Source organism: Sphingobium sp. B11D3D (assembly GCF_025961755.1).
Classification (GTDB): domain Bacteria; phylum Pseudomonadota; class Alphaproteobacteria; order Sphingomonadales; family Sphingomonadaceae; genus Sphingobium.
Window position 1 is genome coordinate 2,325,126 of record NZ_JAOQOG010000001.1, and the last position, 57,671, is coordinate 2,382,796.

The 57,671-nt window shown below is 64.4% G+C and carries 44 protein-coding genes and 2 tRNA genes (1 of these 46 only partly in view); 22 read left to right on the forward strand and 24 right to left on the reverse strand.

Going from position 1 to position 57,671, the window contains the following annotated elements; translation table 11 throughout:
• Positions 1-136: 136 nt before the first annotated feature.
• Positions 137-1,303, reverse strand: coding sequence for a 4-hydroxybenzoate 3-monooxygenase (gene pobA / locus M2334_RS10985; RefSeq protein ID WP_264605421.1), 1,167 nt, complete (start codon positions 1,301-1,303; stop codon positions 137-139).
• Between the two features lie 92 nt (positions 1,304-1,395).
• Between pobA and M2334_RS10990 the strand changes: the two genes are divergently transcribed.
• The gene (locus M2334_RS10990) at positions 1,396-2,280 is read left to right on the forward strand and encodes a helix-turn-helix domain-containing protein (RefSeq protein WP_264579256.1); all 885 of its coding nucleotides are present in this window, start codon (positions 1,396-1,398) and stop codon (positions 2,278-2,280) included.
• Between the two features lie 10 nt (positions 2,281-2,290).
• On the opposite strand, the gene M2334_RS10995 is transcribed toward M2334_RS10990, so the two are convergent.
• A complete protein-coding gene (locus M2334_RS10995; protein ID WP_264605422.1) occupies positions 2,291-3,367 on the reverse strand; it encodes an aromatic ring-hydroxylating dioxygenase subunit alpha in 1,077 nt (358 codons plus the stop codon).
• Between the two features lie 45 nt (positions 3,368-3,412).
• On the opposite strand from M2334_RS10995, the gene M2334_RS11000 reads away from it, so the two are divergent.
• A complete protein-coding gene (locus M2334_RS11000) occupies positions 3,413-3,985 on the forward strand; it encodes a TetR family transcriptional regulator (RefSeq protein ID WP_264605423.1) in 573 nt (190 codons plus the stop codon).
• Here M2334_RS11000 and M2334_RS11005 read toward each other — a convergent pair.
• From M2334_RS11005 to modA, 3 genes are read right to left on the reverse strand one after another with little or no spacing between them, the layout of a single operon-like run.
• Positions 3,982-4,704, reverse strand: a complete 723-nt coding sequence (locus M2334_RS11005; protein WP_264594784.1) for an ABC transporter ATP-binding protein — start codon at positions 4,702-4,704, stop codon at positions 3,982-3,984. The two genes, M2334_RS11000 and M2334_RS11005, sit on opposite strands and share 4 nt — an antisense overlap.
• A complete protein-coding gene (gene modB / locus M2334_RS11010; RefSeq protein WP_264605424.1) occupies positions 4,697-5,362 on the reverse strand; it encodes a molybdate ABC transporter permease subunit in 666 nt (221 codons plus the stop codon). The genes M2334_RS11005 and modB overlap by 8 nt, the downstream gene beginning before the upstream one ends.
• 6 nt (positions 5,363-5,368) lie before the next feature.
• Positions 5,369-6,151, reverse strand: a complete 783-nt coding sequence (gene modA, locus M2334_RS11015) for a molybdate ABC transporter substrate-binding protein (protein WP_264594786.1) — start codon at positions 6,149-6,151, stop codon at positions 5,369-5,371.
• Positions 6,152-6,259: 108 nt separating this feature from the next.
• Between modA and M2334_RS11020 the strand changes: the two genes are divergently transcribed.
• Positions 6,260-6,649, forward strand: coding sequence for a winged helix-turn-helix domain-containing protein (locus M2334_RS11020; protein WP_264594787.1), 390 nt, complete (start codon positions 6,260-6,262; stop codon positions 6,647-6,649).
• Here M2334_RS11020 and M2334_RS11025 read toward each other — a convergent pair.
• The 3 genes from M2334_RS11025 to M2334_RS11035 form a co-directional block, all read right to left on the reverse strand.
• Positions 6,634-7,098, reverse strand: a complete 465-nt coding sequence (locus M2334_RS11025) for a DUF3237 domain-containing protein (RefSeq protein ID WP_264576122.1) — start codon at positions 7,096-7,098, stop codon at positions 6,634-6,636. The two genes, M2334_RS11020 and M2334_RS11025, sit on opposite strands and share 16 nt — an antisense overlap.
• Positions 7,095-8,387, reverse strand: a complete 1,293-nt coding sequence (locus M2334_RS11030) for a flavin-dependent oxidoreductase (protein ID WP_264572456.1) — start codon at positions 8,385-8,387, stop codon at positions 7,095-7,097. Before M2334_RS11030 ends, M2334_RS11025 begins: the two co-directional genes overlap by 4 nt.
• 525 nt (positions 8,388-8,912) lie before the next feature.
• A complete protein-coding gene (locus M2334_RS11035) occupies positions 8,913-10,313 on the reverse strand; it encodes an aldehyde dehydrogenase (protein ID WP_264594788.1) in 1,401 nt (466 codons plus the stop codon).
• A gap of 231 nt (positions 10,314-10,544) precedes the next feature.
• Here M2334_RS11035 and M2334_RS11040 point away from each other — a divergent pair, with 231 nt between their 5' ends.
• Entirely contained in the window at positions 10,545-12,491 is a 1,947-nt protein-coding gene (locus M2334_RS11040) for a PAS domain-containing sensor histidine kinase (protein ID WP_264605425.1), read from the forward strand.
• Here the strand turns inward: M2334_RS11040 and M2334_RS11045 are convergent.
• Positions 12,488-13,261: a glycosyltransferase family 25 protein gene (locus M2334_RS11045; RefSeq protein WP_264586916.1), complete on the reverse strand. Its 774-nt coding sequence runs from the start codon at positions 13,259-13,261 to the stop codon at positions 12,488-12,490. The genes M2334_RS11040 and M2334_RS11045 overlap by 4 nt on opposite strands.
• A gap of 116 nt (positions 13,262-13,377) precedes the next feature.
• Positions 13,378-14,823 carry an FAD-binding oxidoreductase gene (locus tag M2334_RS11050; RefSeq protein WP_264605426.1) on the reverse strand — a complete coding sequence of 482 codons (1,446 nt, stop codon included), beginning with the start codon at positions 14,821-14,823 and terminating at the stop codon, positions 13,378-13,380.
• A gap of 564 nt (positions 14,824-15,387) precedes the next feature.
• Between M2334_RS11050 and M2334_RS11055 the strand changes: the two genes are divergently transcribed.
• The 3 genes from M2334_RS11055 (at position 15,388) to M2334_RS11065 (ending at position 20,584) form a co-directional block, all read left to right on the forward strand.
• Entirely contained in the window at positions 15,388-15,945 is a 558-nt protein-coding gene (locus tag M2334_RS11055; protein ID WP_264605427.1) for an HlyD family secretion protein, read from the forward strand.
• A gap of 24 nt (positions 15,946-15,969) precedes the next feature.
• Positions 15,970-18,063, forward strand: coding sequence for a peptidase domain-containing ABC transporter (locus M2334_RS11060; RefSeq protein ID WP_264605428.1), 2,094 nt, complete (start codon positions 15,970-15,972; stop codon positions 18,061-18,063).
• A gap of 277 nt (positions 18,064-18,340) precedes the next feature.
• Entirely contained in the window at positions 18,341-20,584 is a 2,244-nt protein-coding gene (locus M2334_RS11065) for an EAL domain-containing protein (RefSeq protein ID WP_264584722.1), read from the forward strand.
• Between the two features lie 63 nt (positions 20,585-20,647).
• Here the strand turns inward: M2334_RS11065 and M2334_RS11070 are convergent, their stop codons facing one another.
• The 5 genes from M2334_RS11070 to M2334_RS11090 form a co-directional block, all read right to left on the reverse strand.
• Positions 20,648-20,917: a GlsB/YeaQ/YmgE family stress response membrane protein gene (locus M2334_RS11070; protein ID WP_264574847.1), complete on the reverse strand. Its 270-nt coding sequence runs from the start codon at positions 20,915-20,917 to the stop codon at positions 20,648-20,650.
• Between the two features lie 150 nt (positions 20,918-21,067).
• A complete protein-coding gene (locus M2334_RS11075) occupies positions 21,068-21,433 on the reverse strand; it encodes a response regulator (protein ID WP_264605429.1) in 366 nt (121 codons plus the stop codon).
• Positions 21,434-21,544: 111 nt separating this feature from the next.
• Positions 21,545-22,084 (reverse strand): sigma-70 family RNA polymerase sigma factor, encoded by a 540-nt coding sequence (locus M2334_RS11080; protein ID WP_264572220.1) that lies wholly within the window; start codon positions 22,082-22,084, stop codon positions 21,545-21,547.
• 31 nt (positions 22,085-22,115) lie between these two features.
• Complete coding sequence (locus tag M2334_RS11085; protein WP_264569909.1) at positions 22,116-22,289, reverse strand: NepR family anti-sigma factor; 174 nt, start codon at positions 22,287-22,289, stop codon at positions 22,116-22,118.
• Between the two features lie 122 nt (positions 22,290-22,411).
• Complete coding sequence (locus M2334_RS11090; RefSeq protein WP_264569908.1) at positions 22,412-22,915, reverse strand: Dps family protein; 504 nt, start codon at positions 22,913-22,915, stop codon at positions 22,412-22,414.
• A gap of 277 nt (positions 22,916-23,192) precedes the next feature.
• On the opposite strand from M2334_RS11090, the gene M2334_RS11095 reads away from it, so the two are divergent.
• Positions 23,193-24,683, forward strand: coding sequence for a CHASE domain-containing protein (locus M2334_RS11095; RefSeq protein WP_264605430.1), 1,491 nt, complete (start codon positions 23,193-23,195; stop codon positions 24,681-24,683).
• Here M2334_RS11095 and M2334_RS11100 read toward each other — a convergent pair.
• Positions 24,680-25,474: a response regulator gene (locus M2334_RS11100; RefSeq protein WP_181559218.1), complete on the reverse strand. Its 795-nt coding sequence runs from the start codon at positions 25,472-25,474 to the stop codon at positions 24,680-24,682. The genes M2334_RS11095 and M2334_RS11100 overlap by 4 nt on opposite strands.
• Before the next feature lie 376 nt (positions 25,475-25,850).
• Here M2334_RS11100 and M2334_RS11105 point away from each other — a divergent pair, with 376 nt between their 5' ends.
• The 4 genes from M2334_RS11105 (at position 25,851) to M2334_RS11120 (ending at position 28,524) form a co-directional block, all read left to right on the forward strand.
• Complete coding sequence (locus M2334_RS11105; RefSeq protein ID WP_264605431.1) at positions 25,851-26,243, forward strand: hypothetical protein; 393 nt, start codon at positions 25,851-25,853, stop codon at positions 26,241-26,243.
• Between the two features lie 308 nt (positions 26,244-26,551).
• Positions 26,552-28,018 (forward strand): DEAD/DEAH box helicase, encoded by a 1,467-nt coding sequence (locus M2334_RS11110; RefSeq protein ID WP_264605432.1) that lies wholly within the window; start codon positions 26,552-26,554, stop codon positions 28,016-28,018.
• A 190-nt stretch (positions 28,019-28,208) separates the two neighbouring features.
• A tRNA-Ala gene (locus M2334_RS11115) sits at positions 28,209-28,284 on the forward strand.
• A 165-nt stretch (positions 28,285-28,449) separates the two neighbouring features.
• Positions 28,450-28,524 (forward strand) — tRNA-Glu (locus tag M2334_RS11120).
• Positions 28,525-28,575: 51 nt separating this feature from the next.
• Here M2334_RS11120 and M2334_RS11125 read toward each other — a convergent pair.
• Complete coding sequence (locus M2334_RS11125; protein WP_264594798.1) at positions 28,576-29,952, reverse strand: cation:proton antiporter; 1,377 nt, start codon at positions 29,950-29,952, stop codon at positions 28,576-28,578.
• 281 nt (positions 29,953-30,233) lie between these two features.
• Here M2334_RS11125 and M2334_RS11130 point away from each other — a divergent pair, with 281 nt between their 5' ends.
• From M2334_RS11130 to M2334_RS11155, 6 genes are all read left to right on the forward strand, one after another.
• Entirely contained in the window at positions 30,234-31,766 is a 1,533-nt protein-coding gene (locus tag M2334_RS11130) for an aldehyde dehydrogenase (NADP(+)) (RefSeq protein WP_264605433.1), read from the forward strand.
• A 72-nt stretch (positions 31,767-31,838) separates the two neighbouring features.
• Positions 31,839-32,831: an AraD1 family protein gene (araD1, locus tag M2334_RS11135; protein WP_264605434.1), complete on the forward strand. Its 993-nt coding sequence runs from the start codon at positions 31,839-31,841 to the stop codon at positions 32,829-32,831.
• Positions 32,831-33,763, forward strand: coding sequence for a Gfo/Idh/MocA family protein (locus M2334_RS11140; protein WP_264584716.1), 933 nt, complete (start codon positions 32,831-32,833; stop codon positions 33,761-33,763). The genes araD1 and M2334_RS11140 overlap by 1 nt, the downstream gene beginning before the upstream one ends.
• Positions 33,764-33,847: 84 nt before the next feature.
• Positions 33,848-35,794, forward strand: coding sequence for a sialate O-acetylesterase (locus M2334_RS11145; RefSeq protein WP_264605435.1), 1,947 nt, complete (start codon positions 33,848-33,850; stop codon positions 35,792-35,794).
• 82 nt (positions 35,795-35,876) lie between these two features.
• Positions 35,877-37,448 (forward strand): alpha-N-arabinofuranosidase, encoded by a 1,572-nt coding sequence (locus M2334_RS11150; protein WP_264605436.1) that lies wholly within the window; start codon positions 35,877-35,879, stop codon positions 37,446-37,448.
• A gap of 120 nt (positions 37,449-37,568) precedes the next feature.
• Positions 37,569-38,378 (forward strand): FadR/GntR family transcriptional regulator, encoded by an 810-nt coding sequence (locus M2334_RS11155; RefSeq protein ID WP_264605437.1) that lies wholly within the window; start codon positions 37,569-37,571, stop codon positions 38,376-38,378.
• 78 nt (positions 38,379-38,456) lie between these two features.
• On the opposite strand, the gene M2334_RS11160 is transcribed toward M2334_RS11155, so the two are convergent.
• The 5 genes from M2334_RS11160 to M2334_RS11180 form a co-directional block, all read right to left on the reverse strand.
• Positions 38,457-39,326, reverse strand: a complete 870-nt coding sequence (locus tag M2334_RS11160; RefSeq protein WP_264605438.1) for an OmpA family protein — start codon at positions 39,324-39,326, stop codon at positions 38,457-38,459.
• A 365-nt stretch (positions 39,327-39,691) separates the two neighbouring features.
• Entirely contained in the window at positions 39,692-41,647 is a 1,956-nt protein-coding gene (locus M2334_RS11165) for an NPCBM/NEW2 domain-containing protein (protein WP_264605439.1), read from the reverse strand.
• On the reverse strand, positions 41,644-42,732 hold the full coding sequence (locus M2334_RS11170; protein ID WP_264605440.1) for an alpha/beta hydrolase: 1,089 nt from the start codon (positions 42,730-42,732) through the stop codon (positions 41,644-41,646). Before M2334_RS11170 ends, M2334_RS11165 begins: the two co-directional genes overlap by 4 nt.
• 39 nt (positions 42,733-42,771) lie before the next feature.
• Positions 42,772-43,788, reverse strand: a complete 1,017-nt coding sequence (locus M2334_RS11175) for a cupin-like domain-containing protein (RefSeq protein ID WP_413716442.1) — start codon at positions 43,786-43,788, stop codon at positions 42,772-42,774.
• A gap of 13 nt (positions 43,789-43,801) precedes the next feature.
• The gene (locus M2334_RS11180) at positions 43,802-44,491 is read right to left on the reverse strand and encodes a SapC family protein (protein ID WP_264584709.1); all 690 of its coding nucleotides are present in this window, start codon (positions 44,489-44,491) and stop codon (positions 43,802-43,804) included.
• Positions 44,492-44,854: 363 nt separating this feature from the next.
• Here M2334_RS11180 and M2334_RS11185 point away from each other — a divergent pair, with 363 nt between their 5' ends.
• The 4 genes from M2334_RS11185 (at position 44,855) to M2334_RS11200 (ending at position 54,250) form a co-directional block, all read left to right on the forward strand.
• Positions 44,855-47,758: a TonB-dependent receptor gene (locus M2334_RS11185; RefSeq protein ID WP_264576146.1), complete on the forward strand. Its 2,904-nt coding sequence runs from the start codon at positions 44,855-44,857 to the stop codon at positions 47,756-47,758.
• 65 nt (positions 47,759-47,823) lie between these two features.
• Complete coding sequence (locus M2334_RS11190; protein WP_264605441.1) at positions 47,824-49,368, forward strand: tryptophan halogenase family protein; 1,545 nt, start codon at positions 47,824-47,826, stop codon at positions 49,366-49,368.
• A gap of 162 nt (positions 49,369-49,530) precedes the next feature.
• Positions 49,531-51,534: a right-handed parallel beta-helix repeat-containing protein gene (locus tag M2334_RS11195; protein WP_264605442.1), complete on the forward strand. Its 2,004-nt coding sequence runs from the start codon at positions 49,531-49,533 to the stop codon at positions 51,532-51,534.
• A 46-nt stretch (positions 51,535-51,580) separates the two neighbouring features.
• The gene (locus M2334_RS11200; protein ID WP_264594811.1) at positions 51,581-54,250 is read left to right on the forward strand and encodes a glycoside hydrolase family 3 C-terminal domain-containing protein; all 2,670 of its coding nucleotides are present in this window, start codon (positions 51,581-51,583) and stop codon (positions 54,248-54,250) included.
• On the opposite strand, the gene M2334_RS11205 is transcribed toward M2334_RS11200, so the two are convergent.
• Positions 54,234-56,600 carry a glycoside hydrolase family 95 protein gene (locus M2334_RS11205; protein WP_264594812.1) on the reverse strand — a complete coding sequence of 789 codons (2,367 nt, stop codon included), beginning with the start codon at positions 56,598-56,600 and terminating at the stop codon, positions 54,234-54,236. The two genes, M2334_RS11200 and M2334_RS11205, sit on opposite strands and share 17 nt — an antisense overlap.
• 19 nt (positions 56,601-56,619) lie before the next feature.
• A protein-coding gene (locus M2334_RS11210) for a glycoside hydrolase family 43 protein (protein ID WP_413716443.1) crosses the window boundary here: on the reverse strand, positions 56,620-57,671 show its 3' portion. It continues 610 nt past the right edge of the window; 1,052 of the gene's 1,662 nt are visible here — the last part of the coding sequence; its start codon lies beyond the right edge, outside the window; its stop codon occupies positions 56,620-56,622.

A 57,671-nucleotide genomic window follows, 5' to 3' on the forward strand; every position in this document is an offset into this window, starting at 1 on the left:
GGGCAGATCAGTCGGCTCGGTCTACGTCCCGATCGTCTCGCGGTATAATGTCTAACGTTTAAGTTGACAATATGATTGCGGTGGAGCGTGCGCTGATGCGGCCACGTGGTTCCCCCATGAACGATGCCGTTACCGATTAAACCGGCAGCCCCACATAATTCTCGGCGATGCTGGTCTGCGCGGCGACGCTGCCGGCGATATAGTCCAGTTCGGCAACCTGCATGGCGCGCTCGAAGGGGCCGTCTTCGGGGAAGCGGTGCATGAGGCGCGTCAGCGACCAGCTGAACCGCTCGGCCTTCCAGACGCGGGCCAGGGCCTTGTCCGAATAGCCGACGACGGCATCGGCATCGCCCCGCTTGAAGAAGGCGGTGAGCGCCGCGGCAGCATAATGCACGTCGCTAGCGGCAAGGTTGAGGCCCTTGGCGCCGGTGGGCGGCACGATATGGGCGCTGTCGCCGCAGAGCAGCAGGCTGCCATGGCGCATCGGGGCGAAGACGAAGGAGCGCAACGGCGCGATGGACTTCTCCAGCGCCGGGCCACGGGTGATGTGCGCGGCGGCATCCGGCCCGAGGCGGATCGCCAGTTCGTCCCACACGCGCTCATCCGGCCAGTCCTCGATCTTCTCGGTCAGCGGCACGTCGACATAATAGCGGCTGCGCGTCTCGCTGCGCATGGAGGCCAGCGCGAAGCCACGCTCGTGATTGGCGTAGATCAGCTCGTGATTGCAGGGCGGCACATCGGCGAGGATGCCGAGCCAGCCGAAGGGATATTCCCGCTCATAGGACTGGCCCGCGCTGGCCGGGATCGCCTGACGGCTGGGGCCATGATAGCCATCGCAACCGACGATGATGCGCGCATCCACGCGGTGTTCGCGCCCATCCTTGCTGTAGGTGACATAGGGCGTGTCGCTCTCGATCTCGTGCAGGGCGACATCGGCAGCACCATAGACGACCTCCAGCCCCCGCTCATCACAGGCATCCATGAGGTCCTTGGTCAGTTCGGTCTGGCCATAGACGACGACATGGCCGCCGGTGAGCTTGGCGATATCGATGCGAATCAGCCGCTCGCCATCGGCCAGGTTGAAGCCATCGTGCACCAGACCCTCGGCCTTCAGCCGCGCATCAAGGCCAAGGCGTTCCATCAGCTCGACGGTGACGCGCTCCAGCACGCCGGCACGGATGCGGCCGAGCACATAATCGGGCGTCTGGCGCTCCAGCACGATACAATCGATGCCCTCAGCCCGCAGCAGATGCCCTAGCAGCAGACCCGCCGGCCCAGCGCCAATGATGCACACCTGTGTCATTCCATCCTCCTCGCAGACTCTTGGCCGCATATCCGCATGACGGCGCGCATTTGGGAAGGGACAGTTGCGACAAGCTCTGGTATTTTCCGGACATGACTTCCCTCCCCCATCCTCCACACCATTCCCGCGAAGCGATCATCCCAGCTTACGATCTCTATGGCGAGGACAAGGCGGCACGGCGCGAGGACTTTTTCCACGCCGAGACGATTGCCGTGCGCAGCCGGCGCTATGACTGGGAAATCGCGCCCCACACCCATGCGTCGCTCACGCAGATGCTGTGTGTGGCACGGGGCGAGGTGCGGCTGCATCTTGCGGGGGAGGATCGGCGGGAGGCCGGTCCTTTGCTGGTCTGCGCGCCGAGCGGAATTGTGCATGGCTTCGGCTTCTCGCCCGATGTCGAGGGATTTGTCGTGACGGCCTCACAGGATTTTGTGGACAGTCTCACCCGGCAGGATGCGCTGGGGCAACATCTCCGGACGTCGGCGATCCTGCGACCGGACGCAGCGCTGACCGCGCGTCTGGAAGCTTTGGGCACCGCTCTGGTCGAGGCCGAGCAGGACCGGTTCGCACCCAATGGCCAGCGGCTGCATCATGCGCTTGCCGAAGCCTGGCTACGCACGACCCTTGCTGCCGGCGCGCCGCTAGATGCCGCGCGGTCTACCCTAGCCGAGCGGTTTCGCGTGATGGTCGAGGCGACTTATCGCGAGCATCGACCGATCGAGCATTATGCGCAGCGGCTGCATTGCACGGTCCGCACGCTCTCGCGCCAGACACAGGCCAGCTTCGGCATGACGCCGCTGCAGATCATCAACCGCCGGCTGCTGTTTGAGGCGCGGCGGTTGCTGCGCTTCACCAATGCCGGCTGCTACGAGGTGGCGGCGGAGCTTGGTTTTGACGACCCATCCTACTTCTCGCGCTTCTACAAGCGGATGACCGGACGGGCACCAGGCCTGGAGAAACGGCGTGAGAACGTGTGAGACGTACCGGTCAGGCGGCCGCCCGCTCCGCCCCGCTCTCCTGTCGCGCCAGCTTCTCGACCAGACGATTGAACAGGGTCACGCCGCGATCGTGCACGGTGGGCATCACCTGCACCTCTTCCGTATCATCGATCACGCGCTGCTGGGCCTCGATCATCACCTTGTCCTCGGCGAAGGCCTGATCGGCCATGCGCATCAGAACATCGCGCAGCGCCTCATCCCCATGGCTGCGATGCGGCCCCCAGGAGAAGAAATAGCGCGCGCTCTTGTCGCGCATGGGCGTCACCGCCTGGCTGGTGAAGGTGACGCCGCTCACCGCCTGAGAGAGCTCCGGCTGGCCATAGTCGCAAGCCTTCGCGGTGCCGAGCGGGAAGACACCGCCGGTCATCAACAGGATGCCGGGAATGAGGAAATCATAGCTCATGAAACTGTCCATCGGTTCGGGGCTGCGGCGCGAGGCCGATCCGATGGCGTTCTCCGTCCGGCGCTCATAGCGGATTCCCCGCTCCAGCGGCGTTATGCGCGCCGGCGTCTCGGCAAATTGCGGCCCGGAGCCGAAGCTCTCTGCATGGACGAAGGTCAAATGGCTGAAATCGAGCAGATTGTCGTTGATGAGCCGCGCTTCCGCCGCATAATCGAGATGGCCGTGGCCGAGGATGTAATCGGGATGGTCCAGTCCCACGGCGGGCGGAATCAGGCGCTCATCGGCCGCGTCGACATCGCCCATCCAGACCCACAGCCAGCTATGCCGATCCACCACGGCATAGCGGCGCACGCGGGCCTGCGGCGGGATCTGCGCCTGGCCGGGGATCTCGACGACCTGCCCGTCTGCATCGAACAGCAGGCCATGATACATGCAGCGCAGCCGCTCCCCTTCACAGCGGCCCAGCGAAAGCGGCGCGAGGCGGTGCACACAACGATCTTCCAATGCGTGGAGCGCGCCGGACGCCGTGCGCCAGATGACGATCCGCTCGCCGAGGATCGAGATGGCAAAGGGTTTCTCCACCTCCAGTTCATGCGACCATCCCGCGACATACCAGGCATTGCGAACATAGGCCATGACAGGCGCCTCTCCAGCTTCATCCACTGCACGCAAATTGACTTAACGGTGTTAAGGAGTCAATGATCCTCTATGGCTTCCCCCATCTCCGTCCCGCTGGATATCGAGCGCTTGCTGCAGGCGGCATTCGCGCAGCTGGAGGCGGACGGGCTGGACGCGCTGAGCATGCGCAAGCTGGCCGCGCGCCTTAATGTGCAAGCCCCGGCGATCTATTGGCACGTCAAGGACAAGGCCGAGTTGCTGGGTCTGATGGCCCGCCGCATTCATGGCCGGGCTTATGCCGACGTTACCGACGCCGAGGATTGGCGCGACTGGCTGCGGCAGTTCGGGCGGGCACTGCGGCGCAGCTTCCTTGCCCATCGCGATGGCGCGCTGCTCTGCGCAGTTTCTCGCCCGCCGGCGGAGGCCGATCCAGCGGTCCATGCGCACCGCATCGCCGCACCGCTGCTGGCGCTGGGACTGCATCAGCAGGACGCCCTTGCCCGGCAGGCCGCAGTCATTTCCTTCGTGCTGGGATGGTCGGCCTTCGAGGCGAACGGGCCGATGCACAGTTTCCTCGATCGCATATTGGACTTTCAAGGGAGCTTCGAGCCCGGGCTGGACGCGCTGGTGGCGGGCTTTCCGGAAGCGGCCAGCCGGGCTTAGCCGGCAAGCCAGCGCGACAAGCGGCTCTGCGGATCACTCATGAGGCTATGCGGATCGCCCTGCTCCACGATCCGGCCATCCAGCACCAGCGCGACCTCATCGGCGGCATCGGCGGCATCGCGCACATCATGGGACACGAGAATGATGGGAATGTCCGAGCGGGCGCGCAATTCGACCAGCAGGCGATGGAGCGCCCGGCGGGTCGGGTGATCCACGGCGGAGAATGGCTCATCGAGCAGCAGCACCTGCGGATCGCGCGCGAGCGCCCGCGCCAGCGCGACGCGCTGTTGCTGTCCGCCGGAGAGTTCTCGGGGGCGCCGCTCCTCAAGCCCCTCGAGATGGACCTGCGCCAGCAGCGCATCCGCCCGCCCCTGTCGCTGCGTCGCCGGAATGTCCAGCAACGCTTCCATCACATTCTGCCGCGCGCTCATGTGCGGGAACAGGGCGTAGGATTGGAACACGAAGCCGACATGCCGGTCCCGCGCGCCCATCTGCACGCCGGCCTGCGTGTCCAGCCAACACTGGCCGTTGACGCTGATCCGCCCGCTGGCAGGTGCCAACAACCCCGCAATCGCGCGCAAGATGGAGGTTTTCCCCGCACCCGAAGGACCGACGAGCGCCAAGGTCCGTCCACGCGCCAGAGTGAGTTCCACGTCCAGCGCGATGGGCGCATGATGGCGCAGATGCAGGGTCACGCCCTCGCCGCTCGCCTCAGCCATGTCGGCGCCCCCTCTGGCCCAGCAGGAAGACAAGGCTGACCGCCACCAGCGAGACCGCCATCAGCAGCAGCGCCATCTCATTGGCTGACGCCATGTCGAACGCCTGCACGCGATCATAGAGCGAGAGCGCCAGCGTGCGCGTCTTGCCCGGGATCGACCCGCCCACCATCAGCACCACGCCGAACTCGCCCAGCGTGTGAGCGAAGGTTAGCACGGCCCCGGTGAGAATGCCCGGCCAGGCGAGCGGCAGTTCGATCCGCCACAGGCTGCGCCAGAGCGAATGCCCGCAGGTCGCCGCGGCATCGCGCAGATCGGCATCGATGCTCTCGAAAGCCCGCTGCACCGGCTGAACCGCAAAGGGGAGATTGACCAGCACCGAGGCGACGAGGATCGCCTCGAAGCTGAACGCCAGCCCGCTACCGAACAGCGCCGCCCATGCTCGCCCAGCCCAGCTTTGCGGCCCCATGGCGGAGAGCAGGTAAAAGCCGATCACCGTCGGCGGCAGCACCAGCGGCAGCGTCACCAGCGCCTCAATCACCGCCCGGCCGCGAAAGCGCGCCAGCGCCAGCCAGCGCCCGAGCACCAAAGCCAGCGGCAGCAGGATCGCGACGGTGAGCGCCCCGAGCAGGAGCGAGAGATTGAGCGCTTGCCAGTCCATCGCCGGTCAGAGTGCTCCGGCCGGCAGGGTGAAGCCGTATTTGGCGAAGATCGCCTTGGCAGCAGGCTGGGCCAGATAGGCATAGAAGCGCTCGGCCACCGGCCCCGCCGTCTTCATCAGCACCATGCGCTGGCGCAGCGGGGTGTGCCAGTTGGCGGGGATCAGCACATAGGCCGCCCTGCCCTTCACAGCAGGATCGAGCACCAGCGAATGCGCGACGATGCCGCCCTGCGCCCCGCCTTCCGTGGCGAACTGCAGCGCCTGCGACACATTTTCCCCCAGCACGAGCTTATCCTGAAGCGGCTTCCACAGGCCAGCATGATCCAGCGCCTCCTGCGCGCGGCGACCATAAGGCGCATGTTCGGGATTGGCGATGGCAAAGCGGCTGATGTCCCCGCGCGCCAGCGCCTCACGCAGACCGGCAAGCTGCGAATCGAGCCTAAGTGGCGAGCCCTTAGGCGCGATCAGCGCCAGGCGCCCGATGGCGTAGAGCCGGCCTTCGTCGCGAGTTTTGCCGGCCTTGGCGAGCTGCGTCACATAGCTTTCATCGGCGGAGAGGAAGAGCTCGAACGGCGCGCCCTGCTGTAATTGCCGCGTGAGATTACCCGAGGCACCGAAGTTGAGCACCACCTTCTCACCGGTCTCTTTCTCGAACGCCGCCGCCGCATCGGTCAGCGCGAGGCGCAGGTCGGCAGCAGCCGCGATCTGCGGCGCCGGCTCGGGCTTGCCGCACGCGACCAGCGCCAGCAGGCCGAGCAGCACGGCGCAACGGCGCAGCAGATGAGTCATGAGGTCCGCCCTTCGATCGATGTATGACATTGCACACATCGACGTCTGCGGGGCGCTGTGTCAAGTGTCCTGAATGCGCAAGAGGCGCGCGGAGGAGGTCGGCAGAGCGTGAGTGAGGACGGCGGAACAACGCTGAAGATCAAGGCGCAGGTCATCGCCGATGGCGTGATCGCCATCGGTCCGGGCAAGGCGCAGTTGCTCGCGGAGATCGCGCGGACGGGGTCGATCGCGGCGGCAGGCCGCGCGGTGGGCACGAGCTATCGCCGCACCCGCGACATGGTCGATATTCTCAACACGGGATGGGGCGCCCCGCTAATCGAAACCGCCAAGGGCGGCGCCAGCGGGGGCGGATCGCGCCTCACCGATCACGGCCGGGCGGTCCTGGAAGCCTATCGGCAGCTCGAAACCGCAGTGCAGGCGGCCGGAACGGCCCATGCCAGTCACCTGATCGCTCTTATGAACGGCGTCGATCCCGACGGCGCTCAATCGATCCTATAAACCGAAAGCCGAACCGTCGGGCCGACCTTGCCGCCCGTGGCGACAAACAGGGCGCGGTTTACCCAGTCGTACCCCGCATGGCCAGTTTCCAGTCGAATGAAAGAGCGCATGTAATAGTCGGACGGCGGCACCTGTTCGCCGGACGCGATGCGGGCCGCGACCTCGGGCGAGGCATGGCGGATGCCGAGGCCCACGATCTCGATGACGGCGCCGTCGTGCGTTTCCATAGCGTAGCGGGCATCGAGCTGCGCCACGCCGCCGGGTTGCACGGTTTGCCAGTCTGCGCCGACGTTCAGCAGCGTGCCATTGAGCAACGGCCCTGTCACCGTGCCGCCGACCACCGGGATGATCCGCCGTGTGCCAGCCGGTGTAATGCCCATCTCATGCGGAGGATCGAGCCGGATCTCGAAATCGCAGACGTGCGAGAGGCCGGGCGCGGGCAGCGTCATGCCGCGACCTTTGCGACCAGCGCGCCCGGCTCGATGGTGGGCGGCGCGGCGTTGAGCGTATCGCGTGCGAAGCCGGCCGCCTGCTGATAGGCCAGCATGAAGGCAGAGCGCTCGGCAGCGGGCAGCACATCCTCAATGTCCTCGAACGCACCGCCGCAGCGCTCCTCGACCAGTTCCAGCAGCCCGAAGGGGCCGGAGCCGCGATTGCGCATGGCGACCTGCCCGATGGGACCGCAGAGCTTCTCGTCAAAGGCGCGCAGCGCGGCCGGTGTCACGCCATGCGCCAGCAATTCACGGCCGATCACCCGCGCATCGACGATAGCCTGCGATGCGCCGTTCGAACCGGTCGGATACATGGGATGCGCGGCATCGCCCATCAGCGCGACCGGACCATCGACCCAGGTCGGCAGCGGATCGCGGTCGATCATCGGGTTCTCATAGGCGACATCCGACTTGGCCAGCAGCTCCGGCAGATTCAGCCAGTCATAGACAAACCCGTCGAACTCATGCGCGAATTCGGCGAGTTCGACCGGGCGGAACCAACCGGATTTGCGCCAGTCATGATCGGTATCGTAGGTCTTCTCGGCGATCCAGTTGATATCGGCCAGCCCCTCCTCGTCGGGATGCGAGATCGGGTAGATCACCACGCGGTGCCGGCTGGTGCCTAGGCCCACGAAGGACGATCCGGTGCGGATCGGCACGCCGCGCGCGGTGCCGCGCCACATGATCGTGCCGCCCCAGTGGATCGGCGGCTGATCCGGGTGCATCTGCGCGCGGACGCTGGAATGGATGCCATCGGCTCCGAACAGCAGGGTGCCATCGACCTCGACCTTGCCGCCGCCGGCGAGATCGACCAGCGCGGTGACGCCACCCTCCGCCCGCTTGCGATAGCCGGTCACCTTATGGCCGAGCTTCAGAGCCTCCGGGCCGAGCCGCTCGACCACCTTGCGGCAGAGCATCAGGTGGAAGGCACCCCGGTGGACAGCATATTGATGCCAGTCATAGCCGGCGACCTTGCCGCGCGGCTCGGAATAAATCTCGCGGCCATTCAGCCCGACCAGCGCCCATTCCCGCGCGGGAATGCCGACCTCGTCCAGATCCGCCTCGCTTATGCCGAGATCTTCCAGTTCGCGAATGGCATTGGGCTGGATGTTGATGCCCACACCGAGCGGCTTCAATTCGCGCACGCTCTCGAACACCGTGCAGGGCACGCCGATCTGATGAAGCGTGAGGGCCAGGACGAGGCCGCCAATGCCGCCACCGGCGATCAAGACATGGTCGTGCGTCATCGAGAATATTGCCCTTTCCGTGCGGGCCTAACCCAGCCGACCCGCGCCGGCGCCTCATCTGCCCGAGGGAGCGCTGTACCGTCGTGGGGGCGCAGTGGCAATGTGGTGGGATCAATCGTATGCCGGCTGCTGCGGGGTGGCGGCGGTCAGAAGTAGGACGATGGTCGGGCGGCTGAGCCCTGGGCTCCTGCCTTCTCACGAGCACTGGCTTTGACTTGTCGCGCACCCCTGCCGTGTTCCTGCGGAGGCAGGAACCCAGGGCGCAAGGGCACTGCGGCTGGGCCCTAGGCTCCTGCCTGCGCAGGAGCACTGAAGGAAGCAGGACCGGCGCGACGTTCCGCAGCACCAAGCGCGCCTTTCGTGTCGAGCGAAGTCGAGGCACTCAGGACCTGTGCTTGCCGTGTCTCGACTTCGCTCGACACGAACGGGAATGAAAGAATGGACAAACAGCGCGCCCAAAACGAAGGAAGCCCGCCCCTTCCCTTCAGAAGGCGCGAGCTCCCTGGCGCTATGATCGCACCCCGATCAGATCGGGAAATGGCCCGGCTGGGTTTCCACCGTTACCCAGCGCAGCTCGGTGAAGCTGTCGATGCCGGCCTTGCCGCCGAAGCGGCCATAGCCCGAACCCTTGACGCCGCCGAAGGGCATCTGGGCTTCGTCATGCACGGTCGGGCCGTTGACATGGCAAATGCCGGACTGAATGCGCCGCGCGATGCCGAGGCCCTTGGCGATATCCTTGGTGAACACCGACGCCGAGAGGCCATACTCGGTGTCGTTGGCCAGTTCGACCGCATGCTCGGTGTCGCGGGCGCGAATGATGCCGACGACCGGCCCGAAGCTCTCATCGCGGAACAGCTTCATGTCCTGCGTCACCTTGTCGATGACATGGGCGGGCATCAGCACATTGTGCGTCGTCTCGCCGCCGGTGAGCTGCGTCGCACCCTTGGCCAGCGCGTCCTCGATCAGGCTCTGGCAGTGCGCCACGGTCTTGGCGTCCACCACCGCGCCGAGCGGGGTGTTGCCCTGACGGGGATCACCCACGGGCATGGAGGCGACCTTCTCCTTGAACTTGGCGGCGAAGGCATCAGCGACAGCATCGACCACGATGATCCGCTCGGTCGACATGCAGATCTGGCCCTGATTCATGAACGCGCCGAAGGCCGCGGCCTTCACCGCTTCATCGAGATCGGCGTCTTCCAGAATGACCAGCGGTGCCTTGCCGCCCAGCTCGAGCAGAACGGGCTTCAAGTGCTCGGCAGCGCGCTTGGCGATGATCTTGCCGACGGCGGTCGAGCCGGTGAAGTTGATGCGGCGGACCTGCGGCGCATCGATGAGCGCACCGACGACATCGGCCGCGTCTTCTGGCGCGTTGGTGACGACGTTCACCACACCCTCGGGGAAGCCGGCCTCGGCAAACGCCTCGATGATCAGCGCATGGGTGCGCGGGCAGGATTCGGACGCCTTGAGGATGACGCTGTTGCCGCAGGCGAGCGGCACCGCGATGGCGCGCACGCCGAGAATGATCGGCGCGTTCCACGGCGCGATGCCGAGGATGACGCCAACCGGCTCACGCAGCGCCATGGAGAGGCAGCCGGGCTTGTCCGAGGGGATGACCTCACCATTGATCTGGGTGGTGAGCGCGGCCGCTTCACGGATCATGCTGGCAGCGAGGCCGAGGTTGAACATCGCCCAACCCGCCGTCGCACCGATCTCGCCCATCATCGCTTCGACGAAGGCATCCTTCTTGGATTCCAGCGCGGCGGCGGCTTTCATCAGCACAGCGCGTCGCGCATTCGGCCCCATGACCGACCAGCTCTGGAACCCTTCCGCAGCCTTGGCGGCGATCGGCGCGATATCGGCGGCCTTCATCGCGGTCGCCGAGGATGCGACCTCGCCCGTCATCGGATTGTTGCGGCTAAACTCCATGGCGTTCCTCCAGTTCTCTCTCTCAAGACCAGTGTCGCGCACTCGCATGAGGCCGGATGGCAATGATCAGACCAAATGCGTGCGGCGGCGCGGCTCCCCTCTGCCTTGCGGAACCGCCGGATGCAATTGTCTTGCGCGCCCCACGCTCGACTTGCGCCAAGAAATGAAGGAACAGGGGTCGATCCTCGCGCGTTGTGGCGCATAACTGGGAACAGACGGCGGGTTCGAGACGTGCAGGCATCCGAAGACCTCAGGGCAGCATCGTTGGAGAGCTATCGGCAGTTGGTCGAAAGCATCACCGATTATGCCATGTGCATGCTGGATCGCACGGGCCATATCACGAACTGGAACGCAGGCGCGCAAAAGCTCAAGGGCTTCCGGCCGGAAGACATTATCGGCGTGCATTTTTCGCGCTTCTACACAGCCGAAGACGTGGAAAAGGGCATGCCCGAGCGCGCGCTGGAGATCGCCGCGACACAGGGCAAGCACGAATCCGAGGGCTGGCGACTGCGCAAGGATGGCTCGCGCTTCTGGGCGCATGTCGTCATCGATCCGGTTCGGGACGCACACGGCGCGCTGATCGGTTATGCCGGGATCACTCGTGACCTCACCGAACGCAAACTCGCAGAGCAGGCGCTGCGTAAAAGCGAAGAACAGTTCGCCCTGCTCGTCCAGTCCGTCACCGATTACGCCATCTACATGCTGGACCCTGAGGGCATGGTTTCCAGCTGGAATGCCGGTGCGGAGCGGATCAAGGGCTATCGCAAGGACGAGGTGCTCGGGCAGCATTTCTCGCAATTCTATCAAGAAGAAGATCGCACAGCCGGCGAGCCGCAACGTGCCCTGGAGACCGCGCGTTCGGAAGGTCGGTTCACGGCGGAGGGCTGGCGCGTCCGCAAGGGCGGCGAGCGCTTCCGCGCGAGCGTCGTCATCGAGGCGCTGCGCGATGAGACCGGCGCGCTGGTGGGCTTCGCCAAGATCACCCGCGACGTTACGGAGCGGGAGGCAGCCCAGCGCGCGCTGGACGAAGCGCGCGAGGCGCTAGGCCAGGCTCAGAAGATGGAAGCGCTCGGCCAGCTCACCGGCGGCGTGGCGCATGACTTCAACAATTTGCTGATGGCGATCAACAGCAGCCTCATCCTGCTGCGCCGACGGATCCCGGAACAGGCCGAGACGCAACGCCTGCTCGACAATGCCATGCAGGCCGTCGATCGGGGCGCGACGCTGACCCAGCGCATGCTCGCCTTCGCGCGGCGGCAGGAGCTGTCCATCGGTCGCGTGCATATTCCCGAATTGCTGCGCGGCATGACCGAACTCGTCCAGCGCACCATCGGGCCGGAATGGCCCGTCAGCATGATCATTCCACTCGGACTGCAGGCGGTGAAAGCCGACGCCAATCAACTCGAAATGGCGATCCTCAACCTGGCCGTGAATGCGCGCGATGCCATGCCGGATGGCGGCGCGATCATCATCAAGGCAAACCGCCAGACCGTGCGGAGCAATGAGATCGCCGATCTGGAAGCGGGGCATTATGTGGTTCTGACTGTGGTGGACAGCGGCATCGGCATGGATGCCGAGACGCTCAGGCGCGCGACCGAACCCTTTTTCACGACGAAGGGCGTTGGCAAGGGCACGGGCCTTGGCCTCCCCATGATCCATGGCTTTGCGCGCCAGATCGGCGGCGCGTTCACGCTCACCAGCGCGCCGGGCAAGGGAACATCTGCGCAATTGTGGCTGCCGCAGGCCGCCGAGCAGTCACAGGCAACCACGCCCGCTGCGAAGGAACCGCCGCTGCCGCCGCAAGCCAAATGTCGTGTCCTAGCGGTGGATGACGATGCACTGGTGTTGATGAACACGGTCGCGCTGCTGGAGGATCTGGGGCACGAGGTCGTCAGCGCAGTCAACGGCGCTCATGCCCTTTCAAAATTCAAGGATGGCGGCTTCGACTTGGTCATCACCGATCAGGCCATGCCCGGCATGACCGGGACGGACCTCGCCGCGGCCATCACCGCCGTGCAGAGCGACATGCCGATCATCATCGCAAGCGGATATGGCGAGGGGCTGGTTTTGCCCGAAGGACAGATCCATCGCCTGAGCAAACCGTTTGGCGAGCACCAGCTCGCCAAGGCCATCTATCAGGCGTGTTGCAGGGAGGATCGCCCTACCCCTGCGGTTTAAACGGACTTGCGCCCCATTTGCCGGGTCCGCCCGCTCAGGCGGATCGCCCGGCGCAGCAAGGATGCAAAGGTGCGCAAGACCGGCAAGCGGTCATAAAAGCGAACATCGTGGATGTCCGTGCGCGAGAGGCGCTGGTGCCCAAGGTCAGGATTGGCGACATAGCTGCGCAGTTCCGGATGGCGGTTGCGCAGGACAGACAGCGCCCCATCATAATGCATCGGCTCGCCATCCGGATGCCGCCCGCCTGCGGGGCGCTTCAGCATCGCGGCTAAATAGTGCGCGGCAAAGCCGATCGTATCGCCGCGCACGGCGTAGAAATGGCAGCCGGCAAGCCCTTTGCCGGGTGGGATCAGCTCAAGCGGGCGCTCGGTCGCTTCATATTGCCCCGGCAGAAGGCTGCCGAAAAAGATGTCCCATTCCACCTCGCCCAGCTTGGCCAGAGCGGCCGGCAGAACCGTATCTATCCGGTCATGGAAATCGAAGTCATCCTCCAGCACCAGGACGGATCGATGCCCCGCCTCCGCCGCCTCCCGCAGCACGCTCATATGGCTATCGAAGCACCCTCGCGTTCCCGGCGTCGGAAACCCTGCGGCATCCGAAAAGCGCTTCGCCGTGAAGAACGCGATTTTCGGATGATCGAGGTCTAGCCCCAGACGCTTGAACTGCGCGGCCATCTCGCGGCGCCGGTCGGCCCGGTGAGGAAGATTGATGATCCGGATGGCATCGAACGCATCGAGCAGAGCACGACCGGCGGGGGTTGGGCTTACCATCGGCTGCGGTCCTTCTCGACTGGATAATGGATGATCAGCCGCGACTCGCTCCGGCCCTCAACGGGCCTATAGACTGGGCTTCTCCCTTTAAGGAATTGCAAAGCCGAGCCAGCGCTTCAGATCACCTTGCCCGGGTTGAGAATATTGTTCGGGTCCATCGCGCGCTTGAGCGTGCGCATCAGCGCCAGTTCCTCTGGTGTACGGCAGTGGTGGAGAAATTCGCGCTTGATGCTGCCGATGCCATGCTCGGCGGTGATCGAGCCGCCCCATTCGCCGACCGCCTTGTAAACCAGCGCCTCCATCTCATGCTCGGGCATCGGGTCGCGCGGGACGCGCGCAGAGAGGTGGAGGTTGGAATCAGCGAGGTGGCCGAAGAAGACCGTCACGCAATCCGGCCACCGCTCCAGCAGCAAGTCGCGTACATAAGGGATGAAATCGCCGATCTTGCGCGTCGGCAGGCTCACATCGAAGGCCACTTGCGGCCAATGCACGCCCTTGTGCCACTCACCGGGGCAATCGCGCACCGCCCAGATCTCCTGCCGCTGCTTGTCCGACTGGGCGATGACGGCATCCTTGACCAGGCCAGATTCGATCATGCCGCCCAGCACTTCCTCAAACCGCTCGGGATCGCGTTCCGGGTCGGTCCCAAGGACTTCGACTAGCGCATAGACGCTGTAACCGTGCGGTAAGGGCGGCTGGCGACCCAGCGCCGTCGTGCCGATCTGGTAGAAGTCCGGCCACATCACCTCAAAGGCGGACAAGGTGCTCGCGAATGCCGAATTGCATTGTTTGAGCAACTCCAGCGTGGCCGCATAATCCTCGACCGCCACCACGGCGGTGCAGGCGCTGCGTGGCTTGGGGAACATCCGCAGCACCAGCCGGGTGATAACACCGAGCGTGCCCTCGCTGCCGATGAAGAGATGCTTGAGATCGTAACCGGCGTTGTTCTTGATCATTACATTGAGCGACGAGATGATCGTGCCATCCGGCAGCACCGCTTCAACGCCCAGAATGAGATCGCGCATCATGCCATAGCGCAGCACGCGGTTGCCGCCAGCATTGGTGGCCGCATTGCCGCCGACCTGCGCCGTTCCGCGTCCGCCAAGATCGAGCGGGAACAGGAAGCCGGCCTCGTCGGCGGCGCGTTGAACGGTCTCCAGCACCGTTCCCGCCTGCACGGTCATCGTGCGGCCAGCCTCGTCCAGTTCCTCGATGCCCCGCATTCGTTCGAGCGACAGCAACAAGCAGGGGCGATCCGCGAGGCCGCCTGCGCACAGGCTGGTCAAGCCGCCCTGTGGCACGACCGGCCAGTGCTCCTCATTGCAGATCGCCATGATCTGCGAGACCTGCTCGGTCGTGCGCGGATAGGCGATGCCGGGGAGCGGAATGTCCGCCGGCATGACATTCGTGAAATCAGAGACATGGCGCGCGAAATCGCCGTCCGTCCCATCCTTCACGATATCAGCGCCCAAGGCTCGGCGGAGGCGCGCGATGACATGGGCACCACGCTGAGCTTCGTCTGCGAAGCTTTGTAAGCGCTCGTCCAGCGTTGCTTGGGTCATCCCGCCTCTCTCCTCTTGCAGCCACAACATAGCGCCCGGCGGCGCCCTGCATAGGCCAAGGCGATAGAACGAATCATGAAATCGGCCGCGAGCGCTGCCTCTGTTTCACCGTGAGACGGCCGTCGATTAGCGAGGCCCGTCAAAATTCAGTTAAGTATCTAAATTTCTATGATTTTTAGTGGAATTGCCACGCAAGCGGCTCCTTAAGTGCAAAAAGGTAAACTTGGTTTACGTCTTGTTAACCATAGTTTATTGTCGTCGAGGTCGGGTGATCCGACCAAATACAGGAGTCGTCGATGGTAAACGAAGTGATCGTTGAAGAACTCAGCGAGCAGGAAGTCGATCTGGTTGCGGGCGGTGGTCCGAGCCACGAATCGAGCGGTGGCATTCGCGGCTGATTTGTCAGTCGCTTCTGGTCACCACGATCAGATTGATCCTATGGCCGGGGGGGCGCGCGCGAAGAAGCGATCGTCCGCCCGGTTTTTATTTGCCATGACCTGACACGGCATTTTTTCATCGCCTCGGGACAGCAGAGCATCCTAGAAAGCCGCTCAGGGGGACCGGATGCCACTCTTCAGGCGACAAGCACTCGATCATCACAACCGGCTGCACGGGGACATTTTCCTCGTCCCTCCACTGCGCTGGCAGGCCATCGGCTGGCTGTTGCTTGGCCTGGTCTGTGCCGGTGTAGCCTGTCTCGCGTTCGGCAGCTTCAGCCGGACCATCAAGGCCGAGGGAAGCCTGCACATGTCAGACATGCAGTCGCCCTCCCCTTCCCAACCCGCAGCGCGCCCCTCGCCGGAGTGGACGGCCCGCGTCACCGTGCCGATCGCCCAGATCAAGGATGTTCATCAAGGCCAACAAGCCCGGGTCTCGCTCGCTGGCGGCAGCGCTGCCGACGCGACGACGCTGACCGGCACGATCATGGCAATCGCGACGCGCATGGACCCCGGCGAAACAACGGTGCCGGTCGAGATCCATCTGACAGCGCCAGGCGCAGAGCCGGGCAACCTCAGGGTCAGGGCCATTGACGGACAGCCTGTCACCGCGACCATCCTCATCGAACGTGTCCGCCTGTGGCGCTGGCTGTTCGCGCCGGTCCTTCCCCGCAGCGAGTCCTAGATGAACGCGCTGATTGCCAAAATCATGGGCCGGCGGCGCATTCGCCCGATCCTGCAGACCGAGGCGGCGGAATGCGGCCTCGCCTCGCTGGCAATGGTCGCCAACTGGCACGGGCATGAGCTTGATCTCAATGCCCTGCGCCAGCGCTTTGGCGTGAGCGCGCGGGGCATGACCCTGCGCCAATTGATGCAGACTGCGGATGACATGCAGCTACTGCCGCGCCCGCTGAAGCTCGATCTGGCCGGACTGCATCTTCTGCATCTGCCCGCCATCCTCCATTGGGATCTGAACCACTTTGTCGTGCTCGAACGCGTCGAGCCGGGCCGTGCCTATGTCGTCGACCCGGTCGGCATCGCGCGTTGGTACAAGTTCGACGAGCTTGGACGCCATTTCAGCGGTGTCGCGCTGGAACTGCGCCCCTCGCAGGACTTCCAGTCCGTCCGGGCTAGGCGGCGCCTGCAGTTTCGCGATCTGTGGAGCGGCATGACCGGCGCGCGCCGCACCTTTGCGCAGACGGTCATCCTCTCCATCGTCATGCAGGTCTTCATTCTCGCCAGCCCCTTCTATCTGCGCACCGCTGTCGATGAGGTTCTGCCGGCGCAGGATGGCGGCCTGCTGCTCACGCTGGCGCTGGGGTTCGGCGCGCTCGCCCTCATCGGCGCCGGCGCCGCGCTGCTGCGAAAATATGTGCTGCTGTCCTCGGGCGCCCTGCTCTCCTTCGGCATTACGTCCAACATCGTCCGCCATCTTTTCCGCCTGCCCATCGCCTGGTTCGAGAAGCGCAAGGTGGGAGACATCCTCACCCGTGTGCAATCGGTGCTGCCGATCCAGCGCTTCCTGATCGAAAGCGCGCCGCTCGCGCTGATCGATGGCACGCTCTCCGTCCTCACCCTGGTGATGATGTTCCTGATCGCGCCCGACCTTGCGCCGATCACGCTGGTCGGCCTCATCCTTTATTCAGGCGTTCGGCTGGCCTTGCTCGCGCGCGAGAAGCAGCGTGAGGCGGAATATGTGAAGGCCCTCGCCCGCGAACAGGGGACGCTCATCGAGACCTTGCGAGGCATGGTCACGCTGCGCCTCGCCGGCCGCGAAGCGATGCGCCACAGCTACTGGCAGAACCGCCTGACCGAGGCGCTCGGCGCGCGCTACCAGCACGAGCGCGTCAAGGCCTGGCACGAGACCGCCAAGACGATGATCCCTGCGCTGGAGCTGGTGATCGTGATTTTCGTCGCCGTGCGCGCCAATATGGATGGCGCCCTCACGCTCGGCACCCTGTTCGCCTATCTCGCCTTTCGCACGCAATTTGTGCAAGCCGGCCAGTCTCTGCTGGATGAAGGCGTCAAGCTCCGCTTGCTCGAACTCCACCTCGATCAGCTCGCGGACATCGTGCAGTGCGAGGAGGACGCAGGCTTTGCCGAACCGCTCAACCATGCCGACTTCTCCGGCCGGGTAGAGCTGCGGGATGTGCATTTCTCCTATGGCCCGCACGATCCGCCGGTGCTGCGGGGCGTCGATCTCGTCATCGAGCCGGGCGATCATGTCGCGATCACCGGCGCTTCCGGCAGCGGCAAGACGACGCTCGCCAAGATCATCCTCGGGCTGATCGATCCGACCAAGGGGGAGGTGCTGATCGACAGCCAGCCACTGCCGCAGTTCGGCCGCCGCGCCTTTCGCCAGCATGTCGCTGCGGTGCTGCAGGACGACGTGCTCTATGCCGGGTCCATCGCCAATAATGTCGCGGCATTTGGGGAGATCGACTCTGATCGCCTGCGGGATTGCCTCAAAGCCGCCGCCATTCTCGAGGACATCGAGGCGATGCCGATGCGGACCGAGACGCTGGTCGGGGATATGGGCTCAACCCTGTCTGGCGGACAGAAACAGCGCATCCTCCTTGCCCGCGCGCTCTACCGTCAGCCGGCGCTGCTGCTACTCGATGAAGGCACTGCCCATCTCGACCTGGAGCATGAGGCCATGGTTAATCGCGCCGTGGCTGCATTGGGCATCACCCGGCTCATTATCGCCCATCGGCCGGAGACGATTGCCGCCGCCGACAGGGTGATCAGGGTGGAGAACGGGGTGGTTACGAGCGATAGTCAGCCGCGGTCGACGACAGGCTAGAGCAAGTATAACGCAGGTTTCATATCGCAGACGGTGCGCTAGCGCGTCGCGACGACAGCCGGCCCAAGCTATCGAAGACCGCCGCAACAATCTCGCGGCCTGTCCACTCTCGCAAGCCTTTCCATCTCTTGTGAACAACTTGTTCATAGTTTCCTGACATTGACGTCCACTGGCGACTGAACCGCCCGAGTGTGGACCCATGTTGCGATTGCGCCTCCTTGCGAGACTGACCCGGTCGGCTCGCAGCCTCATCCTCGCCGCGGCATGCCTCATTGGCATGATCGTGATGATGAGTGGCGCCGGCACGTCGCTGGACAATTTGACCCGCACCGAGCGCTACCAGCACTTCCCCAAGAAGCCGAGCGGCGAGCTGGTTATCGTTAAGATCGACACGCCCAGCATCAAGGCGCTGGGCACTTGGCCCTGGCCGCGCGGGCGCCATGGCGAGCTGATCGACGCCTTGAATCGCGCAGGCGCCGAGCGCATCGTCTCCAATATCATTTTCGACCAACCCGCAGCGGACCCGGCGCAGGACGACCGGCTCATCAAGGCGCTCGCAGCCTCGAAGGCCGATGTCTATCTGGCCGCGCTGCTGGAAAATCGCTCCAATGGGCGGGCAACCTACGAGGCGTTGCCGACGGAGGCGTTGCTGCCCTACGTCACGCCCGTCAACGTGTGGCTGCATAGCGACCCCGACCAATATTATCGGCGATTGGTGCTCAATGCCCCGGTCCTCGGGACGGAATTGCGCGATATCTCCCAGGCGCTTGCCGGCACCAGCTATCCGGGTGAAGGCTCCTTCCCCATCGACTGGTCCTATTGGTGGAACCAGATCGACCATATTTCCTATTCGGACGTGCTGGCCGGCAAATTCCCCAAGGACTTTTTCAAGGGCAAGAAAGTTCTGGTCGGTATCGATGCCTTCGGCTTCGGCGACCAGTTCAACGTCCCCTATCACGAGAAGCTCTCCAGCCTTTATGTCTTTGCCGCCGCAGCGGAAACGCTGATCGCCGGACTGCCGGTCGAGGTGGGGCCGTGGCCGGCCATGCTACTCGCGCTGGCGCTGATCGGCCTCTCCTTCCTGCTCAAGCCCCGCTTTCGTTATCCGCTCTATCTGGCCGGAACCATAGGGCTGGTGCCCGCGCAGATTTACACGGAACATCTGACCCTCTGGCGGCCGGATGTCGGCCCGGCGATCCTTACGCTGGTCGCGGCGCTGGTCGCACAGTCGCTCCTCAGTGTCGCGCAGGCCTTGCTGGATCGCAGCACCAAGTCGGCTGAAGCGGGGCTCCCAAATCTGGCCGCCATGGTTCTCAACGAGGGCGAAGAAGGCGTGACGATCGTTGTCAGCCTGCGCAATTATGTGGAAACGACGGCGCTGCTTGGCCTCGCGGCGCAGGGCACGCTGCTCGCCAAGATTCGCGACCGCCTCATCCTCGCCGCAGGCCACGAGCGGATCTACCAGATCGACAATCACAGCTTTGCCTGGCGGAGCCGGGAGGATGTGCCGCAGGTGGTCGACAGTCTCGAGGGTCTGGAAGCGCTGTTCGCGCCGGGGGTTCAGGTCGAACAGCTCACGGTCGACATCACCCTGCACGCCGGCTTTTGCGACAAGCCGGACATGAGCGTGTCCGAAGCCATTCCCAAGGCAGTCCTCGCGGCGACCAACGCCACCAATCGCGGCATCTTGTGGGAGCGCTACGAGACCGAGGAGGACGAGCTGTTCTGGAAGCTCTCCATCCTCAACGAGTTCGAGCAGGCATTGCGCCGCGGCGATGTGTGGGTCGCTTACCAGCCCAAGCTGGACCTGCACGGCAATCGCATCACCAGCGCCGAAGCGCTGATCCGCTGGATTCACCCCGAGCGCGGCTTTATCCGGCCGGACCGGTTCGTCCGCGCCATCGAGGATGCAGGGCGGATCGAGCGGCTGACGCTCTATGTGCTCGAACGCGCCATTGCCGACTTCGCGCCGCTCAATCTCTCGGTCGCAGTCAATCTCTCCATGCGCATGGTCGGCAAGAACAAGCTGGAGGCGCCACTTCGCCTGCTGCTGGACACTTACGGAATGCCCGCCGAAAATCTTACGTTGGAGATCACAGAATCGGCCAGCATGGCGGACGAACAGGGCATCGCCGAACTGGAGTCGCTCCGGGCGATGGGCGTGCACATCTCCATCGATGATTATGGCACCGGCCAATCAACGCTATCCTATCTCAAGCGCTTGCCGGCGTCCGAACTCAAGATTGACCAGAGCTTCGTGCGGCAAATCCTCACCAGCCGCAGCGACGCGGTGCTGATCAATTCCACCATCAAGCTGGCGCATGAGCTGGACATGCAGGTGGTTGCCGAGGGCGTGGAGGACGAGAATGTCCTGCAGGCACTGGCCGCCATGGAATGCGACATCATCCAAGGCTATCATATCGGCCGACCGGTCGCGCTTCCCGACTTTCTTGCCAATCTCCAAGCGGCGAACCGCAAGGCTGCGAGCCGAGCTCGCAAGAGCGCCCTTTCCGCAGCATAACAGGCAACGAAAAAGGCGCCGGATCGAAGACCCGGCGCCTTTTTAGCGCTTATCTCAGTCTATTTACCGTACCGAACCGCGACGAACCAGATTGACGATCGCGAGCAGCACGATGGCGCCAAGCAGCGAAACGATGATCGAGGTCAGATTGATCGCACCCGACGTGATCGGAGCGGCGCCGAGGATCGGGGACAGCAGGAAGCCGGCGAGAACCGCACCGACAATACCCACCACGATATTCAGCAAAATGCCTTGCTGGGCATCGGTGCGCATGATCAGACTGGCAAGCCAACCAACAATGCCACCGACAATAAGAAGAATGATAAGGCCCATATTCCGTCTCCCTCAGTGATGTTGAAGGCAAAACAATTGTCTGAGGAATTCGTTCCGTTCTTGCTGAACGGATAGTTGACAAATGCCGTCATCTTGGATGGAGTGCAGGGTGCGACATGGGCCCATCTTGCGGCCGTAACTTTACACAAGTTACAGTCCCAATTGCGCCTCGATCACGCGCCGCAAGTCTTCGAGGCGATAGGGCTTCTTGAGAATAGCCACCGCGTTCTGACGTTCCGCCCCGTCCATCGCGTCACCCGCGCCGGTTGCGAAGGCGAACGGGACGCCCTTGTCCGCGAGACGGGCCGCGACGGGAAGGCTGTCTTCCTCATCCCCAAGCTTGAGATCGAGCAGCCCGAAATCGAACGCGACCTCGTTCACGAATGCCAGCGCCTCGGCGAGGTTGGCGGCCACCCGCACATCCGTGATGCCCAGGTCTTCGAGCAGGGCTTCGGTATTCATCGCGATGATCGGATTATCTTCGACCAGAAGAACGGCGTGGGGGCGTGGCGACAAGGGCGAGCCTGTTAGCAAGGATTGACGGGATGACTATGCGCACCCGCCCGAGGCGATCCACAGCGTTGCGATGGACCGAACCAAGTGCGGGTCTTTACGCTTGTTTCGAGATTAAAGGCTGGCGACCTTGTCGAGATCCGCCAGCATTTCCGTGTGAGAGACGGCGCGGCTCTTCGAGCGCCCGCCCTTCTCACCCTCGTCGCCGAGCATGTCTTCCAGGCTCCGGCGGGCGCGCGCGACGCGGCTTTTCATCGTGCCGACCGCACATTGGGCGATGTCCGCCGCTTCCTCGTAGCTGAAGCCACCGGCCCCGACGAGCAGCAAGGCCTCGCGACGTTCGGGCGACAGGCGCATCATCGCGGCCCGAAGATCGCCCATGTGCAGGCCGTCTTCCTGCCCGGCGGGCTGGCTCAGCAGCTTTTCGGCGAGGTCGGGATCATAATCGCCGCGGAACCGGTTGCGTCGCGCTTCGCTCAGATAGACGTTGCGCAGGATGACGAATGTCCAGCTTCGCATGCTGGTGCCGGGCTGGAAGGAATCCCGTGCAGCCCAAGCCTTGAGCATCGTCTCCTGAACGAGGTCGTCGGCATAGTCCGGGCGGCCGCACAAACCTCTCGCGAAAGCGCGAAGGTGCGGAAGAACGCCGGTCATCTCCGTACGAAAATCATAATTTTTCGGGATGTTACTGGCTGTCACCGCTTTTATCCAGCTTCTTGAGGAGCGCCACGAAATCGTCCGGCAATTGCTCGTCGACGACTTCATCGTACATCCGCCTCAAGCCTTCGGCCCAAACGGGTTTTGCGCGACCACTGCGCTGCACGGAGTTCTTTCCGGGCTTTTCAGGCGTGCTGGACATGCCCCTACTTGCCTCGCAGAATATAGAATTGTTGAGATGTGACTGCACAACCGTTCCCAAAACCTCTGAAATCCAATTCCCGCCCCCTCGTAAAGTGACTGATGTGCGTTCCGGAGCGCAGCTCACGCCGCGACAGCGCGCAACATCCAGACATTTTCCTCATGCTTTCCGATGCGAGCTGTCAACATGTCTGCACTAAAGACATCGTCGCCTTCTTCGGCGACCGCGACAGCCTCGCGAAGACGCCTGGCGACCGCTTCGTTATCCTTGATCAGCGCATCAATCATCTCGGCGGAGGACTGGACCGTCTTGCTGCTCTCCACCACGCTGCGCTCGGCGTAGTCGCCAAAGGCTGCAGGAGCGATGTGGCCAAGCGCCCGAATGCGCTCCGCCAGCGCGTCGATGGCCAGCGCCAGATCCTCATATTGGGCTTCGGTCAGCTTGTGCAGACCAAAGAAGCTCGGCCCGACGATGTTCCAATGCACACCCAGCGTCTTGAGATACAGCGAGAAACTGTCAGCCAGAGCATCGGCAAGCTTGTCGGCAATCGCATCGACATTCTGCCGATCGATCCCGGTGTTGAAGGCCGCATCTTTCGGCTTTGCATTCAGGGCGCTATTCGCCATCACTGATCTCCGCTGGGGGCGTACGAGTGGGGGAACGATCCCAAGGGGAAAGAGTTCCGATCTAACGGATCACGGCGCTTTGGCACCTCTTTGGTAATTTGGGTTCATGGTGAATTGGGATATTGGCAAACGTGCCAAGCGACGCTTCGATAGCTGGTTAAGAGAGTATCCCCGGGCGACGCCGATCGGGGTCTTCCTGTTTTCGCTTACGCTTGTTGGGGCCAGCGCGTGGTCTGTCGAAGTCGCGTCCGAGCGGACGCGGCGAGCGGCCGCCGTCATGCAGGCCGGGGAGATCGTAGCCGCTCTGCAGCGGCAGGCAGCCGCCAGTTCCGCCTATTTCCAGGCCACCAGCGCGCTCTTTCTCAGCGCAGACGGGGTCAGCCCCGAGTTCTTTCGCGACTTCATCACCCGGCTGCGCCAGGATTATGATTTTACGGGTGTCGTGGCTATTGGCTGGGCGCGCCACACCACGGCCGCGGAACTTCCGGGCCTGACGTCAAGCATGCAAGAAGCGGGTTATGAGAACTTCGCCGTCAACCCTGCTCCCGCACCGTCGAAGCAGGCGATGTATATCATCACCATCGTCGAGCCCAATTCCCTGGCCAATCGCCGCGTTCTTGGCTTCGACATCCATAGCGACGCACGGCGCGCCGCCGCGATCGACCGCGCGCTGCGCACCCGCTCCATGGCAGCGACAGACCCGGTCAAGCTGAAGATCGACGAGAAGGCGGACCACAACACCGGCATCGTCGTGCTGCTGCCGGTCGCGCAGAATGATGAGGGACCAGTCAATGGCTTCATCTATGGCGCCATTCGGGTCGAGGAATTCATTCGCGCTGCCGTGAAACCGTCCTTGTTGGAAACCGGCCGGATCGAGATTTTCGATACCACCCCCGACGGGCAGGAGCGCATCTTTGCAGCCGGCGACAGCGAGAGGGTGGAAAGGCCGCTGGAGCAGCGCTTCTCCCTGTTCGATCAGCAATGGTCCGTGCGCTTCTATCCGGCCGGTGAGCACTGGCTCTACCCCCTCACACTGGTCGTGCTGGTCGGCGGCGTCTCCTTTTCGATGCTGCTGCTCGCGTACATCCTGCTCGTGCAGCGCCGCAACGAGGATCTCGTCGCGCTCGTCAATGCGCAGGCCGAGCGCGAGGCGGAACGCGCCGCCTTCGTGCGCGAACTCAATCACCGGGTGAAGAACTCGCTCTCCAACGTCACGTCAATCATCGCCCTGACCCGTCGAAACGCGACCGACATTAACAGCTTTGCCGACAATCTGATGGAGCGAGTGCGCGCGTTAGCCGCCAGCCACTCTTTGCTGGATGGCGCGCAATGGGGGCCAACGGACCTCAAGGCGTTGATTGAGACGCAATTGGGATCGCATGGCCACGCCCGCGGCCGCATCGTGTCCGATGGCCCCAATGTGCTAATCTCGCCCAACGATGCGCTGTCCATCGGCTTGGCACTGCACGAGCTGCTCACCAACGCGACACGATATGGCGCCTTGTCCGCCGATCAGGGCGAAGTGCATCTGCACTGGTTGGTGGGAGACGAGAAGATCTCGGTATCATGGGAAGAGCGCGGCGGCCCGCCGGTTGTGGAGCCGGTCAAGCGCGGCTTTGGCCTGAACCTGATCGAGCGGGCTTTGGCCCACGAGCTGGGAACGCCGATCCGCATCGACTTTTTGTCGAGCGGCCTCATGTGCACGTTCGATATCCCCCTGCGCAAACCGAAATCGTTCCAGTTGCGCAGGAAGGATGGCCCCGCTTAACGCAGCGGCGCCGTTGATCCGAAGAACGCGACCTGCCCGATCGTCGCGCGAACGAAGTCGTCGCTGAACGGCTTGGTGATCAGATAGGTCGGCTCGGGGCGTTCGCCGGTGAGCAGGCGTTCCGGGAAGGCGGTGATGAAGATCACCGGGACCGAGAACTTGCCCAGAATCTCGTTGACCGCATCGATCCCCGAACTGCCATCCGCCAGCTGAATATCGGCCAGCACGAGATCCGGTCGGTGCTGATCGAACAGCGCTACCGCCTGCGCGTGCGTCGCAGCGGTGCCCACCGCAACATGGCCGATAGAGGTCACGATTTCCTCGATCTGGAAGGCGATGAGCGGCTCATCCTCGATGATCAGCACGTTGAGACGGCTGCTGGAATCGATATCCGCCAGCGCGCTGTCGATCATCTCGCGAACATCGTCCTCAGGACAGTCGAGAATCTCGGCGATCTCGCTTTCCGAAAAATCTTCCACGGCGTTCAGCAGCAGCGCCTGACGTGCCAGCGGCGTCACCAGTTCGAGGCGATTGCTGGCAGCCGTGCCCTCATCCGAACCAAGGCCCCCGCTCATCGACAGCTCAGCGCCGGCGGAAGCGTAGATGCGCGAGAAGGCACTGAACAGGCCGGTCCGCGATGTGGAGATTTGCTCGCGCAGGCTGGAATCGGCCAAAGCCGCCTCCAGAAGCTCCCGCACGAAACTGTCACCCAGCGACTGAGACCCCGTCAGAATTCGAGCATATCGCCGCAGATAAGGAAGTTGCCGCGCGATAAGGTCGGATAGAGCCATATGAACGTGTCTCCTGCATTTCAGCCAGCGCTCACAACCAAGAACACCGCATGACGCGGTGGAGCACCAAAAGTGCGCGGAATGTACGGTTTCGACAGGGTTCCCCACAAGAAATTTATTTTTGCAAACCTCGGGAACCAACGCGATTCAGGTGCATTTGAGGATCAGCATTGACATTAGTCTGCCCCCGATAATGTCAGCGTCACTTGACCGGTTTCCGCTCCTCCTCACCCCCCAAAGTGCGGAAACCGGTCAACCACCCCCCCACATTATCTCCCGTCCTACCTCTGCTGAGCCCGTACGCGCGCGGCGAACAGAGGAACCATCCGACCGAACCACCGTTGGGTTCAGGAAGGTTATCACGAGGAGTTAAGCCATGCACATCCGCACAAACCGTTCCACGCCTCTGGAAGACGGCCGCGACGTGATCATAACGCTTCGCTCCCGCGCAGAGGATATTGCCGAGCGTGGTCTTGCCAGGGCAACAACGCTGGCGGAGCTGGCAGACGAGGCCGGCCGCCGGGCATCCCGGTTGGGGAAGGACACAGCGCGCAAGGTTTCGAAGGGCTCGAAATCCCTCGTTGAGAATGTGCGCGATCATGTCCCCGGCATGAAGCCCTCAGGCCTCGCGGCTTCGCCGGCCGCTCGGTTCGTCCGCCGCCACCCCGCCCTGCTCGTTGCCGTCGGACTGACCGCTGCGACGGTGGGATATCTCGCATGGCGCGCGCAGCAAGACACTGAAGAATCAGACGATTCTTCAGAGCGTTAATAAGCGAAAACCATTCTCTGCCAAATTAAGCGAGAAAGTTTTCGAAGGCCGGAACGAACCCGTCTATAGCTCGTTTAACGGGCAGATCTGGCACCATCAGGCTATTTTAGATGCTGCTAGCCCGGTGGTGCCAGATCCCCTCCTTCGCCTCGGACAGACCAGGGTCGCGTAGACACGGGCCGTGACACAGCCTCGACGAGCGCCCGCATCCCTAGAAAATCTTGACATCCGCGCCCGCCTTCATCATGGCGCAAGCGGTTGCCCGTGTGATCCACAAGAGTCACGCGCCCTCTATTCACGGAATTCTGATGCCCTTTGCCGATCTCGGCCTTTCGAACGAATTGCTGCAAGCCGTCGGCGAGGCGGGGTATTCAGAGCCGACTCCGATTCAAGCGCAGGCAATTCCCTCCGTCCTGATGATGCGGGACATCATCGGCATCGCGCAAACCGGCACCGGCAAGACGGCCAGTTTCGTCCTCCCGATGATCGACATTCTGGCGCAGGGCCGCAGCCGTGCGCGGATGCCGCGTAGCCTCATTCTCGAGCCGACGCGCGAACTCGCGGCGCAGGTCGCCGAGAATTTCGAGAAATACGGCAAATACCACAAGCTCTCGATGGCGTTGCTCATCGGTGGCGTCTCGATGGGCGACCAGATCAAGGCGCTCGAAAAGGGTGTCGACGTGCTGATCGCGACGCCTGGTCGCCTGATGGACCTGTTCGAGCGGGGCAACATCCTGCTGACCGGCTGTTCGCTGCTGGTCATCGACGAGGCGGACCGGATGCTCGACATGGGCTTCATCCCCGATATCGAGAACATCTGCACCAAGCTGCCCGCGAACCGGCAGACGCTGCTGTTCTCGGCGACGATGCCGCCGCCGATCAAGAAGCTTTCGGATCGCTTCCTGAGCAATCCCAAGTCCATCGAGGTAGCGCGGCCGGCAACCGCCAGCGCCAACATCACGCAGATGCTCGTGCCCGTCGCCGAGCGGGCCAAGCGCGAGACGCTGCGCTCGCTGCTCCGGAGCGAGAGCGCCGAGAGCGCGATCATCTTCTGCAATCGCAAGACGATGGTGCGGGAGCTGAACAAAAGCCTCAAGCGCCACGGCTTTCGGTCTGGCGAAATCCACGGCGATATCGATCAGGCCGCGCGCATCGCGGAGCTGGATCGCTTCAAGTCCGGCGAGATCAACCTGCTGGTCGCCTCCGACGTTGCCGCGCGCGGGCTCGATATCAAAGGCGTCAGTCACGTCTTCAACTTCGATGCACCCTGGCATCCGGACGATTATGTGCACCGCATCGGCCGCACTGGCCGTGCCGGCGCGACCGGCAAGGCGTTCACCTTTATCACCAACAGCGATGCCGAAGCTGTCGAGAATATCGAAAAGCTGATCGGCACGAAGATCCCGCGCCTCGACATGGGCACGCAGGCCGTCGACGATGGTGAGGACGAAGGGCGCGGACGCGATCGTCGCGGTGGCGCGAAAGGCGCATCCAAGCGTCCTGCCAAGGCACCCGCTCGGCGTGAGCGTAGCGCCGAAGCCAAGGGTGACCTTGAAACCGAATCGCCCGCCCGCGAGGCACGCCCCGCGCGGGAGGATGCGCGCCCGCCGCGTGAGACCCGTGAGGACCGCCAGCCCCAGCCACGGCGACAGGATGCCCGGTCTGACGCTGAGCGTCCCAAGGCCCCGCAGCAGCGCAATCGCGCGGATCAGGAGCCGGATGACGGATGGAACGGCCCCATGCCGGATTTCCTCTCCGTAGGCTTCAACAACTAAACCTGCCGACGATACAGACGGGAGGCTCGGGGACGCCGCAGCGCGCCTCCATGCCTGCCAACTGGCGGTGCGCAAACCGCCGATTCCGGTGCGATCCGACACTCAGGTCGCTATCGCAACGCGACGCGCCACCAACACGCAAAACCCGATTGCAATCGGCGCGGGCCTTGCCTATAGGCAGCCCTCCCTGGGGGCTGTAGCTCAGTTGGGAGAGCGCGTCGTTCGCAATGACGAGGTCAGCGGTTCGATCCCGCTCAGCTCCACCAGGGATTTTTCTTCCAGCCACGCTATCGCTCCCTCCCCGGCTTAAGCCGCGCGGCGGGAAGACGCATTTTCTGTGGACCGGTCCGCCTTTTTGGGGTTGCCACTCCGGCCATCCCACGGCATAGGCGCCGGACCTGATGACGGCTCCGCAACGGACCGACATGGATGGCCCCTTCGTCTAGCGGTTAGGACGCGGCCCTTTCACGGCTGAAACACGGGTTCGATTCCCGTAGGGGTCACCACTCAGACTTTCCCACATTATCAAGCGTAGCATTCCCCTAGTCGCGCCAGCGTCACTCCGCCGGGGCCATGGCGGTCGATGGGCCATTTGCCTCTTCCAGCGCCGCCAGATCGCCGCGCGCCCGTGCCTGCCGGCCGTAGACCAGCTCAAACAGCGGGCCCGCCATCACCGTCGTGACGATGGCCATGAGGACCAGCATCGCGAACAGCGTCGGACCGATAATACCCTTTTGCAGGCCGATGTTGATGATGATGAGTTCCATCAGCCCCCGGGCGTTCATCAGCGCGCCGATGCCCAGCGCCGTGCGATGATCCTCGCCCGCCAGCCGCGCGGCGGCCCAGCAGGCCCCGAATTTGGCGATCACCGAGACGAGCAGAATGGCCAGCGCCGTCAGGAGCAGCGGCACGGAGTTCACCATGTCCATCCGCGTGTTCAGGCCGGAATAAGTAAAGAACATCGGCAACAGCAGCACCACCACCAGCGGCTCGACCTTGCGCTTGATTTCCAGCGCAATCAGCCCGCGCGGCATACAGGCGCCGAGCAGGAAACCGCCGAAGATTGCGTGTATGCCGATCGCGTCCATGAGAAACGCCGACAGGCTGAACAGCGCAAGGACGATGGCGAGCACCGTCATGCTTATGCCGCCCTCCGCCTCAACGAAACGCCCGAGCGGGACGAGTAGCCGACGGCCCCACATCAGCATGAACCCCGCATAGAGCAGCGCGCCGACAATGGCGATCACCGCGACCCCCGGCCCGGCGCCGAAGGTCGCCAGCACGACCGCGAGCACGCACCAGGAGGCGGCATCGTCAAAGGCGCCCGCCGTCAGCGAGAGCGTGCCCAGCGACGTGTTGGCGAGGCCGCGCTCGTTGATGATCCGCGCCAGCATGGGAAAGGCTGTGAGCGCGATGCACGCGCCGAGGAACAAGGTGGCGCTCCCCCGCCCCACCCCGGCCGTGAACAGCCCGTCGATCGTCAACAGCCAGGGGGTGATCACCGCCGCCAGCATGAACGGCACGGCGATGCCCGCGGCCGACACCGCGCCGGCGGCGCGCGCCTTCGAGCGGACGTGATCGAGCCGGAGCGTCAATCCAACCAGAAACATATAGAGGCCTACGCCAAGCTGCGCGCCGACATAAAGGACGTTGCTGGTTTCGTTGGGGAAAATCGCGGCTTGCAGATCGGGCACGAACAGGCCGAAGAGCGACGGACCCAGCACGACGCCGGCGATCATTTCCCCGACCACCTGCGGTTGCCGGAACAAGGTGCGGCCGAGCCATCCAACCACCCGGCACGTCACAAGGATGACGGCGATCTGCAGGAAGAAGTGCACGCTGTAGTCGGATGGCGTGAAGCTCACAGCGGATTGAACGGCGGGGCCGTGGGGCGTCAAGACGCGGCCCAATTCATCCCAAAGCGATTGCTGCATCGCGCCCTGCTCCATGTGTCCTCCCCGATGGCCCGCTTGTCCCGCGCCTGACCAGAAGCTACCATGGTAGCGTTATCATTGGAAGCGAGGACTGCAGCGCCTGTGAATGGCCAACTGGCGCGTCTGGCCCAACAAAACGCGGCTACGCGCTGCCTATAGATTGTCCGGCGAGCTGGGGAGGCATCGGAAATCCGGCGATACAAAAACTTCCCGAGCGCAGCCGCACCCCGTTGCCTTTGCGCGCCCGGCCTCATATGTCGGAGTAATAAAGGGAGTCCCTCATGTCCGAATTCCGCTCGATCACTGCCGAAACCGGTGCGCCTTATGGTGATCCACTTCCCGTCCACGGCCCGCAGGATGTCGCCGCGGCCTGCGCTGCTGCCGAGGCGGCCTTCGAGGTCTATCGTGCGACGAGCCGCGAAGATCGTGCGCGCTTCCTGGAGCGTTGCGGCGAGGAGATCATGGCGCTGGGCGATGGCCTGATCGAAACCGCCATGCGCGAGAGCGGCCTGCCGCGCGCCCGGCTCGAAGGCGAGCGTGGACGCACCGTGGGACAGCTGCGCATGTTCGCCGATGTCGTGCGCAAAGGCTGGTGGCAGCAGTTGCGCGTCGATCCGGCGATGCCCGAGCGGCAGCCCCTGCCCCGTCCCGATCTGCGGATGCGGATGATCCCGCTCGGCCCGGTGGCGGTGTTCGGTGCCTCCAACTTCCCCCTCGCCTTCTCGACTGCTGGTGGCGACACGGCCTCTGCGCTCGCGGCGGGTTGCCCGGTCGTCGTCAAGGGCCACCCGGCCCACCCGATCACGGCCTCGCTGATGGCGCAGGCGCTGACGGCGGCGGTGAAGGCCTGCGATCTCCCGACGGGCGTGTTCAGCCAGATCATGGGGCCGTCGCACGAACTCGGCGCCGCGCTCGTCCAAGACCCCCGCATCACGGCGGTCGGCTTCACCGGCTCGCGCGCTGGCGGCCTCGCGCTGGTCAAGTTGGCGCAGGCCCGCCCGGTTCCGATCCCGGTCTATGCAGAGATGTCGAGCATCAATCCGGTGCTGCTGCTGCCGCAAGCCCTCAAGGCGCGCGGCGCTGCGCTGGGCACCGCCTTCGTTGGCTCGCTGACGATGGGCGCCGGCCAGTTCTGCACTAATCCGGGCCTGCTGATCGCCATGGAGGGCGACGGGCTCGATGCCTTCATTGCCAGCGCAACCGAGGGCGTGGCAACGGCCGCCCCACAGACCATGCTCACCACCGGCATTCGCGATGCCTATGGGAAAGGCGTTGCGGCGCTAACCGATCATGAGGCCGTCGAGACATTGGCCAGTGGCGATCCCGGTGAGGGCACGAGCGGCGGCGCCATCTTGTTCCAGACCAGCGCGCAGGCTTTCCTCGCCAATCCCGATCTCGCCGACGAGGTGTTCGGCGCGAGCGGCATCCTCGTGCGCTGCGCCGATGAGGCCGAGGTCATGGCGATCCTCAAGGCGCTCGAAGGTCAGCTCACCGCGACGCTCCATATGGACGCCGAGGATGAGCCGCTTGCTGCGCGGCTGCTGCCGGTGCTGGAACGCAAGGTGGGGCGTATCCTCGCCAATGGCTGGCCTACGGGCGTCGAGGTCTGCCACGCCATGGTCCATGGCGGCCCCTTCCCGGCCACGTCGGACGGGCGCACCACCTCGGTGGGGAGCCTCGCCATCGATCGCTTTCTGCGGCCGGTGAGCTACCAGAATCTCGCCCAGTCGGTGCTGCCAGAGCCGCTGCGCGATACCGCGCTGGGGGATGGCATCCCGCGCCTGTATGATGGCACTTTGCTCGCCGGTCGCTGAGGCCGGCACTCCCCGACGAGACAGCACGAACCGGCGCCCGCGCGGCGCATGAGGAATGGAAGAGGACGTCCAATGGCCACGCGTTTGCTGCAACATCAGGCACCTTCTGGCGCGCGATCCGTGATTCTCGCCGTGGATGACGAGGCTTGGCTGCTGCAGGGCAGCAGCAACATCCGAGCGCTGGCGCAGGACGCCCTCGCCCGGCGCCAATCGTTGCTGGAGACCGTGCAGCATTATGCCAAAGGTGCCTCTGTGGATCTCGCCGCCGCCTTCTCGGCCGGCGAATTGCTCGCGCCGATCGATCATGAAGACCCGGCCCATCTGCTGATGACCGGCACCGGTCTTACCCATCTCGGCTCCGCGGAAGGGCGGGACAAGATGCACAAGCAGGCGCTGCAGGCCGAAACGCTGACAGACTCGATGCGCATCTTTCTGGAAGGGCTGGAAGGCGGCAAGCCAGCGCCCGGTCAGATCGGCCAGCAGCCGGAATGGTTCTATAAGGGCGATGGCTCCCAGCTCCTCGGCCCGCACCAGCCCCTGGACATGCCAGCCTTCGCGCAGGATGGCGGCGAAGAACCGGAACTGGCCGGCATCTACATCATCGATGCAGACGGAAAGCCGTGGCGGCTCGGCTTCGCGCTTGCCAACGAGTTCAGCGATCATGTGACCGAGCGGCACAATTATCTCTGGCTCGCCCACTCCAAGCTCCGCAAGGCCGCGCTCGGGCCGGAATTGCTGCTCGGCCCTTCCCCAGCCCATATCGAGGGAACCAGCCGCATTCGCCGGGGGAATGAGGTGATCTGGGAGAAGCCTTTCCTCTCGGGCGAGGCGAACATGTCCCACAGCATCGCCAATCTCGAGCATCATCACTTCAAATATGCGCTGTTCCGCCGGCCGGGTGACCTGCACGTGCATTTCTTCGGCACGGCCACTTTGTCCTTCAGCGATGGCGTGAGCGCGCAGGAAGGTGACGTGTTCGAGATCAGCGCGGCTCCCTTCACGCTGCCGGTCTCCAACCCGCTTACGCGCATGGCAGAAACCCGCATCAGCCCGGGCGTGCTGTAATGAGCGCCAGCCCCATCCGCATCGCGCTGCAAGGCGTGGGCAAGATCGCGCGCGACCAGCATTTTCCCGCCATTGCCGCCAATCCCGATTTCGCCCTGACCGCAACCGTCAGCCGCCATCCCGCCGGCCTGGACGATATCCCCCATTTCAGCGATCTTGAGGCGCTGATCGCCCATGGCCCGGCGGTGGATGCAGTCGCGCTCTGCACACCGCCGCAGGTACGCTATGCGCTCGCCGCCCGCGCCATCGAGGCGGGTCTGCATGTGTTCCTCGAGAAGCCGCCCGGCGCCACCCTGTCGGAAGTCATTGCGCTGCAAGGTCTGGCGGAGGCGGCAGGCGTCACCCTCTTCGCCTCCTGGCATTCGCGCTATGCCGCCGGCGTGGAGCCGGCGCGCCAGTGGCTGGCCGAGCGGCGGATCGAGCATGTGTCGATCATCTGGCGCGAGGATGTGCGCGTGTGGCATCCGGGGCAGGACTGGATCTGGCAACCCGGTGGCCTTGGGGTGTTCGATCCCGGCATCAATGCCCTCTCGATCCTCACGCAGATCCTGCCCAACCCGGTGTTCCTCAAGGATGCCACGCTGCAATTCCCCGAGAACCGGGCGGCGCCGATCGCCGCCGATCTGCGCTTGTCCGACACGCTCGGCACGCCGATCCACATGGATCTCGACTGGCGCCAGACCGGGCCGCAGAGCTGGGACATCATCATAGAGACCGACGCCGGGACTGTGCATCTGGCGAAGGGCGGCGCTGTGCTCTCCCTGCCCAAGGGCACGGTCGAGAGCCCCGATGTCGAATATCCCGGCCTCTATGCTCGATTCGCCGAACTGGTGCGCGATGGGCGCAGCGATGTTGACGCCGCGCCGCTCTGCATTGTCGCCGACAGTTTCCTGCGCGGCCAACGCGTGCAGGTGGAAGCCTTCGAGGATTGAGCCGGAAAATCTGACTGTAAGGGGTTGCCGAATCCTGATCGGCCAATCATGATAACGCTACCAACAAAGAGTGGGGAGAGGACGATGAGCGTGTGCGGCGCGAGGCGGGGCTTGGGATATGCCCGACCTGTTCTGGCGCTCGGCTGTCTGCTTACGGCCAGCGGCGCATTGGCCGCCCCTCAGCTTTCCCCGGTCTGGACGGATCAGGCCGTCATCCAGCGCGACGAGCCTATCGTCATCGTGGGAACCGCCGCCCGAGGCGAGACAATCCGCGCCACTCTCGGCAGTGAACAGGCCGCAGCCACGGCGGATGCCAATGGCGCCTTCACCCTACACTTCCCTCCACGCCCGGCCAGCGAAACACCGCTGACGCTTCAGCTCTCGGGCGCGGATGGCAATGCTGTGACGGTGCGCGATCTGCTGGTCGGCGATGTGTGGCTGTGCTCGGGCCAGTCCAATATGGAGTTCCCGCTCGCACGGGCCTTGAACGGCCCGATGGTGGTGATGCAGTCGGGCGATCCCGGCCTGCGCCTGCTGCAAATTCCCAAGGCGACCGCCAGCCTGCCCGCGCCGCGCTTCGGCAGCCCGACGGCATGGACAGCCGCGACGCCGCAATCGACGCCGGAATTCTCCGCTGCCTGCTACTTCATGGGCAAGGCGTTGCGGGCGCAGCAACAGATCCCCATCGGCCTCATCCATGCGAGCTGGGGTGGCTCGCGACTGCGACCCTGGCTCACGCCGGATGCCGCCGAAGCGCTGGACGGCAAGGACGATCTAGCGATGCTGCGCCAACATGCCACCGATCCGCTCGGCGCCGTCACTGCCTTCGCCCCGCAATGGGAGCGCTGGTACCGAGACGAGGCCGAGAAGAGCGAGCCTTGGGGCAAGCCGGATATCCTCAGCTGGCAGGATGTGCCCGCCATTGGCGTGTGGAACGACTGGGCCGGCACGCGGCTCGCCAAGGATGCCACCGGCACCGTCTGGCTGCGCCGCACCGTGCGACTGACCGGTGCACAGGCCAAGGCTGGCGCGACGCTGGAACTGGGCATCATCGACGACATGGACATGACCTTCGTCAATGGCCGCGCGGTGGGCAATACGTTCAGCTGGGACGAGGCGCGCCGCTACGCCATCCCCCCTGCGTTTCTCCACGCGGGCGATAATGAGATCATGGTCGCGATCAGCAACAGCTGGGACAAGGGCGGTTTCACCACCGGTCCGGAACGGCTGAAGCTGACGATCGCAGGCGGTGCTGAGATCCCGCTCGCGCAAGGCTGGCACTACAGCATCGCCCCCGTCCCCAGCTTCCCGCCGCGCCCGCCATGGGACGGCAATGGCGGCCTCGGCGTCATGCACAATGCCATGGTCGCGCCCCTCGGGCAGATCGCCCTGCGCGGCGCTGCCTGGTATCAGGGCGAGAGCGACGTGGACGTCCCCGGCTATGCCCGCCGCCTCACCGCGCTTGCCGCAGGATGGCGTCACCAGTTCGGCAAGGACATGCGGATGCTCGTGGTGCAGCTTGCCAATTATGGACCCGCGCAGCTGGCCCCGGCGGTGTCCGGCTGGGCGACCCTTCGCGAGGACCAGCGCGCCTTCGTCAGCAGCGATGTCAATGCCGCCCTGGTGACCGCCATCGACATCGGCGAGCGCACCGATATCCACCCTGCCAATAAGGCGCTGCTCGGCGCCCGCCTTGCCATGGCCGCGCAGGGATCGCCTTTGCCAATGCCTATGCAGGCGATGCGGACGCAGGGGCGGATCAGGATCAGTTTCTCAGGCATCGAGGACAGCCTCGCCGCATGGAGCGCTCCCGCGCCCATCGGCTTCGAGCTATGCGGCGATGCGCAGGAGAGCTGCCGCTATGCGCAGGCGCGCATCTCGGGATCGGATGTGTGGCTCGATGACGATGGCCGCGCCGCCAGCCGGGCGCGCTATGCGTGGAGCGACAGCCCCATTGTCAATCTGTTCGATGGCCGCGCGCTGCCCGTACCCGGCTTTGAACTGCCGATCCGCAGCGAGGCGCAGCCCTGACACAAGATCATTCGCACTGAAGACATTCAAATAGGGGAGAGAGACTTTGAGATTTGCAACATTGGCCCTGCTGGCCACAGCCATGAGCATCCCGGCCTTCACCGCCGCGACCACGCCCGCCGCCGCGCAGGCTCGCGCCGGCGATCCGGTCGAGGTGCGGATCGACGCCACCAAGCCGGGCGTGACGATCAGCCGCGACATCTTCGGCCAGTTTGCCGAGCATCTTGGCACCGGCATCTATGGCGGCGTGTGGGTCGGCAAGGATAGCAAGATCCCCAATGTCCGCGGCATCCGCACTGATGTCGTCAACGCCCTGCGCGCCATTCGTACCCCGCTGGTGCGTTGGCCTGGCGGCTGCTTTGCGGACGAATATCATTGGCGCGACGGCGTGGGCCCGGCCAAGAACCGCCGCAGCTCGATCAATTCGAACTGGGGCGGCTCGGTCGAGACCAGCGCATTCGGCACCGACGAGTTCATGGATTTTGTCGGCCAGGTGGGCGCCGAGGTCTACCTCAACGTCAATGTCGGCTCCGGAACGGTGAAGGAAGCGGCAGATTGGGTCGCCTATATGACCGCCGATCCCACCACATCGGCCGGCAAGGAGCGCGCCGACAATGGCCACCGCGAGCCTTACAAGATCAAATATCTCGGCCTCGGCAATGAGAGCTGGAGCTGCGGCGGGGCAATGCGGCCTGAATTCTATGCCGACCAGATGAAGCTCTATGCGCGCTTCGTGCGCAACTATCACCCCGAACAGGGCGAAGGAAAACCCGATGCCATGCTGCGCGTCGCCGTCGGGCCGGGCGATGACAACACCGCTTACACCGAAGAGGTAATGAAGACCTGGAAGCAGCACGACTGGGCGTGGTCGGTCGAGAGCCTCTCGCTCCATCGCTACACGACCGGCGGCTGGCCGCCCTCCTACCCCAGCGACGCCTTCGATGAGGGCGCCTATGCCCGACTGGTCAAGGAAACGCTCGGGATGGACGACTTCATCAAGGCCAATGCGGCGGTGATGGACAAATATGATCCCGAGAAGAAGGTCTCGCTCGCCGTCGATGAATGGGGCGTGTGGCTCAAGCCCCTGCCCCGCACCAATCCGGGCTTCCTGCAGCAGCAGAACTCGCTGCGCGACGCCATTATCGCGGCGCTCAACATCAATATCTTCGCCCGCCATGCGGACCGGGTGAAGCTGACCAACATCGCGCAGATGATCAACGTGCTGCAGGCGATGATCCTCACCGATGAAGAGAAGATGGTGCTCACGCCCACCTATCACGTCTTCAAAATGTATGTGCCGTTCCAGGATGCGACCTTCATTCCGGTCAGTTTCCAGGCCGGGACGTACCAGCATGGAGACATCACCCTGCCGCGCATCGATGCCGTTGCCGTGAAGGACAAGCAGGGCAAATACTGGCTGGCACTGACCAATGTCGACACCCAGCGCGCGGCGCCGGTGACGGTGAACGTCGCAGGGCTGAACGTTCGCTCGGCCCGCGGCGAGGTGCTGACCGCGCCCAAGGTGGACAGCATCAACAGCTTCGCCGCCCCCAATACCGTCAGCCCCAAGCCGATTACAGGCAGCGTGCGCGGCGGCAAGCTGACGATCGACATGCCAGCCAAGTCCGTCGCGGTGATCGCGCTGGAGCCCTGATGTAGAAGCGGCGCGGGCAGGCACGATCGTGCCCGCGCCAGCCCTCCTGTTGCCACAAGGCCCCAAGTCCCGCTAATTGAGCCTCCAGCAACGTCCAGACGATCTGGCGGCAACAGGGGCATGACTATCAGCACGCAGGATAACAGCGCGGCCGGAAACGGGGGTTTGGGCGACAGCCCGACCGGGCTCCCCCGCTCGGCCAAGGGATCGGGCCGGCGGCTCCGCGGGGCTGTGGCCCATTATCTCGGCTCGGCGATCGTCTCCGGGCGGATCGCGCCGGGCGAGCGGCTGACGGGCGAGATTGAGAATGCCGAGGCGTTGGACGTCTCCCGCAGTGCCTATCGTGAGGCCATCCAGGTGCTGACCGCCAAGGGGCTGGTGGAAAGCCGCCCCAAGGCCGGCACGCGCGTGCTGCCACGCAGTCACTGGAACCTGCTCGACCCGATGGTGCTGGCCTGGGCCTTCGGCGGCGAGCCGGATGTGAATTATGTGCGCGACCTGTTCGAGCTGCGAGCGATCGTCGAGCCAGAGGCGGCGCGCCTCGCCGCCAAGCGGCGGGATCGCAATGATGTTGCCGCGATGAAGGATGCGCTGACCCGGATGCGCCGCTTCACGCTGGCCACCGAGCAAGGCCGGGAAGCGGACCGGGATTTCCACAGCGCCTTGCTTGCCTGCACCGGCAACGCCGTGCTCATGACGCTCAGCGCCAGTATCGGTGCGGCCGTCAACTGGACGACCCAGTTCAAGCAGCGGTCCGTCGGGCTTCCTCGTGACCCCGTGCCCGACCATATGCGCGTCTATGATGCGATTGCCGCCGGGGACGCAGATGCGGCGGCGGAGGCCATGCAGGTTCTCGTGCAGCTCGCCCTTGATGACACACGGGCGGCGATGCAGCGTCCTGCGGACGGCGAGCCAGGCGACCTCCCCTGACGCTTCCGAACGCAGATCGGCCCCGCCAACCGCCGGCTCGACTGAGCCAGAGATGGACGGGGCCGGAGCGATCCTGACTTAGGCGCCGTCGACCGCCTTGCTGACCAGCACATGGACTTCCACGCGGCGGTTCTGGGCCTTGCCTTCCGGCGTGGCGTTATCAGCGACCGGATCGGAAAGCGACATCCCGGCCGGGGCGAGCATGCGGTATGGCTTCCACTTGCAGGTCTGCTGCAGATAATTGAGCACGCTCGCCGCGCGCTTCTCGCTCAGCGTCTGGTTGAATTCCGGGTCGCCAGTCGAGTCCGTGTAGCCGACCACGAGCAGCAGGGCATTCTCGGTCGCCTCAGCCTGCGCGGCAGTGGCGCAGAGGTTCTGCTTGGCCATCGGCGAGAGCACCGCCTTGCCGGTGTCGAAGTTCACGTTGGTCGTGCTCTTGATGTTGTACTTGTCGATATCACCCATGCGGGCGCGCAGGGCGTCCGTCGCGGCCGTCTGCTCCTCAAAGCGCTGCGAGGTGCCGTTGCGGATCATTTCCGCCGTGCGCAGATCGCGGTTCTTGAGGTCGATCTTGCTGGCGACCAGACCGCCGCTGCCCTGCAGCGTGTCGACCTTGACCGGCAGGCCGTTCAGGAGCTGATCGGCACCCAGCTGATCGCGATTGAGGCCAAGGAAGCCGCCGCTGGCGGTAATACGGGTCGAACTGTTGACGGTAACCGTATTGCGCGTGCCATCGGTCGAGGTGATCTGCAGCTGGTCGCCATTGCGCGCAGAGATAATCCCCTCGATCTCCGGGCCCGCCGTCATCTGCGCGGAATCGGTGTAAACCGTCGTCGAGACATCCGCCTCAGGCGCGGTTTCCGTCTGCGCGAGCACGCTGCCGGACGCCACGCCGGTCATCAAGGCCAGCGTCATAAGAAGCTTGGAACTGGTGGAAAGGGTATTCATTGCGTTTCTCCTACTCGTCGATCGGCCGGGGTCTGCAGGATCGCAGCATCATCCGACCGCCGCTCGCGAGGTGCGTATTCGACTGTCAGAAACCCCTCCGTCATGAACTCTCCGAACCTTTCAATGCGGCGCAGGAAGCACCACGAGTTCCTGCGTGTTCAGGGGAACCTTGCGCATAGATGAACGGTTCCCCTCCCCCCACGTTAACCACCGGTAACCAGAGTAGATCATGCGGTAGGACGACTTTGCGCCGACTCAACTCGGCGATGAAGGCGCACAGAAATGCGATGACCGACGAACGGGCGGGATAGTCCTTATCGCTCGGCGGGGAGAGCGAGGCATGCCTCGTGGTAGCGTGTCGGCGCCTATTCCATCAGCGCCGCATCACCCCACGTCACCGGGTCGGGAAAGCGCTCAGCCTGCGCCGTCCGGGCGACCAGCTCAATGATGCGGACCCCGTCAACGGGGACATCGAACGACTGCGCCGCTTCTCCCGCTTGGGCCGGCCTGGAGCGCGCGAGCAGCTTGCCATCGCCGTAGACCAGGAATGTCACCGGCTGCTGGCGGGAGCGCGCGGAGTCATCCACTCCCACGGAGGCGACGAAGCGCCGAAACCCTTCATTGCGCACCTCCACCCGCGAATTGGCGAGAATGCCAAGACCGGTCTCGAAGTGCGTGCCGGCAATGGACAGCGCCTGCCCGAACGGCGTCTGGTCCAGCCGTGCCCCACCCCAGCCGCCATATTGGGTGCGCTCGCCTCCACCCTTGGTCCCGCGCCAGTGGAGCAGTCCGCGATACACCTGCGGGTCCGCCTCCGGCACGACCACGCCATCCTCCGCAGGATTGACCCGTGACGGCTGCTCGGAAAGATAGAGCCCTCCAACGAGCCGCCGCGCGCCCTTTGCGCGAAAGATCAGCGTCTCATACGGCGCGAGGTCGAGGGCTTGCTCGCCCGTGAACTGACGGTCTGCGCCCTGCCAGAGATCGGTGAGCCTGACCGGCGCACCGCTCGCGAACTTCAGATGGTCCGCTGTCAGCACCGCCTTGGCGGGCGCGGCCGTGCGGTTAAAAACCGCGACGGCTTTGTCGCCATCGGCAAGCGTCTTCACGAAAATCTGCACATCCTGCGAATCGAAGGCGAGGACCGCCTGATTGCCTGCGGGGTCCTGATTGAGCGCGACGATCCGCTCATTGCCGAGGATTGCCAACATCTGTGGCGAGGCCTTGCGCAGATCATAGCCGATGATCAGCGGCGCATTGACCATGGCCCACAGCACCATGTGCGAGCGCGCACGGACGGGGTTGGTCATGTCGAAATCCCCGGTGCCGACGAACAGCATGTCGGGGTCGTTCCAGGAGCCGGCGTGAGCATAAAGGGGGCGATGCGCGACGCTGTCGAGATTGTGCAGCATCCGGCTCCAGGTGGGGAAGATATCCTCGCTGGTGCGCGACATGTTGCCGACCGTTCGGGACCATGCCCGCGAGTCCGCCGATCCCCACAGGCACAGCGAATAAACATAATCCTGGTCGGGATTATGTCGCTCCAGCGCCTGCCGCACCTCGTCATACAGCGCCTTGACGGCCGGAATGTCGGTCCGCCCGAGCGACTCCACGTCGATCAGCGGATGGAGGCCGCGATATTGCCCTGCCTTCACGCGCGGGTCGCTGGGTGGCAGCCCGCGAATACCGCAGGCGTCGACCTTGATGAGGTCGAAGCCCCATTCCTTGAAGTAGAGCGCGATGTCCTGATCGACATGGCCGTAAAGGCCCACTTCGCGCTCCAGCACCGTGCCTTCGGGCTGGTTGGGGAAGGTCGATGTGAACACCTGCCCGCAGGAATTGCGGCCGATATCGGAATAAATGCCGGCCTTGAGGCCCATGGCGTGCAGCTTGTCGGTGAGCGGCCGAAAGCTGTTGCCGCCGCCTGCGATCGCCGCCGAGGGAAAAGTCTCGGTCCGGATCAGCATCCGCCCATCCGGCTGGCGGCGCTTGAGCCACCAGCCATCATCGATGTTGATGTAGCGATAGCCTTTTGCGGCGAGGCCGCTCTCCACGATTACCCGGGCCGAGGCCATCAGCTTGGCTTCATCGATATCACTGGTGAAGGCGTTCCAGCTGTTCCAGCCCATTGGCGGCAGCGGTGCATGCCCGCCGCTGTAGATGCTCCAGCGCCCCGTGGGCGCCAGCGGATCAACCATAGCGCTGCGGGCGGCATCCGGCGACGCGGCGGGGGTTGTCTGGGCGCCAGCTTGGATCGCTGCCAACGCCGCCGCTGCCGCCCCTACCGCCAGCCACAGACGGGACGCATGTCTGAGGGTCATCGGGCCGCGCCGGCTTTGGCAACCAGATGCGTACTGAAGAACGGCAGCACATGGTCCTGGAATCGGAACGCGACATGGCTGGTATGCGTGCCCTCGTACAGGGTGAAGCTGTTCGCGATGCCGTAGGAATCGAGGACCTTGTGCAGCGTCTCGGTGTCGGTCTTGAGACTATCCTGATCACCGACGTCCATCGCGATCGCGGCATAGCCTTTGAGCGCACCGATATACTGGTCGACAAAGGCCAATGGCGCATTGGCCGCCCATTTTGCCAGAATGGCATTGCGCTGCGCCTCATCGCCGCTTGGGAGATCGAGATAGAGCGGCGGCTTCTTGGGGTTGGGCGACCAGGCCGCGCCGACCGCAAGCTGCGCCCGCAGCGGGAATGGCAGGTTGGCCGAATCAGCGGGAGCTTTGACCGCCGCGATCTGCGCCAGCCCCGTCTCATCCAGCGCAAAGGCATCGCGCGCGGACAGGCAGCACGGGCTCATCAGATAGAGCGCCCCAAACTGATCGGCGTGCTTCATGCCGATCCGTGCCGCACCATAGCCGCCCATGGAATGGCCGACGAGGCCACGGCTCCGCGGGCTCGCCACCGTGCGATAGTGGCTGTCGATATAGGCGATGAGATCGTGCGAGATGAACCGCTCAAAGTCGCCGGTTGTCGCCGAGCTTGAGTACATCGAGCCATTGTGAATGGTCTTGCTGTCCGGGAAGACCAGGATCATCTCCTGCGCGCCCTTGGCCAGCGCACCCTCGATCACTTGCGGCACATGGATTTCGCCGATCCACTGCTCAGCGCCGATGGAATAGCCGTGCAGAGCGTAGACGACCGGATATCGCTTGGCCCGGTTGGCGGCATAACTGGGCGGCAGGACGACGATGACATCGCGATCGGCAGACTCGATTTCCAGATTCCCTGCGATGGCCGGGGAATGGACCTTGATACGCTCGACCGTCACCTTCGGCGCGCCCGGCACCGGCCCCGGCGCGTTGGTGGCAACCTGCGCCAGAGCCGGCGCGGCAGGCATCGCCAGGCACAGACCTGCCAGCAGGGCCGCGTGAATTGCGCTTTTCTTCCTAGTCATCCCATCCTCCTGTTTTTGATGATGATCAGCGGCAGCCAGTCAGCCACCGCGCAGTTGCTGCATGACGAGCGCCCGGATGCGCGTGTAATTGCCCTGCCGCAGCGGCCCCAACAGTCCGCGCTGCGCCTCCGGCAGATGGGCAAGCGGATGCCCGTCGCGCTGAAAAACATAATGATCGAAATAGGCGCGCCATGCTTCCCGCTCAGCCGCCGGACGCTCGGCGATGGCGATCATCGCCAGCATCATCGCCGTCATGGGCGCATCCGGGCCGGCGGAGAAGGCATCCCACCAGTAGTTGACGAGCATGTTGAAGGGCGCCGTCGCCTCTACCTGATGCCACCATAATTTGGGGAGGTAGAGCGCGTCGCCCGGCAGAAGCTCGACCGTAACGGCCCGCGCGCGGGCCTGCGCCATGCGGGGGTAACGTGGATCGCCCTCCGGCGCCGAGGCCGCGAGACTGACGGGCGGACCGGACAAGGTGCGGTCGATCGGCCCCACATACAGGTCGCCAATCGCATCGGGCGGAAACAGCGTGAAGCATCGTCGGCCCGCCACCACGCAAGCGAGATTCTCGAACGTGTCGTAATGGCAGCTCACATGGGATGCGTTGCCCAGCCAGATGCGCGGCACCACGCCCTGCGGCATGAATGGCAGGGCATTGTCCGCCTCAAAGCCCGGCACATAGCTGATGGTCGGCAGCGAGCCCATATACACCGTGCCATCGCCGGGGGCTTCGGCGCGCGCCATGATCTCCCACAAGCCCTCGCGCAGAGGCACCTCGCGCCGCTCGAAATTGAAGCCCTCCAGGTCATCGTCGTAAAAATAACGCCCGGCAATGTCCGGCGCGCCGACGAAGATTTCTCCCGGCCGGTCGGTGGCGAAACGGTCCAGATAGTCCGCGAGCGCACCGTCCGCCCGCGCCGCCGCACGGACGACGGGCCAATCGGCACACAGGCCGCGAATGACCGCAGGCCGGCAGGGTTCGACCAGCAGGCGCCGAAACGCCTCCGCGCCGGTAAGTGCCTCCCGGTCCATTTCGGCAATGACGGCCGCCATCGAGCTTCTCCGATCAACCGGCCCGGGTCAGCATCTGGTTGCGACGCTCGGCCAGCACCGGAACCTGTTTGAGCGACGCCGCGACGCAATAAGCCAGTTGAAGATCGCCATTGCGGAACAGCGCCAGCACGCTGGCATCGTCAAGATCGTGCAACCGATCGAGGCTGACCGTGTACAAGCCCGCCAACTCAATGGTTTCGCCATCGTCGAACCGCAGCGAGATATCGATCGGCTGAATGATGCCCAGGCGATTGAGCGTGGCGATGAAGCGCTCGGCCTCCTGCTGGCCGGCGACAATCTGTCCAAGCAACCGCTGCATATGCCGCGTGGTCGATGTCGCCCCGCCATCCTCATCGAACAAAGGCTCGCCGGACACTTCGCTCAGGCGGGGGCTGGCCCGGTCGATCGCGATATTCTCACCGGACACGAAGAAGGCCTCACGCTGCTCGTCGAGCGAGCGGAAAGGCGCCTTGCCGGAATGCGAGTCGACCAGCAGATTTTCGCCTTCCTTGAAGCCGAACAGGGCACCGACATAGAAGGCGCCGGTTTCCGGGTTCTTCGCGAAGAGAATCGGGCAAACCGCCGCAGCAGCCGCAAATTCCGACGGCAGGACCGGAACGAAGTTGCGCGTTTCCGGCGAAATCGCGCCTAAACGCAGGTGCCGATGGGCCTGCGAATCCAGAATTTCGAGTGCTGCTTCCATGCCATCCCTCTCCTCATTTTTCTTGCGATGGCGGGAGCGCGCTTCTGACCCCATTCTCCGCACCGCAATTCCAATCGCTGCAATCCACCGCAGGAATCGGACGTTTTCGGTCGATAATCCAGCCCTTTGGTGGGCCATATATACACCGAAAATTTGAGCTTGATAGCGCTACCTTTTCGCACTAACGTTCAAGCATAGAAAAACACGATGTCTGGAGAGGGTGTAAGCGTGACGTGTCACGCCGACAAGGGACCACTTTATCCGCATCATGTGAAAACCGGCGGCAGCAATGCCGTTTCATGGCGTCTTCTGCCCGGGAAACCGGCCAGCGGAGCCGTTCGATGATTACAAGTGGAGGGGGTTATGAAAGGCAATCAGCCTAACTTCGATTATCTCAATCGTCCTGCAATTCTCAAGGCGGTCCTGCTCGGCGCCCCCAGTGCCCTGGCGCTGATCGTCTCGGCACCGGCGATGGCCCAAAGCAGCGCAGCGCCCCAGAGCGCATCGACTGAAGACATCATCGTCACCGGCTACCGCGCCTCGCTCCAGCAGAATCTCGATATCAAGCGCGAGTCCGCCGGCGTCGTGGAAGCGATCTCGGCCGAGGACATCGGCAAGTTCCCCGATCCTAACGTCGCGGCCGCCCTGCAGCGCCTGCCTGGCGTCTCCGTGCAGCGCAACGGTCGCCGTGGCGAGGCGGACGGCGTGACCATCCGTGGCTTTGGCGGCGACTTCATCGACACGCTGGTCGATGGCCGCCACATTTCGACCGCCATCGGCAACCGCGGTGTCGACTTCACGACCATCGGCTCGGACTTCGTCGGCCGGCTGAACGTCTACAAGACGCCCAATGTGGAGCTCTCCACCAGCGCCATCGGCGGCTTCATCAATGTGGAGATGCCCAAGCCGTTCGACCGTCCGGGTTTCCAGGTCATCGGCCGCGCCTCCGGCTCGTACCAGTCGCGCAGCAAGGATGTGACGCCGTCTGCCGGCCTGCTGATCTCAAACACGTTCGCGGATGACACGATCGGCATCCTCGGCAACGTCAACTACAAGCGCACGGACACCACCTCTAACCGCGTGTTCGTACCGGGCTGGATCGGCGCCAATTTCGCGCCCTGCCAGGCTGGCCCCAATGTGCCGACCTGCACACCGACCAGCGATGCCACCAGCGCCGCCTGGGCGACGCCCTCAAATCGCAATTCCGTGCTGAACTGGTTCCCGCAGCAAACGGGGATCGAGCAGATTCACACCAAGGACGAGCGCCTCGACGCGCGCATCGCCCTGCAGTGGCAGCCTTCGGACAATCTGCTCATCACGGTGGATGACAATTTCAGCCGTCAGACCGTGCACAGCAATGCGTTCGGCTATGCCGCCTGGTTCAACGGCAGCGACCTGCGCAACGTGAAGTATGACGAGAACGGCACGGTCGTCGATTTCTCGCAATTCGGCACGCCGATGGACTTCAACGCCAACTACACCCGCACCATTCTCGAGACGAACACCATCGGTGCGAACGTCAAATGGGATGTCAGCGAGAACCTCAAGCTGGATGTCGACGGCTTCATTTCCCGGAGCACCCGCAATCCCGGCCGGAATGGCTATAATGACAGCATGGACATCGGCTACGGCGGCACCAATGCCGGTGGCACGACCATCCTGGGGGCCAATACCGGCGTCACGATCCTTGGGCCCAGCAAGGACTATCTGCCGCAGATCCACGACATTGGTCCGGCAGGCAATGTCTCGCGCTTTACCGACACGAGCGTGATCGGTTCGCACGTGATTGTCCGTGGCGCGCCCTACAATGCCGACACCGTCAAGCAATTGCGGGCCGTTCTTCGCTGGGATCAGGACAACGTCAAGCTGGCCTTCGGTGGCCAGTATATGGAAGACAAGCTGTACGGCGAGAACACCAGCACGTTCAGCAACGGCGTGTTTGCCAGCCGCTCGGGCTATGGCACGCCTTCCGGACGCCCCGGCGGATCAAGCGGCGGCATCGCGCCACTGCCGGCCAGCGTCTATCAGGGCATCATCAGCACCGCAAACTGGATCCCGGGCTATCAGGGTAATCTCGGACCTTCGGTCATCGTCTATGACCCCTATCAGGTCTACAAGCTGCTCGAAGCCTCGGGTGGATCGGTGGCACCGACGCTCGATCCGGCCAGCGTCTATGAAATCCGCGAGAAGACCTATGCCATCTTCTTCCGGGCGACCTTCGACACCGATCTGGGCGGCATGCCGTTCAGCCTGACGGCCGGTCTGCGGCATGAAGGCACGCATCTGACCTCGAACGCGATCGGGCGCCGTCTGCTGGGCCTGTCGATCCCGTCGGGCGATCCGACCCTCATCCAGCCGAACCCGGCCCTGGGGACCAACGGCTTCTCCGATCCGACGACCATCTCGCGCAGTTCCAACTACACCTTCCTCCTGCCCAGCCTCGATGCAAAGCTGGAGGTGATGCCCAACCTGCTGCTGCGCATGAGTGCCTCGCGGACATTGACCCGTCCGGGCCTCGCCGCGCTGCGTCCCACCGTCACGCTGGGAACGTTGCGCGTGGGCAGCCTCTCGGCCAGTGGCGGTAACCCCGATCTCAAGCCGTATCTCTCCGATAACTTCGATGCGGCGGCAGAGTGGTACTATCAGCGCAACTCCTATGTTTCGGCCAACTTCTACCTCAAGCACATCACCAACTTCGTGGTCGGCGGTGTGTCGGTGCAGTCGATTGACGATGCGATCGATCCCAGCACCGGCCGGATTGCGCGCTTCAACGTGAACAGCCAGGTCAACGGGCCGGAAGCGACCGTGAAGGGCGTGGAAATCGCTGTGCAGCACGTCTTTGGCGAGAGCGGCTTCGGCTTCCAGGCCAATGCCACCTTCCCGTGGAGCAACCGCAATTACGATCCCACCAGTACGGACGGCTCGGCCTTCTCGATCACCGGCCTTGCCAAGTCGGCCAACCTGATCGCCTTCTATGACAAGGACGGTTTCCAGATCCGTGGCGCCCTCAACTGGCGTGACGAATATCTGGTCCGGCTCGGTCAGGATCAGGGCGGTACCTTCGGTGCGGAGCCGGTCTATGTCGATCAACAACTGCAGATCGATGCCTCGGCCAGCTATGACGTCACGCCTTTCGCGACGGTCTTTGTCGAGGCCAACAACCTCAACAATTCGACCTACAGCACGCATGGGCGGTTCAGCAATCAGACGCTGGATGTCTTCTCCTACGGGCGCCGCTTCTCGGCCGGTGTCCGCGTGAAGTACTGATCGGGTTGACTTCTTGCCGGGGGAGCGCACTCCTGCGCTCCCCCGCATCGTTCATGTGAGTGGTCATGGTTCATCCGGTCAAGAATATCGTGATCGTCGGCGGCGGCACCGCCGGGTGGCTGACGGCTGGGATCATCGCAGCGAGACATCGCGGCCGCATCCCGCACAGCTTCACCGTTACGCTGGTGGAATCGCCGAACACGCCGATCATCGGGGTTGGCGAAGGCACCTGGCCCACCTTGCGCTCGACGCTCAAGACCATGGGCGTATCCGAAACCGACTTCTTCCGCGAATGCGATGCGGCGTTCAAACAGGGCGCGCGCTTCAACCGCTGGACCACGGGCGCGGCGGACGACGGCTATTATCACCCGCTCGTTCTCCCGGAAGGTTTTGCCCGGGTCAATCTCGTCCCCCACTGGCTCGCCAACGGAAAAGGCCAGAGCTTTTGCGACACCGTGTGTCCGCAGGGCGTGATCTGCGACGAGAATTTAGGGCCCAAATCCATCACCACGGCTGAGTATGAAGGCGCCGCCAACTACGCCTATCATCTTGATGCCGGAAAGTTTGCGCCCTTCCTGCAGCGCCATTGCTGCGAGACTTTGGGCGTGCGCCATGTGCTGGCCGATGTACGGCAAGTGCTGCTGGCGGAGGATGGCGACATCCGCGCCATCGACACGGAGCAGGCCGGCGAGATCGAAGGCGATCTATTCATCGACTGCACGGGTTTTCGCAGCCTGTTGCTGGGCGATGCGCTGGGCGTGCCGTTCAAGGACTGCGGTGACATCCTGTTCTGCGACACCGCGCTGGCCGTGCAACTGCCCTATGAGAGCGAGAGCAGCCCGGTCGCGACGCACACCATCTCCACCGCGCAAAGCGCCGGCTGGATCTGGGATATCGGCCTGCCCTCCCGCCGGGGCATCGGCCATGTCTATTCCAGCCGCCACATCACGCAGGACGAGGCCGAGCGCGAGCTGCGCGCATATATCGGTCCGGCAGGCGCGGATTTGCCATTGCGGAAGATCGACATCCGCTCAGGTCACAGGGAAATCTTCTGGAAGCGCAATTGCGTGGCGGTGGGCCTCGCCGCCGGTTTCCTCGAGCCGCTGGAAGCCTCCGCCATCGTGCTGGTGGAACTCTCCGCCAAGATGATCGCCGAGCAAATGCCGGCCTGCCGGGAGGTGATGGACATCATCGCCCGACGCTTCAACGAGACCACCAGCTATCGCTGGGGCCGGATCATCGATTTTCTCAAGCTGCATTATGTGCTGACCAAGCGCACCGACAGCGCCTTCTGGCGGGACAATCTGCTGCCGGAGACCATCCCGGACCGCTTGGCGGACCTGCTGCACCTTTGGCGCTACCAGTCGCCCTGGTTCCATGACGAGTTCGACCGCATCGAAGAGGTCTTCCCCGCCGCGAGCTACCAATATGTGCTGTACGGCATGGGCTTCCGCACAGAAGTCGCACCCGAAACGCTGACGCCGGAGGCTGCCCTCGCCATGCAGGCGATCCGCGAGAACAGCCGCCAGACCGACCGGCTACGGACCAGCCTCCCGCGCCATCGCGACCTGCTGCGCAAGATTCGCGACTACGGCCTCCAGCCCGTCTGAGCTTTTGGGGGCATGAGACAGGCTTCCGGCATTCAGCCCCACGTCCCACGCTTATTGGGTAGCGCTACCTTTCTTCCACCACTTCGCATCCTGATCGCATTGACCAGCGCATGGCCGTGTATGGTCGCCGCGCAATTGCCGCCTGCGCCCGTCATCCCCGCAATGCCTGCGCGAGGCGCACCCAACTCGGAAGATGCCTTCGCCAATGTGCAGATATCGCCCCGGCCAGACGCCGAGCCGGCCGTGCTGCATGTTGCTTCGCTCGGGACCGAGACAGGCGATGGCAGCGCCGCACGCCCGTTCGGCACGCTGATGCAGGCGCAGGCGTCCGTGCGGCGCCTGAACCGCGACAGGCCCGTCACCGTCCAGCTCGCCGACGGCGTTTATTCCCTCGACGCGCCGTTGCACTTTGGCCCGGAGGATGGCGGCCATGCCGGCCATATCGTCCGCTGGGAAGCCGCGCCGGGCGCGCAGCCCACACTCTCCGGCGGGTCGATCGTGCAGGGTTGGACGCTCGCCGACCGCGACCGCAACATCTGGACGGCGTCGATCGGCAAGGGCAGCGATCCGCGCCAATTATGGGTCGATGGCCGCCTCGCCCATCGCGCCGCTGTCGAGGCGCCCCGGAGCGCCTTCGCCTTTTTCGATTGGGGCATCCAAATCGTCGATCCGGCATGGCGCTTTCTTGCCACCTTGCCGGACCAGAGCCGCATGGAGGTGGAGAACACCGGCTTTTTCACCGATCGACGGGCCGTCATCGACCGGATCGAGGGCGACCGCATTCTTCTCAAGCAGCCCGGCTGGCGCAACAATCTGATCGGCTATGATACCTTCGCAAAGCCGGTCTCCGGGAACAAGGCCCGCTTCTTCATCGCCAATGCCCTCGCCTTCATGCGCGCAGCCGGGGACTGGTACGCCGATCCGGCGAAAGGCGTGCTCTACCACAAGCCGCAGGATGGCCAGTCGCCCGAGGCCCATAAGATCGTCGTGCCGCGACTGGAGGCGCTCATCACGATCGCCGGGAGCGCGGAGGCGCCGGTGTCGGACATTCTCTTCGAGGGGCTGGCCTTCCGCCACACAAGCTGGCGTGGGCCGAGCAGCGCCGAGGGCTATGCCAGCCAGCAGAGCGGGAGTTATCTCGCAGGCGACATCGCCAATTATCCCGCCGATCCAGTTCGCGATTGCAGCTGGGGCTGTGCCGCGTTCGAGGCGCAACGCAACCACTGGCACCAGCAGCCCGCCGCTGTGCAGATTTCCGCCGCGCGGCGCATCACGTTCCGCAACGTCACCTTCGCGCAACTGGGACAGATCGCGCTCGGCATCGGCAACAGCCCGGAAGCCAATATGCGCGGCCCCGGGCTTGCCGCGCAGTCGATCGAGGTCAGCCGCTCGCGCTTCGGCCCGCTGGCCGGCGGCGCGATCATGGTTGGGGGAACGACCGTCGATGCCCACCATCCCTCCAGACCGGAGCTGGCCGTCCGCGACATACTGATCCGCAACAATCACATCGAGACAGTGTCGCAGGATTATCGCGAGCAGGCCGCCATTCTGGTTACCTACGCCTCAGCCACGCTCATCCTGCACAATGATGTGTCCGATGCGCCTTATGATGGCATCGACGTCGGTTGGGGCTGGGGGACCAATGATCCCGGCGGCAACACCGCGTATATGACGCGGGCGCGCGGCTATTATGATCAGCCCGGCAATCGCATCTACGAGAAGCCGACGATCCTGCGCGACACGGTGATCTTCGGCAACCGCGTTCATGGCGTAAAACGCTGGTTTCCGGACGGCGGCGCCATCTACCATCTCTCCGCCGATCCGGGCGCGCTGATTGCGGAAAACCACATCTATGATGTCCCCGGCGGCATCGGCGTCTATCTGGACGAAGGCTCGCGCTACGTCACCGTACGCAATAACGTCATCGACGGCGTCGGCCTGTGGGTGAACCTCAATGCGCAGGACGATGCCCGGCCGCGCCGAACCAATTTGGATAATGTTGCGACCGGTAACTGGTTCAACAGCGGAAAGGCCAATGGCAATTGGTCAGCCTATCTGAACAACCACCTCGCCAATAATATTGCCGTCAACGGGCAAGCCTGGCCGCCCGAGGCGCGCGCCGTCATCGCCCGTGCCGGGGTCCAGATGGACGGCACCGCGCCATGACCGCCCTTCCCCATCCTTTCGCCGACTCAGACGCTGGAGACAGATCATGACCCCCGCACCCTCGCTACGCGCCCTCATCCTCGCCGGTGCTGCAGCGTTCGCCGTGCCGCTGGCCGCTCAGACGGACGACGCCAACACGGTCATGGCGCAGTCGGAGCGGCAGGCGGCAGACATCGTGGCGAAGCTCACGCCGCAGGAAAAGGCGGACCAGCTTGTGAATGTCGCGCCCGCCATCCCGCGCCTTGGTATTCCCGGCTACAATTGGTGGACGGAATCGCTGCATGGCGCGATGGGCACGCTGCCGACCACCAACTTCCCCGAACCGATCGGCCTCGCCGCCACCTTCGATGCGCCGCTGGTCCATGATGTCGCCAACATCATCAGCGTCGAGATGCGCGGCCTGCATACGCGGGCGCGTCAGACCGGGCGCCTCGGGCGCATCGGCACGGGGCTGGACACATGGTCGCCCAACATCAACATCTTCCGCGATCCGCGCTGGGGGCGCGGGCAGGAAACCTATGGGGAAGACCCCTTCCTCACGGCCGAGATCGGCAAGGCGTTCATCACCGGCATGCAGGGGCCTGACCCGGCACGGCCCAACATCATCGCGACGCCCAAACATTATGCCGTGCACAGCGGCCCGGAATCGACGCGCCATCATGCCAATGTCTACGTTTCCCGCCACGATATGGAGGACACCTATCTGCCCGCTTTCCGCGCTGCCATCGTGGACGCCAAGGCGGGATCGATCATGTGCGCCTATAACCGGGTGAACGGGCAGCCGGCGTGCGCCAGTGACGAGTTGCTCAAGACACACCTGCGCGACGCCTGGGGCTTCAAGGGCTATGTCGTCTCCGATTGCGATGCGGTGACGGATATCAACCGCAATCATCATTATGCGCCGGATGCCGCCACGGCCGTCGCCGCCGCGATGCGCGCCGGGGTCGACAGCGAGTGCAATGGCGCGACGCTAAGCGACACCGCCGGGCTGGGACAGCCCTATCTCGACGCCTTGAACCGCAATCTCATCACCCAGAGCGATGTCGACACCGCGCTCGTGCGGCTGTTCTCCGCGCGCCTGCGCAATGGCGACCTGCCCGGTCTTGCGCCGCGCCCGGCCATAGCACCATCCGTCATCGGCGCGCCGGACCACAACGCGCTGGCGTTGAAGGCCGCCGAAAAGAGCCTGGTACTGCTTAAAAATGATGGCGCGCTGCCGCTCAAGCCCGATGCCCGCATCGCCGTCATCGGCCCGCTGGCGGACGCCACCCGCGTGCTGCGCGGCAATTATTCCTCCACCCTCTCCGGCCCGCCGATATCCGTGCTGGAGGGGCTGCGCCAGGCGATGCCCGGCGCGACGATCCACCATGCCCCCTTCGCCGAGACCTTTACCGATGGCGACCGCGTGCCGACGACGGCGCTCGTCGCGCCGGATGGCAAGCCCGGGCTGCTGGCGCGCTATTATAATCCCACGCAGACGCCGCCGGCCCGCTTCGCGCCCGGCACGTTCGACAGCGCAACCAAGGCGATGACCTTCCAGACCAAGCCGGTCGTGACCCGCAGGGAGGCCGATGTGGCCGGGCGCAGCCTCGATCTGGCGAAAGTCTCCGACCATCATCGCGTGGTATGGACCGGCTTCTTCGTCCCGCCCGAGAGCGGCACCTACCGGCTTGGCCTGTCCGGCTCCAACGGCGAGATGCTGCTCGACGGCAAGCCGTTCGTGGACCTCAAAAACTCGCGCTGGAACAGCCTGCCGACGATGAAGACGCTGACGCTGGAGAAGGGCAAGCGCTACCCGATCGAGATCATGATGACCTCGCACATCAACACCGGCATCGACCTGATGTGGAAGCGCGTCTCGCCCGATGCCGATGCCGCCCTTGCCGCTGCGGCGGCGCAATCGGACGTGATCGTCGCGGTCGTCGGCCTCACCTCGGATCTCGAAGCCGAGGAAACGCCGGTGAAGGTGCCGGGCTTTGAGGGTGGCGACAAGACCACGCTCGATCTGCCGGCCGAGCAGCTTGCCATGCTGGAAAAGGCCCGCGCGCTGGGTAAACCGCTGGTCATCGTGGCGATGAACGGCAGCCCCATAAACCTCGCCTGGGCGAAGGACCATGCAGCGGGCATCGTGGAGGCCTGGTATCCGGGGCAGAATGGCGGCCTCGCGGTGGCCAATGTCCTCTCCGGCAAGACCAATCCCTCCGGGCGCCTGCCCCTCACCTTCTATCGCAGCGTGGATGAGTTGCCGCCGTTCGGCGATTACAGCATGGCAGGGCGCACCTATCGCTACTTCACCGGCACACCGGTTTACGCTTTCGGCTATGGGCTGAGCTACACGCAATTTGCTTATGAGCCTCTGGGGGTGCAGGCATCGGGCGATGCTGCGCAGGGCGTGCGGGTTTCCACGGCCGTGCGCAATAGCGGGCAGCGGGCGGGCGAAGAGGTGGCGCAGCTCTACCTCGATTTCCCGGATGTGCCCGGCACCCCGCGTATCGCCTTGCGCGGCTTTCAGCGCGTGGACCTGAAGCCCGGTGAATCCCGCCAGATCAGCTTCGATCTCTCGCCGCGCGATCTGAGCACGGTGTCGTTGGAGGGCGTGCGGCAGGTCTTCACCGGTGCGTATCGCGTCTCGGTCGGCTCCGCTCAGCCAGACAGCGGCCTGCCGGTGCAGAGCGCGGGCTTTGCGATCGGCACCGGCGTCACCCTGCCGAAATAGGCGGGATGCCGAGCCAGCCGCTCACGTCGACCTGCTGGGGGCGGCCAGCCTTCAGCGGCACAATCAGGCGCTGGCTGGCGAAGCGGACCGTCCGCTCCGCATCGATGGCGCTGGTGAGGGTCAGCGTCCGTGGCCGGGACTGCGCCCAACCGAGATCGACCATGCAGGCCCCCCGTGCCCGCAGCCCGCGCACCGCGCCGGTCGGCCAGGCCGAGGGCAGCGCCGGCAGGAGGTGGATCTCATCGCCCCCGCTGCGCATCAGCATATGCGCGATGCCAGCGGTGCCGCCGAAATTGCCGTCGATCTGGAAAGGCGGATGGGCATCGAACAAATTGGGATAAGTCCGCTCCGGCCCAAGCAAAAAGCGCAGGATGCGGTGGGCACGATCGCCCTCGCCAAGCCGCGCCCACAGGTTGATCCGCCAGGCTGTCGCCCAGCCCGTTCCGAGATCGCCGCGCAATTCCAGCGAGCGGCGCGCCGCCGCCGCGAGCGCTGGCGTGTTGTCCGGGTCGATCTGCTGGCTCGGGAACAGCCCGTAGAGATGCGAAACGTGGCGATGGTCCGGCTCGGGCGCCTGCGCATCCCAATCCTGCTGCCACTCATGCAACTGCCCTTGCGCGCCGATGCGATCCGGCGCGAGGCGACCGCGCAAGGCGCGAAGCTCCGCCGCGAACGCGCTGTCGATGCCGAGCAGATCGGCGGCCTGCGCCGTCTGGTCGAACAGGTCGCGCAAAATCTGCTGGTCCATTGCCGGCCCGGCGCAGATCGCGATGTCGCCATGATGGGCGTTCTCCGGAGAGAGCGACGGGCTGGTAACGAGGGCGCCGGTCTCGGGATCGACCTGCAGCGTATCGACAAAGAACAGCGCCGCCCCGCGCATGAGCGGATAGACATCGCGCAGGAAGGTCTTGTCTCGCCCATAATCCCAGCGCTCCCACAAATGGGTGCACAGCCAGGCGCCGCCCGTCGGCCACATCCCCCACCGCGCGCCATCCACCGGCGCGGTGGCGCGCCAGATATCGCTGTTATGATGCGCCACCCAGCCGCGCGCACCATACATCTCCCGCGCGGTACTGGCGCCGCTTTCCGCCAGCTCCTGCACCATCCGCACCAGCGGCTCGGTGCATTCGGGCAAGGCCGTGATCTCAGCCGGCCAGTAATTCATCTGCGTGTTGATGTTGATCGTGTATTTCGATCCCCAAGGCGGATCGATGCTCTCATTCCAGATGCCCTGCAGGTTGGCGGCCTGGGAGCCGGGGCGCGACGAGGCAATCAGCAGATAGCGCCCATAATTGAAATAGAGCGCAGCAAGGCCGGGGTCATCGCGGCTCTGCGCGGCGATCACGCGCTCATCGGTGGGCAGCGCGGCGGCGCTGTCATCGCCAAGGTCGATCTCGACGCGGCGGTACAGGGCGCGATGGGCAGCGACCGCTTCACCATGCAGTTGCTCGGTGCTGCGCGCCATCGCGTCGACGATCCAGCCGCGCACAAGCGCATCTGGATCGCCGGAGACATCGTCGAAACGGCGGAAGCTCGTCGCCATCGCGACCAGAACCGTCACCGCCCGCGCGCCACGCAACGCCAGATGATCGCCCTGCGCGGTGAGCGAGCCGCCTTCCGGGATCACGCGCACCAGCCCTGCCAGCTTCAGCGCACCGTCGACGCCATGCGCGCCACGATTGCGCCCCCGGATGAGCAGCAGCGCGTCGCGAGCCTCCACCTGCGCCTCCTGCGCCGGGGCGAAGCCGATATCGAGATCGAGCGATGCCGGGCCATCCACCTCGTAGCGCAGCACGATCACCTGTCGCACGGGCGAGGCAAAGACCGTGCGGCGGTGACGCGTGCCCGCCAGCGTGAACGTCGTCGTTGCCGTGGCGCTGTCGAGGTCGAGCACGCGCCTATAATCGTCAGGGACTGTAGCGGACGCGGCGCCCGGCAAGCTGAGCAACAGATCGCCGAAGCTCTGATAGGCCATCTGCTGGACCGGCTGGCCGATCAAGGTGCGGTTCGCGAGGTCGTGCGCCTGCGCATAATCTCCCTGCGCGATCAGCCTGCGCACCTCCGGCAAGGCGGCACGGGCGGCGGGATTGACCGGATCATAAGGCCCGCCGGACCATAAGGTATCCTCGTTGAGTTGCAGCCGCTCGGTGCCGACGCCGCCGAACACCATCGCGCCGATCCGGCCATTGCCGACCGGCAGGGCCTGCGTCCATTCTGTCGCCGGGCGCCGATACCAAAGCCGGTCGCGCAAGGGTCTGTCGCTCTCGGACGCGGTCACGGCGGCGCCCGGCAAACAGGCATTGGCGGCGAGCAGCAGCGAGCCTTCGAGCACATCGCGGCGCGTGACCATCGCTCAGCGGTCCTTTCGGCTAGCGGGTCCAGACATAAGGCCCCACGATGGTGCCGGTGAACCCGCCGGCATCCTGTGTGCTGAGGAACCGGGCATCCAAATCCGCCGCGAGCCGGCCCATGCCCCCTGCCCCGGCATAGTGGAAGGACATGGTCCCCCCGTTCGCGCGGATCGTCAAAGTCATCGGGCTCCGGTTGGCGATAGGCGCGGAGGCGACCAGCTGCTCCTTCCCTTTGGCGCGAGTATACAGCGCGATTGCATCCTGCCCGTTCAGCCGCGTGAGGCCGAAGAACAGCCAGGCATCGTCGCTTTGCATCGCGGCAAGGCCGGCGCGGTCGCCTTCCTGCTCCGGCGAGAAGGTGACGACGGTGCGCATCGTCGCGACATGATGCTGCTGCCGCCGCCCAAGGAAGGCGGGCGTTCCGGCCTTGTCACCGAGCGGCGCGGCACTGGCCAGCACCAGATCGCCACGCTCCAGCCGATAGAACGGGTGATCCGGCGTGCGGACGCCGACCCATTGCATCCCCAGCCGGTCGCCCTCGAAGCTGTCGGCATACGCGAAATCGCCGCTGGTCGGCAGCGGCGGCCGGACCTGTGGAGGCAGCGCGGGCGCCTTCGGCGCGAACGGGATCCTCTCGCCATGCGGCAGGATGACCGGCCAGCCGTCTTTCCACTGGACGGGCAGCAGGAAGGTCTCGCGACCGATATTGTAATAATTGTCGGCATAAGGCCGCACCGCCAGAAAGGTTGCCCACCAGTCGCCTGCCGGGGTCTGGACGAGCTTGGCGTGGCCGGCGGAGGTGATCGGATCGGGCCGGGCGGGATCGAGGTCGCGCTGGGTGAGGATGGGGTTATCCTTGTGCGGCACATAAGGTCCGCGCAGCTTGCGCGAGCGGAACACCACCTGGGAGTGATCGACGCTCGTGCCACCTTCCGCCGCGGTCAGATAATACCAGCCATCCTTGCGCAGAATGTGCGGCCCCTCGATCCAGATCGGCTTCTTGCTCAGGTCCACCCCGCCATTGACGAGCTGGGTGCTCGGCCCGACCATCTTGCCGGCCCGCCAGTCAT

Coding starts and splice junctions, on each gene's coding strand:
- M2334_RS11065 (WP_264584722.1), top strand. CDS start 18,341: ATGATCGTGATGATGAGTGGCGCCGGCACGTCGCTGGACAATTTGACC.
- M2334_RS10990 (WP_264579256.1), top strand. CDS start 1,396: ATGACTTCCCTCCCCCATCCTCCACACCATTCCCGCGAAGCGATCATC.
- M2334_RS11130 (WP_264605433.1), top strand. CDS start 30,234: ATGTCCGAATTCCGCTCGATCACTGCCGAAACCGGTGCGCCTTATGGT.
- M2334_RS11205 (WP_264594812.1), bottom strand. CDS start 56,600: ATGGTCACGCGCCGCGATGTGCTCGAAGGCTCGCTGCTGCTCGCCGCC.
- M2334_RS11155 (WP_264605437.1), top strand. CDS start 37,569: ATGACTATCAGCACGCAGGATAACAGCGCGGCCGGAAACGGGGGTTTG.
- M2334_RS11000 (WP_264605423.1), top strand. CDS start 3,413: ATGGCTTCCCCCATCTCCGTCCCGCTGGATATCGAGCGCTTGCTGCAG.
- M2334_RS11045 (WP_264586916.1), bottom strand. CDS start 13,261: ATGGTAAGCCCAACCCCCGCCGGTCGTGCTCTGCTCGATGCGTTCGAT.
- M2334_RS11180 (WP_264584709.1), bottom strand. CDS start 44,491: ATGGAAGCAGCACTCGAAATTCTGGATTCGCAGGCCCATCGGCACCTG.
- M2334_RS11145 (WP_264605435.1), top strand. CDS start 33,848: ATGAGCGTGTGCGGCGCGAGGCGGGGCTTGGGATATGCCCGACCTGTT.
- modB (WP_264605424.1), bottom strand. CDS start 5,362: ATGGACTGGCAAGCGCTCAATCTCTCGCTCCTGCTCGGGGCGCTCACC.
- M2334_RS11125 (WP_264594798.1), bottom strand. CDS start 29,952: ATGCAGCAATCGCTTTGGGATGAATTGGGCCGCGTCTTGACGCCCCAC.
- pobA (WP_264605421.1), bottom strand. CDS start 1,303: ATGACACAGGTGTGCATCATTGGCGCTGGGCCGGCGGGTCTGCTGCTA.
- M2334_RS11050 (WP_264605426.1), bottom strand. CDS start 14,823: ATGACCCAAGCAACGCTGGACGAGCGCTTACAAAGCTTCGCAGACGAA.
- M2334_RS11105 (WP_264605431.1), top strand. CDS start 25,851: ATGCACATCCGCACAAACCGTTCCACGCCTCTGGAAGACGGCCGCGAC.
- M2334_RS11170 (WP_264605440.1), bottom strand. CDS start 42,732: ATGACTAGGAAGAAAAGCGCAATTCACGCGGCCCTGCTGGCAGGTCTG.
- M2334_RS11165 (WP_264605439.1), bottom strand. CDS start 41,647: ATGACCCTCAGACATGCGTCCCGTCTGTGGCTGGCGGTAGGGGCGGCA.
- M2334_RS11100 (WP_181559218.1), bottom strand. CDS start 25,474: ATGGCTCTATCCGACCTTATCGCGCGGCAACTTCCTTATCTGCGGCGA.
- M2334_RS11085 (WP_264569909.1), bottom strand. CDS start 22,289: ATGTCCAGCACGCCTGAAAAGCCCGGAAAGAACTCCGTGCAGCGCAGT.
- M2334_RS11160 (WP_264605438.1), bottom strand. CDS start 39,326: ATGAATACCCTTTCCACCAGTTCCAAGCTTCTTATGACGCTGGCCTTG.
- M2334_RS11190 (WP_264605441.1), top strand. CDS start 47,824: ATGGTTCATCCGGTCAAGAATATCGTGATCGTCGGCGGCGGCACCGCC.
- M2334_RS11095 (WP_264605430.1), top strand. CDS start 23,193: ATGCAGGCCGGGGAGATCGTAGCCGCTCTGCAGCGGCAGGCAGCCGCC.
- M2334_RS11090 (WP_264569908.1), bottom strand. CDS start 22,915: ATGGCGAATAGCGCCCTGAATGCAAAGCCGAAAGATGCGGCCTTCAAC.
- M2334_RS11070 (WP_264574847.1), bottom strand. CDS start 20,917: ATGGGCCTTATCATTCTTCTTATTGTCGGTGGCATTGTTGGTTGGCTT.
- M2334_RS11060 (WP_264605428.1), top strand. CDS start 15,970: ATGGGCCGGCGGCGCATTCGCCCGATCCTGCAGACCGAGGCGGCGGAA.
- M2334_RS11140 (WP_264584716.1), top strand. CDS start 32,831: ATGAGCGCCAGCCCCATCCGCATCGCGCTGCAAGGCGTGGGCAAGATC.
- M2334_RS11200 (WP_264594811.1), top strand. CDS start 51,581: ATGACCCCCGCACCCTCGCTACGCGCCCTCATCCTCGCCGGTGCTGCA.
- M2334_RS11080 (WP_264572220.1), bottom strand. CDS start 22,084: ATGACCGGCGTTCTTCCGCACCTTCGCGCTTTCGCGAGAGGTTTGTGC.
- M2334_RS11195 (WP_264605442.1), top strand. CDS start 49,531: ATGCCTGCGCGAGGCGCACCCAACTCGGAAGATGCCTTCGCCAATGTG.
- M2334_RS11005 (WP_264594784.1), bottom strand. CDS start 4,704: ATGGCTGAGGCGAGCGGCGAGGGCGTGACCCTGCATCTGCGCCATCAT.
- modA (WP_264594786.1), bottom strand. CDS start 6,151: ATGACTCATCTGCTGCGCCGTTGCGCCGTGCTGCTCGGCCTGCTGGCG.
- M2334_RS11175 (WP_413716442.1), bottom strand. CDS start 43,788: ATGGCGGCCGTCATTGCCGAAATGGACCGGGAGGCACTTACCGGCGCG.
- M2334_RS11055 (WP_264605427.1), top strand. CDS start 15,388: ATGCCACTCTTCAGGCGACAAGCACTCGATCATCACAACCGGCTGCAC.
- araD1 (WP_264605434.1), top strand. CDS start 31,839: ATGGCCACGCGTTTGCTGCAACATCAGGCACCTTCTGGCGCGCGATCC.
- M2334_RS11030 (WP_264572456.1), bottom strand. CDS start 8,387: ATGACGCACGACCATGTCTTGATCGCCGGTGGCGGCATTGGCGGCCTC.
- M2334_RS11035 (WP_264594788.1), bottom strand. CDS start 10,313: ATGGAGTTTAGCCGCAACAATCCGATGACGGGCGAGGTCGCATCCTCG.
- M2334_RS11150 (WP_264605436.1), top strand. CDS start 35,877: ATGAGCATCCCGGCCTTCACCGCCGCGACCACGCCCGCCGCCGCGCAG.
- M2334_RS11025 (WP_264576122.1), bottom strand. CDS start 7,098: ATGACGCTGCCCGCGCCCGGCCTCTCGCACGTCTGCGATTTCGAGATC.
- M2334_RS11110 (WP_264605432.1), top strand. CDS start 26,552: ATGCCCTTTGCCGATCTCGGCCTTTCGAACGAATTGCTGCAAGCCGTC.
- M2334_RS11185 (WP_264576146.1), top strand. CDS start 44,855: ATGAAAGGCAATCAGCCTAACTTCGATTATCTCAATCGTCCTGCAATT.